Source organism: Vibrio sp. 10N.239.311.G01, from assembly GCF_041465805.1.
GTDB lineage: Bacteria > Pseudomonadota > Gammaproteobacteria > Enterobacterales > Vibrionaceae > Vibrio > Vibrio crassostreae_C.
In genome coordinates, this window is record NZ_JBFSRM010000017.1 from 1 (window position 1) to 57,671 (window position 57,671).

At 44.7% G+C, this 57,671-nt stretch carries 46 protein-coding genes (1 of these 46 running past the window's edge); 32 read left to right on the plus strand and 14 right to left on the minus strand.

All coding sequences use genetic code 11. The features are described from left to right. The first annotated feature begins 1,330 nt into the window (after positions 1-1,330). The 3 genes from AB6D06_RS14325 (at position 1,331) to nspC (ending at position 6,871) form a co-directional block, all read left to right on the plus strand. Entirely contained in the window at positions 1,331-4,270 is a 2,940-nt protein-coding gene (locus tag AB6D06_RS14325; RefSeq protein WP_170791836.1) for a pyridoxal phosphate-dependent class III aminotransferase, read from the plus strand. An 8-nt stretch (positions 4,271-4,278) separates the two neighbouring features. Continuing rightward, on the plus strand, positions 4,279-5,532 hold the full coding sequence (locus AB6D06_RS14330; protein ID WP_017061002.1) for a carboxynorspermidine synthase: 1,254 nt from the start codon (positions 4,279-4,281) through the stop codon (positions 5,530-5,532). A gap of 199 nt (positions 5,533-5,731) precedes the next feature. Further along, positions 5,732-6,871 (plus strand): carboxynorspermidine decarboxylase, encoded by a 1,140-nt coding sequence (gene nspC / locus AB6D06_RS14335; protein WP_102333645.1) that lies wholly within the window; start codon positions 5,732-5,734, stop codon positions 6,869-6,871. Between the two features lie 73 nt (positions 6,872-6,944). Here nspC and AB6D06_RS14340 read toward each other — a convergent pair whose 3' ends face one another. Both AB6D06_RS14340 and AB6D06_RS14345 read right to left on the minus strand, forming a co-directional pair. Continuing rightward, a complete protein-coding gene (locus AB6D06_RS14340) occupies positions 6,945-7,457 on the minus strand; it encodes a glycine cleavage system protein R (RefSeq protein ID WP_017061000.1) in 513 nt (170 codons plus the stop codon). A gap of 267 nt (positions 7,458-7,724) precedes the next feature. Further along, the gene (locus AB6D06_RS14345) at positions 7,725-8,633 is read right to left on the minus strand and encodes a DUF3943 domain-containing protein (RefSeq protein ID WP_017069173.1); all 909 of its coding nucleotides are present in this window, start codon (positions 8,631-8,633) and stop codon (positions 7,725-7,727) included. Between the two features lie 212 nt (positions 8,634-8,845). Between AB6D06_RS14345 and AB6D06_RS14350 the strand changes: the two genes are divergently transcribed. Continuing rightward, positions 8,846-10,084 (plus strand): CinA family nicotinamide mononucleotide deamidase-related protein, encoded by a 1,239-nt coding sequence (locus tag AB6D06_RS14350; protein ID WP_017069172.1) that lies wholly within the window; start codon positions 8,846-8,848, stop codon positions 10,082-10,084. Positions 10,085-10,258: 174 nt separating this feature from the next. On the opposite strand, the gene AB6D06_RS14355 is transcribed toward AB6D06_RS14350, so the two are convergent. From AB6D06_RS14355 to AB6D06_RS14365, 3 genes are read right to left on the minus strand one after another with little or no spacing between them, the layout of a single operon-like run. After that, positions 10,259-11,104, minus strand: a complete 846-nt coding sequence (locus AB6D06_RS14355; RefSeq protein WP_017060997.1) for a DmsC/YnfH family molybdoenzyme membrane anchor subunit — start codon at positions 11,102-11,104, stop codon at positions 10,259-10,261. A 1-nt stretch (position 11,105) separates the two neighbouring features. After that, positions 11,106-11,726, minus strand: coding sequence for a DMSO/selenate family reductase complex B subunit (locus AB6D06_RS14360; RefSeq protein WP_004733360.1), 621 nt, complete (start codon positions 11,724-11,726; stop codon positions 11,106-11,108). Positions 11,727-11,737: 11 nt separating this feature from the next. Further along, positions 11,738-14,176, minus strand: coding sequence for a DmsA/YnfE/YnfF family dimethyl sulfoxide reductase (locus AB6D06_RS14365; protein ID WP_017069171.1), 2,439 nt, complete (start codon positions 14,174-14,176; stop codon positions 11,738-11,740). A 198-nt stretch (positions 14,177-14,374) separates the two neighbouring features. Here AB6D06_RS14365 and AB6D06_RS14370 point away from each other — a divergent pair, with 198 nt between their 5' ends. Beyond that, entirely contained in the window at positions 14,375-14,926 is a 552-nt protein-coding gene (locus tag AB6D06_RS14370; protein ID WP_372110633.1) for a molecular chaperone TorD family protein, read from the plus strand. A gap of 14 nt (positions 14,927-14,940) precedes the next feature. Then, on the plus strand, positions 14,941-15,456 hold the full coding sequence (gene napF / locus AB6D06_RS14375; RefSeq protein WP_065585169.1) for a ferredoxin-type protein NapF: 516 nt from the start codon (positions 14,941-14,943) through the stop codon (positions 15,454-15,456). A gap of 171 nt (positions 15,457-15,627) precedes the next feature. Here napF and yfaE read toward each other — a convergent pair whose 3' ends face one another. From yfaE to ubiG, 4 genes are all read right to left on the minus strand, one after another. Further along, complete coding sequence (gene yfaE / locus AB6D06_RS14380) at positions 15,628-15,906, minus strand: class I ribonucleotide reductase maintenance protein YfaE (protein WP_010438115.1); 279 nt, start codon at positions 15,904-15,906, stop codon at positions 15,628-15,630. After that, positions 15,906-17,039 (minus strand): class Ia ribonucleoside-diphosphate reductase subunit beta, encoded by a 1,134-nt coding sequence (gene nrdB, locus AB6D06_RS14385; RefSeq protein ID WP_017063554.1) that lies wholly within the window; start codon positions 17,037-17,039, stop codon positions 15,906-15,908. Before nrdB ends, yfaE begins: the two co-directional genes overlap by 1 nt. Before the next feature lie 103 nt (positions 17,040-17,142). Then, entirely contained in the window at positions 17,143-19,425 is a 2,283-nt protein-coding gene (nrdA, locus tag AB6D06_RS14390) for a class 1a ribonucleoside-diphosphate reductase subunit alpha (protein WP_372110637.1), read from the minus strand. Between the two features lie 508 nt (positions 19,426-19,933). Further along, complete coding sequence (gene ubiG, locus AB6D06_RS14395) at positions 19,934-20,677, minus strand: bifunctional 2-polyprenyl-6-hydroxyphenol methylase/3-demethylubiquinol 3-O-methyltransferase UbiG (RefSeq protein WP_372110640.1); 744 nt, start codon at positions 20,675-20,677, stop codon at positions 19,934-19,936. A gap of 258 nt (positions 20,678-20,935) precedes the next feature. On the opposite strand from ubiG, the gene gyrA reads away from it, so the two are divergent. Both gyrA and AB6D06_RS14405 read left to right on the plus strand, forming a co-directional pair. Beyond that, positions 20,936-23,578, plus strand: coding sequence for a DNA topoisomerase (ATP-hydrolyzing) subunit A (gene gyrA, locus AB6D06_RS14400; protein WP_017072500.1), 2,643 nt, complete (start codon positions 20,936-20,938; stop codon positions 23,576-23,578). A gap of 169 nt (positions 23,579-23,747) precedes the next feature. Next, positions 23,748-24,377 (plus strand): tetratricopeptide repeat protein, encoded by a 630-nt coding sequence (locus AB6D06_RS14405; protein WP_371721085.1) that lies wholly within the window; start codon positions 23,748-23,750, stop codon positions 24,375-24,377. Positions 24,378-24,416: 39 nt separating this feature from the next. Here the strand turns inward: AB6D06_RS14405 and AB6D06_RS14410 are convergent, their stop codons facing one another. Both AB6D06_RS14410 and nrfA read right to left on the minus strand, forming a co-directional pair. After that, positions 24,417-24,761 (minus strand): rhodanese-like domain-containing protein, encoded by a 345-nt coding sequence (locus AB6D06_RS14410; protein WP_372100992.1) that lies wholly within the window; start codon positions 24,759-24,761, stop codon positions 24,417-24,419. Between the two features lie 126 nt (positions 24,762-24,887). Beyond that, positions 24,888-26,318 carry an ammonia-forming nitrite reductase cytochrome c552 subunit gene (gene nrfA / locus AB6D06_RS14415; RefSeq protein ID WP_017093831.1) on the minus strand — a complete coding sequence of 477 codons (1,431 nt, stop codon included), beginning with the start codon at positions 26,316-26,318 and terminating at the stop codon, positions 24,888-24,890. 481 nt (positions 26,319-26,799) lie between these two features. Here nrfA and nrfB point away from each other — a divergent pair, with 481 nt between their 5' ends. The 15 genes from nrfB (at position 26,800) to AB6D06_RS14490 (ending at position 41,697) form a co-directional block, all read left to right on the plus strand. Further along, positions 26,800-27,384 carry a cytochrome c nitrite reductase pentaheme subunit gene (gene nrfB, locus AB6D06_RS14420; protein WP_372110645.1) on the plus strand — a complete coding sequence of 195 codons (585 nt, stop codon included), beginning with the start codon at positions 26,800-26,802 and terminating at the stop codon, positions 27,382-27,384. A gap of 3 nt (positions 27,385-27,387) precedes the next feature. Then, positions 27,388-28,074: a cytochrome c nitrite reductase Fe-S protein gene (nrfC, locus tag AB6D06_RS14425; protein ID WP_372100994.1), complete on the plus strand. Its 687-nt coding sequence runs from the start codon at positions 27,388-27,390 to the stop codon at positions 28,072-28,074. A gap of 2 nt (positions 28,075-28,076) precedes the next feature. Beyond that, positions 28,077-29,051 carry a cytochrome c nitrite reductase subunit NrfD gene (nrfD, locus tag AB6D06_RS14430; RefSeq protein ID WP_372100995.1) on the plus strand — a complete coding sequence of 325 codons (975 nt, stop codon included), beginning with the start codon at positions 28,077-28,079 and terminating at the stop codon, positions 29,049-29,051. A 185-nt stretch (positions 29,052-29,236) separates the two neighbouring features. Then, a complete protein-coding gene (locus tag AB6D06_RS14435) occupies positions 29,237-31,153 on the plus strand; it encodes a heme lyase CcmF/NrfE family subunit (protein ID WP_372100997.1) in 1,917 nt (638 codons plus the stop codon). Further along, positions 31,134-31,688 (plus strand): DsbE family thiol:disulfide interchange protein, encoded by a 555-nt coding sequence (locus tag AB6D06_RS14440; RefSeq protein WP_004733376.1) that lies wholly within the window; start codon positions 31,134-31,136, stop codon positions 31,686-31,688. The genes AB6D06_RS14435 and AB6D06_RS14440 overlap by 20 nt, the downstream gene beginning before the upstream one ends. Continuing rightward, positions 31,685-32,125 (plus strand): heme lyase NrfEFG subunit NrfF, encoded by a 441-nt coding sequence (gene nrfF, locus AB6D06_RS14445; RefSeq protein ID WP_372110650.1) that lies wholly within the window; start codon positions 31,685-31,687, stop codon positions 32,123-32,125. Before AB6D06_RS14440 ends, nrfF begins: the two co-directional genes overlap by 4 nt. Before the next feature lie 89 nt (positions 32,126-32,214). Beyond that, positions 32,215-32,391, plus strand: a complete 177-nt coding sequence (locus AB6D06_RS14450) for a hypothetical protein (protein WP_017063565.1) — start codon at positions 32,215-32,217, stop codon at positions 32,389-32,391. A 249-nt stretch (positions 32,392-32,640) separates the two neighbouring features. Then, a complete protein-coding gene (ribA, locus tag AB6D06_RS14455) occupies positions 32,641-33,237 on the plus strand; it encodes a GTP cyclohydrolase II (protein ID WP_372073726.1) in 597 nt (198 codons plus the stop codon). A 176-nt stretch (positions 33,238-33,413) separates the two neighbouring features. Then, positions 33,414-34,673, plus strand: coding sequence for an imelysin family protein (locus AB6D06_RS14460; RefSeq protein WP_017063566.1), 1,260 nt, complete (start codon positions 33,414-33,416; stop codon positions 34,671-34,673). Positions 34,674-34,784: 111 nt separating this feature from the next. Further along, positions 34,785-36,173, plus strand: a complete 1,389-nt coding sequence (locus tag AB6D06_RS14465; protein ID WP_102332080.1) for a di-heme oxidoredictase family protein — start codon at positions 34,785-34,787, stop codon at positions 36,171-36,173. 159 nt (positions 36,174-36,332) lie between these two features. Beyond that, positions 36,333-37,394: an imelysin family protein gene (locus AB6D06_RS14470; protein WP_102332081.1), complete on the plus strand. Its 1,062-nt coding sequence runs from the start codon at positions 36,333-36,335 to the stop codon at positions 37,392-37,394. After that, positions 37,384-38,472, plus strand: coding sequence for a DUF1513 domain-containing protein (locus tag AB6D06_RS14475; RefSeq protein WP_372110655.1), 1,089 nt, complete (start codon positions 37,384-37,386; stop codon positions 38,470-38,472). The genes AB6D06_RS14470 and AB6D06_RS14475 overlap by 11 nt, the downstream gene beginning before the upstream one ends. 80 nt (positions 38,473-38,552) lie before the next feature. Next, a complete protein-coding gene (locus AB6D06_RS14480) occupies positions 38,553-40,091 on the plus strand; it encodes a murein L,D-transpeptidase (protein WP_372110658.1) in 1,539 nt (512 codons plus the stop codon). A gap of 198 nt (positions 40,092-40,289) precedes the next feature. Continuing rightward, complete coding sequence (locus tag AB6D06_RS14485; RefSeq protein ID WP_017060953.1) at positions 40,290-40,838, plus strand: YcbK family protein; 549 nt, start codon at positions 40,290-40,292, stop codon at positions 40,836-40,838. 205 nt (positions 40,839-41,043) lie between these two features. Then, positions 41,044-41,697 (plus strand): MBL fold metallo-hydrolase, encoded by a 654-nt coding sequence (locus AB6D06_RS14490; protein WP_017060954.1) that lies wholly within the window; start codon positions 41,044-41,046, stop codon positions 41,695-41,697. Positions 41,698-41,808: 111 nt separating this feature from the next. Here AB6D06_RS14490 and AB6D06_RS14495 read toward each other — a convergent pair whose 3' ends face one another. Next, complete coding sequence (locus AB6D06_RS14495) at positions 41,809-42,609, minus strand: DUF2982 domain-containing protein (RefSeq protein ID WP_372110661.1); 801 nt, start codon at positions 42,607-42,609, stop codon at positions 41,809-41,811. A gap of 220 nt (positions 42,610-42,829) precedes the next feature. On the opposite strand from AB6D06_RS14495, the gene AB6D06_RS14500 reads away from it, so the two are divergent. The 9 genes from AB6D06_RS14500 (at position 42,830) to AB6D06_RS14540 (ending at position 54,795) form a co-directional block, all read left to right on the plus strand. Continuing rightward, positions 42,830-43,222 (plus strand): MarR family transcriptional regulator, encoded by a 393-nt coding sequence (locus tag AB6D06_RS14500; protein WP_372110664.1) that lies wholly within the window; start codon positions 42,830-42,832, stop codon positions 43,220-43,222. A gap of 553 nt (positions 43,223-43,775) precedes the next feature. After that, positions 43,776-44,870, plus strand: coding sequence for a TRAP transporter substrate-binding protein (locus AB6D06_RS14505; RefSeq protein ID WP_017060957.1), 1,095 nt, complete (start codon positions 43,776-43,778; stop codon positions 44,868-44,870). A 197-nt stretch (positions 44,871-45,067) separates the two neighbouring features. Then, positions 45,068-45,613 (plus strand): TRAP transporter small permease subunit, encoded by a 546-nt coding sequence (locus AB6D06_RS14510; protein ID WP_017060958.1) that lies wholly within the window; start codon positions 45,068-45,070, stop codon positions 45,611-45,613. 9 nt (positions 45,614-45,622) lie between these two features. Continuing rightward, on the plus strand, positions 45,623-46,906 hold the full coding sequence (locus AB6D06_RS14515; protein WP_029235146.1) for a TRAP transporter large permease subunit: 1,284 nt from the start codon (positions 45,623-45,625) through the stop codon (positions 46,904-46,906). Positions 46,907-47,010: 104 nt separating this feature from the next. Next, positions 47,011-48,366, plus strand: coding sequence for a cache domain-containing protein (locus AB6D06_RS14520; RefSeq protein ID WP_017063573.1), 1,356 nt, complete (start codon positions 47,011-47,013; stop codon positions 48,364-48,366). Beyond that, on the plus strand, positions 48,359-48,997 hold the full coding sequence (locus tag AB6D06_RS14525; protein ID WP_017060961.1) for a response regulator transcription factor: 639 nt from the start codon (positions 48,359-48,361) through the stop codon (positions 48,995-48,997). Before AB6D06_RS14520 ends, AB6D06_RS14525 begins: the two co-directional genes overlap by 8 nt. A 149-nt stretch (positions 48,998-49,146) precedes the next feature. Next, the gene (locus tag AB6D06_RS14530; protein WP_017066829.1) at positions 49,147-50,745 is read left to right on the plus strand and encodes a BCCT family transporter; all 1,599 of its coding nucleotides are present in this window, start codon (positions 49,147-49,149) and stop codon (positions 50,743-50,745) included. A 271-nt stretch (positions 50,746-51,016) separates the two neighbouring features. After that, complete coding sequence (locus AB6D06_RS14535) at positions 51,017-52,588, plus strand: BCCT family transporter (protein WP_372058015.1); 1,572 nt, start codon at positions 51,017-51,019, stop codon at positions 52,586-52,588. Between the two features lie 323 nt (positions 52,589-52,911). Next, positions 52,912-54,795 carry a methyl-accepting chemotaxis protein gene (locus AB6D06_RS14540; RefSeq protein ID WP_017070254.1) on the plus strand — a complete coding sequence of 628 codons (1,884 nt, stop codon included), beginning with the start codon at positions 52,912-52,914 and terminating at the stop codon, positions 54,793-54,795. Positions 54,796-55,137: 342 nt separating this feature from the next. Here the strand turns inward: AB6D06_RS14540 and cydC are convergent, their stop codons facing one another. Beyond that, positions 55,138-56,859 (minus strand): heme ABC transporter ATP-binding protein/permease CydC, encoded by a 1,722-nt coding sequence (gene cydC / locus AB6D06_RS14545; RefSeq protein WP_102445402.1) that lies wholly within the window; start codon positions 56,857-56,859, stop codon positions 55,138-55,140. After that, positions 56,852-57,671, minus strand: the 3' end of a protein-coding gene (gene cydD, locus AB6D06_RS14550) for a heme ABC transporter permease/ATP-binding protein CydD (RefSeq protein ID WP_372110668.1). Its footprint extends 965 nt past the window's final position; 820 of the gene's 1,785 nt are visible here — the last part of the coding sequence; the start codon falls outside the window, past its right edge; the stop codon is at positions 56,852-56,854. The genes cydC and cydD overlap by 8 nt, the downstream gene beginning before the upstream one ends.

A 57,671-nucleotide genomic window follows, 5' to 3' on the forward strand; every position in this document is an offset into this window, starting at 1 on the left:
GCAACCTTGCCAAGGTTGAGGTCATCGGTTCGAACCCGATGTATCGCTCCAAATTAAGAAGCCCGAACAGAAATGTTCGGGCTTTTTGGTTTCTGACGTTTAGCTTTTACGTTTAAGAACTCTTCTTGTTCGAATCCGCACTCAACATTCATTTCTATCTCTGTTTCAAATTTTGCAATCAAGTTAGTTTTTAAAAGCGAGATTCCCTATGAACTCGTTCCTCGTGCTAGGGAATGACGGAAAGACGGTATGACCTCAAAGTCTCTCTAGTAACGTTTATAAATCCACGTCGTCATCCTCGGGCGTGAGGAACGAGCGAACCGGGGAGCTCTTGCCGTTTGCTGATTAACTTCAGTTTAATCTATTGCATCAGATAGTTTCTGAATAAAACAATACATCGACATGTTGTAAGGGACTCCCAATGAACTCATTCTTCAGGCTAAGGAATGACGGAAAGGCGCCACAGCCTCAAAGCCATCACTAACACCGCCTGTACACCCACGTCGTCATCCTCGGGTGTGAGGAACGAATGAACCGGGGATCTCTTGCCGCTTGCTGATTAACTTCAGTTTAATCTATTGCATCAGATAGTTTCTTGAATAAAGCAATACAATGACATGTTGTAAGGGGTTCTCTATGAATTCATACCTCGCTCTAGGGAGTGACGCCATGACCTAAAAGCTTCTCTAGCAACGTTTATAACCCCACGTCGTCATCCTCGGGTATGAGGAACGAATGAACCGGGGATCTCTTTCCCAAACGATAGTGTGACGATATTTACAGCAATTGCTTAGCCACCGCTGCTATTTATCAAGCTATTACTAAAAACTATTGATCGTTCATTTCACTTTATGTTACTTTCCCGCGCAATCTCGGAATGAAAATGTTCAAGAAGAGCAACGATTGCTTCTGGGGGATACGCGTAGTGACCATTCTTGCTGATTGGGACATTACGTAGGGTAGGTATTGGCTAGTCCTTTAGCTGATAGACGGGATACTTATGGCGCAGTTCGTCATGTTAATGGGAAACCCAACATTGAACACACTAATTACAACATTGCTAATCAGCTCTGCATTTCCAAAGGGACCAGCTCCTCATAGCTGCCCGATCCTGCAAAAATGTCCAATTCTTCAAAACAGTAGCATTACTGAACCTTGAGCTCACGCTAACAATTTATCGCTGTCTTAAGACGGCTTAATTTCGTATTCGTCATTTGACTTATGCGAGCGTACAGCTATATCTCATTTCTAGACAATACGTGTACTTCACTATGAACTCTCTCCAAATTTAACGAGAGTTGGTGGGTAATTGCGTCTGATGGAGGTGAGTATGAACACATTCAAGGGGACTTTTATGACTACCGCCTTTGAAGTCGATATCAATACTATCGCAAATTCATTTTCAACTATGGTTCCTATCTTAGAGGGAACGTACGACCTAACACCTGACGCTATTTTGCTAGAGCAAGAACAGCATGAGTCGGATGTTCGCTCTTACCCAAGACGCCTGCCTATTGCTATTAAACGAGCATGTGGCGCTTTAGTTGAAGATACTCGTGGCCAACTCTTTCTCGATTGCTTAGCCGGTGCAGGTACACTTTCTCTGGGTTACAACCACCCTGAGATTAACCAAGCACTTAAAGACCAACTCGATTCTGGTTTGCCATACCAAACACTTGATATCACGACTCAAGCAAAAGAGACGTTTATCAAACGAGTTAAAGCTTTTCTTCCTCAAGACTTTTCAAATAACTCGGTTCTTCAATTCTGTGGCCCATCTGGCGCTGACGCTGTGGAAGCGGCGATCAAGCTCGCCAAGCAAACCACAGGTCGCAACACCATGTTTGCTTTCCGTGGTGCTTACCATGGTATGACGAACGGCACCATGGGTATGATGGGTAACCTCGGCACTAAAGAGCGTCGTAGCGGCTTGATGTCTGATGTGCACTTCATGCCTTTCCCATACAACCTACGCTGCCCGTTTGGTATTGGTGGTGAAGCGGGTGCTAACGCGAGCATTCGTTACATCGAACGTATGTTGAATGATGACGAGTCTGGCATCATGAAACCGGCGGCGATGATCGTTGAGCCTGTGCAAGGTGAGGGCGGTGTGATTCCTGCTCCAGCATCTTGGTTACAAGGCCTACGTCGCATCTGTGATGAGCACGGCATCCTACTGATTTTTGATGAGATTCAGTGTGGTGTGGGCAAAACTGGCCATCGATTTGCGTTTGAAGAGTCTGGTGTTAATCCAGATATCTTATGTTTATCTAAAGCGATTGGTGGCGGACTGCCTATGTCGCTGCTTGTGTTCGATAAGAGCATTGATACATGGAAAGCGGGTGAGCACACCGGTACATTCCGTGGTAACCAATTAGCAATGGTCTCTGGCGCTAAGGCGTTGGAGATCATCGAACGAGATGGCTTAGTTGAGCACGCGAACATCGCAGGCCAATATTTACGTCACGGGCTTGAGAAGATTCAATCACGCGTTAGCTGTATTGCTGAAGTTCGTGGTAAAGGCCTGATGCTCGGTGCTGAGATCAAACAACCAAATGGTGAGCTTAACAAGTTTGGCGAACCACAATCAGACGGCGAACTAACCCTAGCGATTCAACGAGCAGCGTTAGAGCGTGGCTTGATGGTTGAAAAGGGTGGTCGTGATGGCTCGGTAATTCGTTTCCTTCCGCCAATGATTATCTCTTTTGAGCAGATTGACTTTGCACTCCGCGTAATGGAAGAAGCGATCATCGCAGCTGGTGGTGGCTTACAACAAGACCCAGCTTCAAGCGAACAAGCAAACCAAGAATGGAACAAGCATTTCATCCATACAGGTTTAGGCGGTAGCGACGAATTTGCTAACGTGATGAACCAAACCACTCAAGCGATGAAAGCGGTTTTTGAACAGGTTGAAACCCCTTATTCGGGTTTAGATCCAAAAGTGCTAGAAGCAGCTATCAATGCTGTCGACCTTGATAACAATCAACACGCTTTGGTTGATGTTGTAGATAGTACTGCAGACCTTGTCGCTGCAAACTCCATCTTCGTGCAACACCCAGATTGCATTGCACACCTTCACACTCCTCCTCTTATGGCTTCGGTAGCAGCGGAATCGATTATCGCGGCATTGAATCAATCAATGGATTCATGGGACCAAGCATCGGCTGCGACTTATGTTGAGCAGCGCGTCGTGGATTGGATGTGTGACAAATACCAACTTGGCGCACAAGCTGACGGTGTTTTCACTAGCGGTGGCACGCAAAGTAACCTAATGGGTTTATTGCTTGCGAGAGACTGGGTTGCGGATAAGCACAATGGTCACTCAATCCAAAAGCTTGGCTTACCAGAATACGCGAGCAAGCTGCGTATCTTATGTTCAAAGAAATCTCACTTCACGGTTCAAAAGTCAGCCTCTCTACTAGGGCTAGGCGAAGCGGCAGTGTGCTGTGTTGACACCAATGCAAACGGCACTATCAAGCCTGATTTGTTAGATGCAGAAGTGAAAGCGCTTAAAGCACAAGGGTTGATTCCTTTTGCTGTTGTCGGTACGGCGGGTACAACCGATCACGGTGCTATCGACGACCTTGATGCGATTGCAGACCTCGCAAGCCAACAAGGCCTTTGGTTCCATGTCGACAGTGCTTACGGTGGCGCGCTTATCTTGAGTAGCCACAAGGCTCGCTTACAAGGCATTGAAAAAGCGGACTCTGTGAGTGTCGATTTCCACAAATTGTTCTATCAAACAATCAGCTGCGGCGCGGTATTGTTGAAAGACAAAGCGAACTTTAAGTACCTTCTACATCACGCAGATTACCTAAACCGCGAACACGATGAACTGCCAAATCTAGTCGATAAGTCTATTGCGACCACCAAGCGTTTCGATGCATTGAAAGTCTTCATGACGATGCAAAGCGTTGGACCAAAGCAGTTGGGTGATATGTACGACCATCTTCTTGAGCAAACGCTAGAAGTGGCAGACCTGATTCAAAACCAAGCTGACTTAGAGCTACTCGCAGAGCCGTCACTATCAACAGTGCTGTTCCGATCTAAGCCGTCAGCAAACGGCGAGCTAGATTTAGACAAATTGAATCAAACGCTAAGACTGGAAGCGCTGACTCGTGGTGTTGCAGTACTCGGTGAAACGGTCGTGGATGGTAAGAGTGCGCTTAAATTCACTATCTTGAATCCGTGCCTAAAGACATCAGATTTCAAATCTCTAATTAACAAAATTCAAACTCTAGCCACTGAGCTAGCAGAACAACAAGGGTAATTAATACTATGGCTATTCTACAAATTGGTGCAGGCGGCGTTGGTTGGGTTGTTGCACACAAAGCAGCACAAAATAACGAAGTACTGGGTGATATCACAATCGCTTCTCGCACAATCGCGAAGTGTGAAAAAATCATCGAATCTATCAAGGGCAAAAACAACCTTAAAGATTCAACTAAGAAACTAGAAGCACGTTCAGTAGACGCTGATGATGTTGATGCGCTTGTTGCTTTGATTAAAGAAGTTCAGCCGGATCTAGTGATCAACGCTGGTCCTCCTTGGGTAAACATGGCAATCATGGAAGCATGTTACCAATCTAAAGTTTCTTATTTAGATACATCGGTAGCAGTTGACCTATGTTCTGAAGGCCAACAAGTACCACAAGCTTACGATTGGCAGTGGGGCTACCGTGAGAAGTTCGCTGAAGCAGGCATCACAGGTATTCTTGGTGCTGGTTTCGATCCAGGTGTGGTATCAATCTTTGCTGCATACGCGGTTAAGCACTTGTTCGATGAGATTGACTCAATTGATGTAATGGATGTGAATGCTGGTGACCACGGCAAGAAGTTTGCGACAAACTTTGACCCAGAAACCAACATGCTTGAGATCCAAGGCGATTCTTTCTACTGGGAAAATGAAGAGTGGAAACAAGTACCTTGTCACTCTCGTATGCTTGAGTTTGAATTCCCGAACTGTGGTTCTCACAAAGTTTACTCAATGGCGCACGATGAAGTTCGTTCAATGAAAGAGTTCATCCCAGCTAAGCGTATCGAATTTTGGATGGGCTTTGGTGATGCATACTTGAACTACTTCAACTGCATGCGTGATATCGGTCTTCTTAGCCCAGATCCGCTAACACTGCACGATGGTACTGTGGTTCAGCCTCTGCATGTTCTTAAAGCACTACTACCGGATCCAACATCTCTAGCTCCGGGTTACACTGGTTTAACGTGTATCGGTACTTGGGTTCAAGGTAAGAAAGATGGTAAAGAGCGTAGCGTATTCATCTACAATAACGCAGACCACGAAGTGGCTTACGAAGACGTAGAGCACCAAGCGATCTCTTACACAACTGGTGTTCCAGCGATTACCGCTGCACTTCAGTTCTTCCGTGGCGAATGGGCTGATAAAGGCGTGTTCAACATGGAACAGCTAAATCCAGATCCGTTCCTAGCAACTATGCCGGAAATTGGTCTAGATTGGCATGTTCAAGAGCTTGAAGCAGGCCAAGGTCTTCCAGTGATTCATGAGCTGAAAAAATAAGAACTGATTTCTTGTTTTGATTGCTAATTAAAGGGGACATGGATTGTTCCCTTTTCGATGATGATAGCCTTGAAGCTTTGGTATCATTTATTTTGATTTTGTAACTCACTGCGCTCGGACAGGACAAAATCAAAATAAATCACACCAAAATTGTTAATTTACCTTTCCATCTATAGATGCTGCTTGAGTGTTTACAAAAATGACGTTTAAGAAAGAAGAACTAAAAACCCCATATTTCATGATCAACGAAGACAAGTTGATTGCGAACTTAGAAAAAGCCAAGCAACTGAAAGAGATTTCAGGTGTGAAATTGGTACTTGCGCTTAAGTGCTTCTCGACTTGGGGCGTGTTTGACATCATCAAACCGTACCTAGACGGTACTACTAGTTCTGGCCCTTATGAAGTGAAATTAGGTCACGAAACTTTTGGCGGTGAAACTCATGCTTACAGTGTGGGCTACAGTGAAGATGACGTGAGAGAGGTTGCTGACATCTGCGACAAGATGATCTTCAACTCTCAAAGCCAACTTGCTGCTTACCGTCATATTGTTGAAGGTAAAGCTTCACTGGGTTTACGTTTAAATCCGGGCGTGAGCTACGCAGGGCAAGACTTGGCGAATCCAGCACGTCAATTCTCGCGTTTGGGCGTGCAAGCTGACCACATCAAACCAGAAATTTTCGATGAGATTAATGGTGTGATGTTCCACATGAACTGTGAGAACAAAGACGTCGATGCGTTTATCGGCCTGCTTGATTCAATCTCAGAACAGTTTGGTGAGCACTTAGATAAGTTGGACTGGGTGAGCATGGGCGGAGGTGTGTTCTTCACATGGCCTGGCTATGACATCGAAAAACTCGGTCTTGCGCTGAAAGCCTTCTCTGAAAAGCACGGTGTGCAGATGTATCTTGAGCCGGGTGAAGCGATCATCACTAAAACAACCGACCTAGTTGTGACAGTGGTCGATATTGTTGAGAACGTGAAGAAAACAGCGATTGTGGATTCAGCGACTGAGGCGCACCGCCTTGACACGCTTATCTACAATGAGCCCGCATCAGTATTGGAAGCATCAGAAACAGGCAGCCATGACTACGTGATTGGTTCGTGTTCATGTCTTGCGGGCGATCAGTTCTGCGAAGCGAGCTTTGATGAGCCACTTAAGATTGGTCAAAAGCTGCATCTGTTAGACAGCGCGGGTTACACAATGGTGAAATTGAACTGGTTCAATGGCCTTAAAATGCCTTCAATCTACTGTGAACGTAGCAGTGGTGATGTTCAGAAGCTAAATGAATTCGGCTATGAAGACTTCAAACGCTCATTATCACAATGGTCAGTTAAGTAACTGAATCACAAGTTCAGAGCAATACAAAGAGCAGCTAATGAGCTGCTCTTTTTTGTTCTTTAATTTTGTTTATTTAGCTTTCAATCATCACACGAGTATCTTCACTGAGCGTTTCGAGTTCATTAACTACGTCGTCGATCTGTACTTCGATTGGCAGCTTAACGGCGATTTTTGATGTGAATAGACTTGAGCTAACACCGCCGCCACCAGCGATAAAGACGCGGTGACAATCCATATCGAGAATACTGATTCCTTGTCTATCCAATACATGAGTCACTTCGTTGACGATACCTGCTCGGTCGTTAGAGTCGAGTCTCAAGTGATGGACCGTGTCTTGAACATTGTGTGTATGATCGGAATCGACAAACTGCACGATGAGATCTGGATTGGCGCTGAACGCTTCTTTTACAATCGATTCGTTGATGGCTGGAAGTTGAACCTTTAGTACGCCTGCGACTTGGTCTTCAATAAAGTTCACTTTACTGATGAGCCATTTGCCGTCGTTTTCGTGAGTAACCGCAGCAAGCTGTTTGATTGTTGCTGGTGATGCTTTTCCGATAAAGTTTACGATAAATGTACTGTTCATATCAGCCCCCAAGGTTTCAATTATTCTTTGCTAATTAAATGTTTGATATCACGCGATAAAGTTCTTTAATTTCAGTGTAGAAGGTTACATCGAACAATGTTTGACCTAGGTCAATTTTTGAAACTAAGCTTCGATGCAAAAAAAGAGAATGAAGAGTAGGGCACAAAAAAAGCGGCTAGAGAGCCGCTTTTTAGAAGAGTTGTCACTGTGATTGATGATTCAGCAACTTATACTCAATAACTTATATTGAGTAGCACTAGAGACGAATTAGAACGTTACTTTGAAGTTCATACCAACAAACTGAGAGTCGTATGGTGCGCCAGCATCGTAAGCAAAACGTGCAGCGTCTTGGTTATCCCACCAAGGGTTAGTATTCAGGTTAACTTCTGCATCACCGCCCCATGCGTCACTTACCCAGTAGTGAATGTGTCCAACAGGGTTAAGGAAGAATAGCGACACATCACCCATGGTTTGAGAGCCCATCACTTCGCCACCTGAAGCAATGATATCCTGCTCTGCTTCTAGCATCATTTCACCGACAACCGCACCGAAGAAAGGTGTGATGAAGAGATCTTGCCATGAAGGTACTTCTGCAAACGCTTCTACGCCGTATTCCCAGAAGAACGTCGACATAGTCCAAGAGTATAAGAATGACTCAAACTCGTCGTAACCTGCGTGTCGAGCTGCGGTGTAGTAAACACCACCGAAATATGGGTGCATTACGTAGTTTAGGAAGTGTTCGTCACGGTCCCATGTTGGACCAGCAGAAACGTTATCTTTCCACTTTTTACCTAATGAGCTGATATCACGTTGGTCATCATCCCACTTAGTAATACTTTCAGGGAGCAGAGTCATTAGACCCACTGTCGCGACACTCAAGCCAAGAATGGTGTAGGTTTGACCCATTAGGTAATCCCAATCTTTCTCCTGACTCACCAACATGTGTTTTGGTTGTTGGATTGAGAAGTCGTACTCATCACTCGATTCGCTCAGTGCGTAATTGGTACTAGGCTTGTAGGTGTACAAGTTGTCATTAAAACAGTAATCTTGAGCACATTCATCCGAGTAAGAAAGGTTGATTGGCTGGTCGAAGTCGTATTGGCTTGCAACCGAGTTAACTGACATTAGCATTGAAAATGCGGCAGTAACCTTTGCTAGTAACGGTGATTTGGCCACAAGGGTCTCCATGAGAAAGTTTGGAATTGATCAGGGTCACAATTATCTATTAAATGCCTGATTTAGGGAACTAATAATTTTTATAGCTTTTCCTAAGAAAACCTTAGGTTTAACATTATTAATATTAGTGAAAAGGCGAATTGCTCCAAATTCAACCATAGACCAGTTTGTAAATAATGCAGTGTCTTTTTATGACAACAAGGGATAGAAATATGACGAAAATCGCAATGTTAAGCACAGGTGAAGAAGTTCTTCATGGAGACATTGTAGATACAAACGCAGCTTGGATGTCTGCTGAGTTTTATCAGCATGGTTTTGCGCTTGCTAAGCGCTCAACTGTGGGTGATCAAATGAATGCTCTTGTTGAAGAACTGCTGATGCTGAGCTTTAACTATGATGTGGTTATCGTTAATGGTGGTTTAGGCCCGACAACCGATGATATGAGTGCTGCCGCCGCTGCAGCTGCTTCCGAGCAGAAACTCGTCATGTTCCCTGAATGGCTTGCTCGTATGGAAGAGATGTTCTCTGGACGTGGCATGCCAATGCCAGACAGCAACCTTAAACAAGCTTTGTTACCTGCGAGTTCAGAGATTGTCGATAACCCTGTGGGGACGGCTTGTGGCTTCAAACTGAAAATTAACGATGCGACTTTCTATTTCACGCCGGGTGTACCAAGTGAATTCAAGCGCATGGTGACGTTTGAGATTCTTCCTGACTTGTCGTGTACTTACCCTCAAGTGGTTGCCTCTGAATGCAGTCGACTGTTTACGTTTGGTTTGTCTGAGTCCGGTATCTCTGATGTTTTGGATCAACTAAAGCTGCCAGAAGGTTATGAACTTGGTTATCGCTCTTATCTGCCGTTCATTGAGGTCAAACTGTTTGGTCCTAAGGCAGACTTAGAAACTCGCGTTAAGCTTCTGCAGATGGTTTACAAGCTGCTAGAGAGTAATGTCGTTAGTGTTGATGAGCCGATGATTGACCATATTGGACACATCATGGCGGAAAAAAAGAAGACGTTATCTGTGTCTGAAGTGTCGACCAAAGGTTCACTGTCAGCGTGGCTGCAATTGAATGAGCAGATAGAAGATTGCTTCGGACACTCATGGGTGATGGCTGAGCCAAAAGAGAGCGAACTTGAAAAGAGCGATCCATTAGCCGCGACCTTTGCGCTGGCTGGAGCAACAAGAGATAAGTGCGGAACTGAATTGGCTTTGGTGACTGGTAAGCTGGAAGGCAACACATTCAGCGTTGCATTGTCGACTGAAGCAGGCGAGTGGGGGCAGGTACTTGAGTTTTATCGTCAGTACTCGCGTGAAGACCAACGCAACGTGATTAAGACCGTTGCCGCCGATATGCTGAGAAGGCATTTAGATAACAAACCGATGTTTGGTACTTATTCTTCGGTTAAGCGATTAAAAGACATGTTTATTCCAGCGGCTATCATTAAGTAGCTATGTAAGCTAACGATGTAAGCGAACTCGCTAAGTCTGTATTAAAAACGCTAGAAAAAACGAAATAAAAAGGCCCAACATCTAAATAGGTGTTGGGCCTTTTGTTTATCTAGCCTTCTAGATAACCAAACAAGCAGCGATGTTTACACGCAACTCATGTCTGTAAGAACTCGATTACAAACCGCTTGTCATATGTAGGCTGTAGAACAAACCACGGCCGATTAACTCTGAAGCCAAGAACAATACTAGTGCTAAGCCAAGGTTAACTGGGTTCACTTTTGCTTTGTTCAGCATAGGTAGAATCCAAATCAACAAGCTTGCCATTAGCAGTGCCACTTGAAGAATCACATAGCTACCTAAACCATCGACTAACTCAGACGCTTTTGCCGCTGAAGTTTGGATGTCTCCGATTAGGTTCAGTTTTCCTACTGTCACAAGCAAGCTGATAGCAACAGCGATAACAGCCAACATGGTGATGTTACGGTCAACCGTAAAGCGGCTGTCGTTTGCGAATACAATCACGAACTGAGATAACAGCAAGCCACCCACAACCATCGTCATGATGAAGCTCAGTGGTGTGTAGATGTTGTCCCACGTCGGTACTGTGTTGATCATGTATACGTTGATCATCGCGTACATGAAGATAACACCCAGTACCATCGCGCCAACCATCAGTGCTTTCTGGATAGCAACGCCACCTTTCTTGACTACCGACAGTAACCATTGCAGGCCACCGACAGCGAAGAATGCCGCACCGAAGAACACTTCGTTAGACAACCAAGCCGAACCTAGCTGATTAAAAGCGTTAAACGCGCGCAGTGGAGAGCCAAGGTGCGTTGTCGAGAACATGAAGCCAAGACCCATCAGTACCCATAGGATAAACATTGGAACCTTGTAGCTGTTCAGCTTCTCTTCGTCATGACCAAGTACCAGTGCACGTGCGCCAATCAGTAAGTAACCACCAACCGCAGTTTGCGCCAGCACCGTAAAGAAGATTAAAGACCACTCATGAAAAATCATCTTACACCTCCTTCGGGTTTGCTAGGTGACCGCTGGTATCGCCAGTCGGCTTCGCGTTTTTGTTCAACTTAATCACGATGTTTGGTAGCGTTTCTGTTGAAGATGGCAGTGGAGCCACATCCGCACCAGAGCCGTACTTCTCACGAAGTGTATTGATTTCACCAAACTCCAATGCACGAAGTGGGCAAGACTCAACACAGATAGGCTGTTTGCCTTCAGAAACACGTTGGTAACAACCATCGCATTTCGTCATATGACCTTTCTTAGCATTGTATTGTGGTGCGCCGTAAGGACACGCATTGCTACAGTGCTGACAACCAATACATACGCTCTCATCAACCACAACCAAACCGTCTTCATCACGTTTGTGCATTGCGCCCGAAGGACACACTTTCACACACGCTGGGTTAGTACAGTGGTTACAAGCGATAGATAGGTAGTAAGAAAAGACATCTTTCTGAACCCAGGTATCACCATCTTGAGTGAAGCCACCACCGGCATATTCGTATACGCGACGGTAGTTCGTTTTGATGTCTAGATCGTTATAATCTTTACAAGCAAGCTGACAGGTTTTACAACCCGTGCATTTACTTGAATCAATGTAAAAGCCGTATTGTTTCATTCCAACCTACCTTATGCTTTCTTTAGCGCTTTGATTTGAACTAGGTTTGTATGCTGAGGGTTACCCTTAGCAAGTGGGCTCGGGCGCTGAGTCGTCAGCACGTTGATAGAGCCTGCATGGTCGATCTTCTGACCATCTGGTGCGTACCATGCACCTTCGCCTAGTGCCACAACTCGAGGAAGAATCCTAGGTGTCACTTTCGCTGGAATATGTACTTCGCCACGGTCGTTGAAAATACTCACCATGTCGCCGCTATCAATACCACGTTCTTTTGCATCGATTGGGTTGATCCACAACTCTTGCGGTGCTGCTGCTTTGATTTCTGCAACGTTGCCGTAAGTCGAGTGAGTACGAGCCTTGTAGTGGAAACCGGTTAGCTGAAGTGGGTACTTCTCTGCTAGTGGGTCGTTATGACCTTCGAAAGAGTCCGCGTAAATCGGAAGTGGGTGAATCACTTCGTCTTCTTTCAGCTTCCAAGTCTTCGCGATATCAGCCAGTTGCTCTGAGTAGATCTCGATCTTGCCACTTGGTGTGGTCAGTGGGTTCGCTTCAGGATCTTTACGGAAATCTTCATAAGCGATGTAGTGGTGGTCGTAGCTACGTTTGTAGATACCCAGCTCTTTCATCTCTTCGAAGGTTGGCAGTGTTGGATCGTTCTTACGAGTTTCTGCGTAAAGGTGCTCAATCCATTGCTCTTGAGTACGGCCTTCGGTGAACTCTTTTTCTACGCCCATTCGTTTCGCAAGCTGAGTACACATCTCGTAGATAGATTTTGCTTCAAACTGAGGCTCAATCGCTTTCTGCGCGTAGATGAAGTAAGGCATGTTCGCCGCTTTACCGTCCATACACCAGTCGTCTTGCTCAGACGTTGTTAAGTCTGGCAGGATGATATCGGCGTACTTCGCTGAAGACGTCATATGGTTATCAACCACGACAATCATTTCACACGCACTTTCATCTTGAAGAATCGCGTGAGTCTTGTTGATGTCTGAGTGTTGGTTAATGATGCAGTTACCTGCGTAGTTCCAGATCATCTTGATTGGGTTCTTAAGGCGCTCTGCACCGCGAACACCATCAGTGATGTCGGTCATTTCATGGTGACGGTAAATCGCGTCTGTCCACATGAACATTGAAATAGACGTTTCAACTGGGTTTGGCACAGTAGGGAAGCGCACAAATGGAATGTTGATGTCGCTTTCACGAGCGCCTGTTGAACCGCCTGATACGCCCACAGAACCAGTGAGCAGTGACAGCATCGCGATTGCACGACACGCTAGTTCACCGTTCGCAGTGCGTTGTAAGCCCCAACCTTGGTGAATCGCACATGGTTTCGCTGTGCCCATTTCACGGCCAAGCTTAACGATGGTGTCAACTGGAATCCCCGTGATCTTAGAAGCCCATTCTGGTGTCTTCTCTACGCCATCTTCACCTAAACCTAGGATGTAAGATTTGTAGTCGCTGTTTTTAGGCGCTGATGCAGGAAGGGTCTTCTCATCGTAACCGACACAGTATTTGTCTAGGAACGGTTGGTCGACAAGGTCTTCAGTGATCATCACGTGTGCAAGACCCGCTACCAATGCCGCATCTGTAGAAGGACGAATTGGGATCCATTGATCTTCACGGCCACCGGCAGTATCGGTGTAGCGAGGGTCGATGATGATCGTTCTTGCGTTTGATTTGTTTTTGCTTTCAACGTAGTGGTGGATCTGGCCGCCACCAGACATACGCGTCTCAGCAGGGTTATTACCAAACTGAATATTAAGTTTAGTGTTCTCTAAATCAGAGAAAGAGTTGTTGTTTGCCCAACCGCCGTAGGTGTAGCTCAAGCCTTTCGTGATTTGCGCTGTTGAGTAGTCACCGTAATGGTTTAAGTAACCACCACTTAGGTTCATTAGACGAGCAATCAGCGTTTGAGCTGGTGGCCAAGATTTAGTAACCGTGCCGCCCAGCGTACCTGTACCGTAGTTTAGGTAGATAGTGTCGTTACCGTAGTCTTTGATAAGGCGTTGCATGGTGCCAGCGACTTCATCATAAGCCTCTTCCCAGCTAATACGCTTAAATTTACCTTCACCACGTTTACCCACACGTTTCATTGGGTACTTTAGGCGATCTGGGTTATAAACACGGCGGCGCATCGAGCGACCACGTAGACACGCACGAACTTGGTGATGACCGTATTCGTCAGTGCCTGTGTTGTCTGTTTCTACGTATTTGATTTCACCGTTTTGTACATGCATACGCAGTGGGCAGCGAGAGCCACAGTTTACTGTACATGCACTCCATACGATTTTCTCATCCACATTTTCAGCAACTGCAGCCGCTACTGGTTTGGATTTGAAAGGTAATGCAATACCGCCCGCAAGTGCAGCTGCACTACCTACTGCAGAGGAAGCTTTCATGAAGCCTCTTCGAGTAAGATTCATTACCCCAGATTCTTTCTTATTCGTCATTCTAAGATGCCTTTTACTATTGATAGCTAGCACTTTATAGGTAGTTTGTTCTTTATGTATTTATTTCGAATTATTGATTGATTGGCATCAAATAAGTGTGGAATTTAAAGTTTATGAATTGAATGTATAAAATAGATCAAAGAATGAAATGAGTTAATTAATATAATTATCTTTAAACCTATAACGGTATAAATAATAATGATTATCGATACGCATAAATTGTTGGGTTCGCTATTTTATCAAGCGACAAGTAAAGAACAGTTAATCACCATTGTCGAAGCTTTGGTTGAGAGCGAAGTACTCTCTGAAGAATGCTTGCAGGCATTAAGAAGCGAAGACGAAGATGCGCTCGCAGCAGAGTTCAGCCGCCTGTTTGAAGGCGTTGGAGACATGCCAGCTCCGCCTTGGGGTTCTGTGTACCTAGATAAAGACCGCGTTGTGTTTGGTGCTTCTACGGTTGAGTATCGCCAGTTTTTAGAATTGAATCAGATTGAATTAGACACTGGGTTAAGAGAGCCGGAAGATCAATTTGGTTTAATGTTATTCGCTCATGCGTATTTGTTAGAAAATAATAACATTAATTCAGCTGGTGAATTACTTGAGGGTCACTTATTAACTTGGTCTTCTGTTTATTTAGAAAAACTAAATAAAGCATCAGAGTTATCTTTTTATAAAAAGCTATCGGTTGATGTAATAGATTGGTTTAAGTACTTAATATCTGAATATAATTTAAACGTTGCTACTAAATAGTTATATATCGACTAATGTCTGAACAAATAAATTCAAATAGACGCGGTTTCTTAACTCGACTTTCTAAACCGGTTAAAGCAGCCGCGAATTATGAAGAGATATCACAGCGCTTGCATGCAAGACCGCCAAGAGCGGTCGATGAGGTGCTGTTTGAGCGTCTTTGCGACGGTTGTGGATTGTGTGAACAATCGTGTCCAAATAGCGTTATTGAGATGCTAGAGGGCAGTGCGCTGCTGAATTTGGATTACAACAGTTGTTCTATGTGTAACAAATGCACTGAAGTGTGTCGGACCGGCGCACTTCATCCAACGGCCACGCCTTATATCGACCTCAAGCCGAGCTTTGCGGATAGCTGCAATAATTACATGCAAATGGACTGTTCAGCATGCCAAACGGCGTGTTCAGCTGGTGCAATACACATCGAAGTAGGAGAGTTGCCTACAGTGGACAAAGATAAGTGTAACGGCTGTGGAGAGTGCCGAAGCGCTTGTTATATTGGCTCTGTGACTCTTAACCTGACTCAGCAATAAACGTTTGGCTTTGTATGACACAAGCCAACAGGAAGATTTGGTTGAGTGATAGACGAGTCGGTTTAGATACCTAAAGACATAAATAGAAAAGGGTCCGCATTCCTAAAGGAAGCGGACCCTTTTTGATTCTTATTGACGATATTCGAACAAAGTGACCTAAAGCCAGCTGGCTTATGCGCGTTTTTGCTTGTTTCTATGAATAACGTTACTCAGCGATAGCTCAGTCTTTGCTTTACAGATACAAGGCAATATCTCATTACCTTGCGTGTAAGCCATAGCAAAACCAACGTACTCGACCTCACCAGAATCCAACGTGCAGCGGCAAGCGCCACAGTGACCATCTCGGCAGTTGTATTCTGGCTCTAACCCAGCTTGTTCCATTGTTTCCAACAGAGTGTTTGAAGGGTTAGATTCAATTGAAGTCAGTTTGTTGATTTTGATTGTTGGCATTACAGCTCAAATCCTTCAAAGTCGTCAGCTTTTACTTCGTTGTCGATTTGGCCAACTAGGTAAGAACTGATTTCTGCTTCTTGTGGAGCAACTTGAACGTTATCTGAAGACAACCAAGCGTTGATCCATGGAATTGGGTTCGACGTTGCTGCTGGGTAAGCCGTACCTAGGCCAACAGCCTGCATACGGATGTTGGTAATGTACTCAACGTATTGGCAAAGAATGTCTTTGTTCAGACCAATCATAGAGCCATCTTTGAATAGGTATTCTGCCCACTCTTTCTCTTGCTCAGCCGCTTCTTTGAATAGGTCGAAACACTCTTGCTTACACTCTTCAGCGATCTGCATGAATTCAAAATCATCTTGACCATTGCGTAGCAAGTTGATCATGTGCTGTGTACCAGTAAGGTGAAGGGCTTCATCACGAGCGATTAGCTTGATGATCTTCGCGTTACCTTCCATTAGCTCACGCTCAGCGAATGCAAATGAACATGCGAAACTTACGTAGAAACGAATCGCTTCTAGTGCGTTTACAGACATTAGACATAGGTAAAGTTTCTTCTTCAGGTCGTGAAGTGAAATCTTGACGTCTTCGCCGTTGATGCTGTGGTTGCCTTCACCGTAGCGGTGGTAGTCAGCCGTTAGCTTGATTAGGTCGTCGTAGTAGAAAGCGATGTCTTTAGCACGCTTCAGAATCTCTTCATTTTCAACGATGTCGTCGAATACTACGCCTGGATCATTCACGATGTTACGGATGATGTGCGTGTAAGAACGAGAGTGAATCGTTTCAGAGAAAGACCAAGTTTCAATCCAAGTTTCAACTTCTGGTAGAGATACCAATGGAAGTAGGGCAACGTTAGGGCTGCGGCCTTGGATTGAATCTAGAAGCGTTTGGTACTTCAAGTTAGAGATGAAGATGTGCTTTTCATGCTCAGGAAGCTTGTTGTAGTCGATACGGTCGCTAGACACGTCTACTTCTTCTGGACGCCAGAAGAAAGAAAGCTGCTTCTCGATAAGCTTTTCGAAGATTTCGAATTTTTGTTGGTCGTAACGTGCAACGTTTACCGACTGACCCAAGAACATTGGTTCTTTTAGTTGGTCATTTTTTTGCTGAGAAAAAGTACTGTAAGCCATAAATGCCTCAAATCCTTTAAAGACCCGTAATAAAACGGACCCTGTTAATGCTTTAAACCCAGAGAAGATAACTCTTCTCTGGGGTCTTAATGTTTATTGCGGTTTAGATCTTACAACCGCCGCCTTCACAATCTTCTTCCGGCACTTGAACTGCATCGCCTTGGTCGTCTTTAGCACCATCACGAGTGTTATGGTAGTAAAGCGTCTTAACACCGTACTTGTACGCTGTTAGTAGGTCTTGAAGCAGCTTCTTCATTGGTACTTTACCGCTGTCGTAAACACTTGGATCATAGTTAGTGTTTGCAGAGATAGCTTGGTCAACGAATTTTTGCATGATACCCACTAGGTGTAGGTAACCGTCGTTAGAACCAATGTTCCAAAGTAGCTCGTAGTTCTCTTTAAGATTTAGGAAATCTGGAACCACTTGCTTAAGGATGCCGTCTTTCGATGCTTTCACTGATACGTAACCACGTGGTGGCTCGATACCGTTAGTCGCGTTCGAGATTTGAGACGATGTCTCAGAAGGCATAAGCGCTGTTAGCGTAGAGTTACGCAGACCGTGCTCCATGATCTCTTCACGTAGAGAATCCCAATCGTAGTGCAGTGGCTCTTCACATACTAAGTCGATATCTTTTTTGTAAGTATCGATTGGCAGTAGGCCTTTCGCGTAGTTGGTCTCGTGGAAAGATGGGCAACGGCCTTGCTCTTTCGCTAGTTCAACAGATGCTTTTAGCAAGTGGTATTGAATTGCTTCAAAAGTACGGTGAGTCAGGCCATTCGCGCTGCCATCAGAGTACTTAACACCATTCTTCGCTAGGTAGTATGCGTAGTTGATTACACCTACACCTAAAGTACGACGGTTCATTGTCGACTTGTATGCAGCTGGAAGCGGGTAGTCTTGGTAATCAAGCAGTGCATCTAGAGCACGAACAACCAGCTCAGAAAGCTCTGCTAGGTCGTCCAGTTCATTGATTGCGCCAAGGTTGAATGCTGAAAGCGTACATAGTGCAATTTCGCCTTCGTCATCTTCTACGTTAGAAAGTGGCTTAGTAGGAAGCGCGATTTCTAGACATAGGTTCGATTGACGAACAGGTGCTACTTCAGAATCAAACGGGCTGTGTGTATTACAGTGGTCAACGTTCTGAATGTAGATACGACCAGTAGAAGCACGCTCTTGCATTAGCAGAGAGAAAAGCTCAACGGCTTTAACCGTTTCACGCTTCACTGAAGGATCGTTTTCGTACTTAACGTATAGCTCTTCAAAACGGTCTTGGTTTTCGAAGAACGCATCGTAAAGGCCAGGTACGTCTGAAGGTGAGAACAGGCTGATGTTGCCACCCTGAACTAGGCGAGAGTACATAAGCTTGTTCAGCTGTACGCCGTAATCCATGTGACGAACTCGGTTCTCTTCAACGCCGCGGTTGTTTTTCAGTACTAATAGAGACTGAACTTCACCGTGCCATAGTGGGTAGAATCCCGTTGCTGCACCGCCACGAACACCACCTTGAGAACAACATTTTACTGCTGTTTGGAAGTATTTGTAGAAAGGGATACAGCCTGTGTGGAACGCTTCACCATTACGGATTTCAGAACCAAGCGCACGGATACGACCTGCGTTGATACCAATACCAGCACGTTGAGATACGTAACGAACAATTGAGCTTGCTGTCGCGTTGATTGAATCAAGGCTGTCACCACACTCGATCAGTACACAAGAACTGAATTGACGAGTAGGCGTACGTACACCAGACATGATCGGTGTAGGTAGAGAAATCTTAAACGTAGACGATGCGTCGTAAAAACGTTTGATGTAGTCAAGACGAGTCGATTTCGGGTATTTAGCGAATAGACACGCAGCAACTAAAATGTAAAGGAACTGAGCACTCTCGTAGATTTCTTTCGTTACACGGTTTTGCACGAAGTATTTACCTTCGAGCTGCTTAACCGCTGCGTAAGAGAAGTCTAAGTCACGTTTGTGGTCGATGTACTCGTCAAGCTCTTCGAATTCAGCTTTCGTGTAATCTTCCATAAGGTGGCTATCGTATTTACCCATATCAACCAGTTTTGCAACGTGGTCATACAGTGCAGGCGGCTCGTATTCGCCGTACGCTTTTTTACGTAGGTGGAATACAGACAGACGTGCTGCTAGATATTGGTAATCAGGAGTCTCTTCAGAGATTAAATCCGCTGCTGACTTGATGATAGTTTCATGAATGTCAGTAGTGGTGATGCCATCGTAAAACTGAATGTGAGCTTTCAATTCTACTTGTGATACAGAAACATTGTGCAAGCCTTCAGCTGCCCATGTAATCACGCGATGGATCTTCTCTAGATCGATCGTTTCTTTGCGCCCGTTACGCTTGGTAACAGTAAGTTGTTGGTTCATTCTGCTTAATTTCCCTAACAAAACTGAACAAGGCCGTGTTTTTGTGTATTTCTGTGTAATTTTTGTAAATTACGTTTCGGCTTTGTGATCTTGGTCTACCCATACATTGTAGTTCAAACACAACATATAGGGGTCATTTGTTTGTTGGGTTACAAGATAGTGCTACAACTGATATTTTTCAAGGTAAAGAAATGGGGTTGCTTGTGGATAAGTGGTGGATTGAAAAAAAACTGTAAGTGACCACTAACTGATGAGGTTATATGTGACTTGATTGTATAAAAGTCGGCTTTTAATGATGCTTTATTTTTGCACGCCCATAAAAAAAAATTCCTTGATCTTTGGCCAAAATGGGCGATTGATTTTAGGCGATTAAATTTAAATCGAGGTGGTCAAAATGGAAGCTAGCGCACGAAATTTAGACTGAAAAAAGTCGCAAAGTTATGGTAATTGCAACTCTTTTCATTCGTCTTTTTTACAAAAGGTTTTACGGTAGGGCTACCGATATTTTTTAGCCAAAGTTTTTCGTGTGGACGATGTAGTTTACGTCTACATTTGTGCCTAAACGATAAGTGTCCGTAAGAGGATTGTAGTGCAGCCCTGTAATCCCTAGTTCTTGCAGCGGAGTGTTATCGACCATCTTGATAAGTTCAGCAGGGCGAATGAACTTCTCGTGTTCATGAGTGCCTTCTGGAACGATCCTCAATAGCTTCTCTGCACCAACAATCGCAAACAAGTAAGATTTGAAATTACGGTTTAATGTAGAAAAGAACACGTGGCCGCCCGGTTTCACCAATTTCGAACAGGCAGTGATAACAGATTGTGGGTCAGGAACGTGTTCAAGCATTTCCATGCACGTTACCACATCGTACGTCTGTGGGTTCTGTTCTGCGTGGTCTTCGATAGTGCTCTGGATGTAATCGAGCTTGGTGCCAGTTTCCAATGCGTGAAGACGTGCCACTTCTAGCGGTTCTTTACCCATATCTAGGCCAGTGACTACTGCGCCCTCAACAGCCATGCTTTCAGCCAAAATGCCGCCACCGCAGCCAACATCGAGGACTTTCTTACCAAATAAACCTTCGGTCTTTTCTAGCACGTAATTTAGGCGCAGTGGGTTGATTTGATGTAGTGGCTTAAATTCGCCTTCTAGATCCCACCAGCGTGACGCCATGTCTTCGAATTTCTTGATTTCTGCTGGGTCTACGTTCTGTGATTTAGTCATAATCGGCATTTCCAAGTTAAATAATGCATCCATGAAATTGCAGGCATTATAACTTGCCTTTTCGCGCTGACCAGAAGATCTACAATTTTGCTAGTTTATTGGATGTAAAGTGACCATGTTTCAGCAAGATATGATGCGGAGGTGCAATTTCTCATCAATTGATTGGCTACAAGGGTCACAAGATGGTAAAAGGAGAGGGAAAGTGATGCCTCCGTAGGTAAATTTGTGTTATATTTTTCGGTCTTATACGTATTCAAAAATACGATCTGACTATAGAGGGAAAATGGCTCTATGAGCGATCTAGCGAAAGAGATCACGCCCGTAAATATTGAAGATGAGCTTAGAGGTTCATACCTAGACTACGCGATGTCCGTCATCGTTGGTCGTGCCCTTCCAGATGTGCGTGATGGCCTAAAACCTGTACACCGCCGCGTTTTGTTCGCGATGAATGTACTAGGTAATGATTGGAACAAACCATATAAAAAGTCTGCTCGTGTAGTAGGTGATGTAATCGGTAAATACCACCCACATGGTGATAGTGCTGTATACGATACTATTGTTCGTATGGCGCAACCGTTCTCACTGCGTTACATGCTAGTTGATGGCCAAGGTAACTTTGGTTCTATCGATGGCGACTCCGCGGCTGCAATGCGTTATACCGAAGTTCGTATGGCGAAAATTGCTCACGAGCTCCTGGCTGACCTTGATAAGGAAACTGTGGATTACGTACCGAACTACGATGGTACAGAACAAATTCCAGCAGTACTTCCTACAAAAATTCCTAACCTATTGGTAAACGGTGCTTCTGGTATCGCAGTAGGTATGGCTACCAACATCCCACCACATAACCTTGGTGAAGTTGTTGATGGCTGTTTAGCATTTATCAATAATGAAGATATCACTATTGATGAGCTAATGGACTATATCCCTGGTCCTGACTTCCCAACAGCAGCACTTATCAGTGGTCGTAAAGGCATCGTAGATGCTTACAAGACTGGCCGCGGTAAGGTTTACATGCGTTCAAAAGCGGATATCGAAGTAGAGAAGAATGGTAAAGAAACCATTATCGTTACTGAGATCCCTTACCAAGTAAACAAAGCTCGTTTGATCGAGAAGATTGCTGAACTGGTTAAAGATAAGAAAGTAGAAGGCATCAGTGCACTGCGTGACGAGTCTGATAAAGACGGTATGCGTATTGTTATTGAATGTAAGCGTGATGCAGTAGGCGAAGTGGTTCTTAACAACCTATACGCTCAAACTCAACTGCAAACGACTTTCGGTATCAACATGGTTGCGTTGAATAACGGTCAACCACAGTTGTTCAACATCAAAGACATGCTTAAGTGCTTCGTAGACCACCGTCGCGAAGTTGTGACTCGTCGTACTATCTTCGAATTGAAGAAAGCACGCGACCGTGCACACATCCTTGAAGCATTGTCTCTAGCACTTGCTAACATTGATGAAATCATTGAACTGATCAAGAGCGCGCCAACACCAGCAGAAGCTAAAGTTGGTTTAGTGTCTCGTGGTTGGGATCTTGGTAACGTTGCTTCAATGCTTGAGCGTGCAGGCACTGACGCAGCTCGTCCTGATTGGTTGGAAGACCAATACGGCATCCGCGATGGTCAATACTTCCTAACGGAAACACAAGCACAAGCTATTCTAGAACTTCGTCTTCACCGCCTAACAGGCCTTGAGCACGAGAAGATTCTAGACGAGTACAAAGCCCTTCTAGAAGAAATCGCTGAGCTAATGCACATTCTTGCAAGCACTGAGCGTTTGATGGAAGTTATCCGTGAAGAACTTGAAGCAGTACGTGAAATCTATGGCGACGAGCGTCGTACAGAAATCACAGCGGCAGTTCATGACATCGACATGGAAGAGCTGATTGCTCAAGAAGACGTTGTAGTAACGCTTTCTAACGCAGGTTACGTTAAGTACCAAATCCTAAGCGACTACGAAGCTCAGCGTCGTGGTGGTAAAGGTAAGAGTGCAACTAAGATGAAAGATGAGGATTACATTGAGCGTCTGCTTGTAGCTAATACTCACGATAACATCCTATGTTTCTCTACTCGTGGTAAGACATACCGTCTGAAAGTTTACCAACTGCCATTAGCAAGTCGTACTGCTCGTGGTAAGCCTATCGTTAACATTCTTCCTCTAGAAGAAGGTGAGCGTATCACGGCTATCCTGCCTGTTTCTGAGTTCTCTAACGAGAAATTCATCTTCATGGCAACCGGCGACGGTACTGTTAAGAAGACATCACTGGATCAGTTCGCAAACGTACGTGCTAACGGCCTAATTGCCGTTAACCTACGTGACGATGATTCACTGATTGGCGTTGACATCACTAACGGTGATAGCGACATCATGCTGTTCTCTAAATCGGGCAAAGTTGTTCGCTTTAACGAGGACAAAGTACGTGCAATGGGCCGTACTGCCTCTGGTGTTCGTGGTATGAAGCTTCCAGAAGACGATCAAGTAGTATCGTTGATTGTTCCTTCTAACGAAGGCGATATCCTAACTGTGACTCAAAACGGTTACGGTAAGCGTACTGAACTAGCTGAATACCCAACGAAAGGCCGTGCAACGCAAGGTGTGGTATCTATCAAAGTCTCTGAACGTAATGGCCCAGTTGTTGGCGCTGTTCAAGTTGAAGAAGGCGACGAAATGATGATGATCACCGACGCAGGTACGCTAGTACGTACTCGCGTTGCGGAAGTAAGCCAAGTTGGTCGTAACACTCAAGGTGTAACACTGATTCGTACTTCTGACGACGAGAATGTTGTAGGTCTACAACGTATCGACGAAGTAGAAGAAGCTGAGGTTGTTGAAGGCGAAGCTGAAGTAGCAAACGCTGAAGCAGCAGTCGTTTCTGAATCAAGTGAAGAGCAAGCATCAGACGCTTCTGATAGCGAGCAAGACACTGAGTAATCTTTCACTTCTATAAATAGAAGTTGAGACAAAAAGCCGAGCCATTGTGCTCGGTTTTTTATTACCTAAAATTTGGCTGTGACTTGTGTAAAAGCCAATAGCTAAACCTCGATCAATATTGTTTTAGTGAGAAAAAGGTACAGTAAAGCGTCAATGAAAGGAGAGTGGAATGGATATCTGGTTACTGATTGCTTTGCTGCTAATGAGCCTATTTCTAGTGGCAATCGTGATCGCATCAAACAGAAAGACCAGTCATCTGAAAAGCAACCTCCTTATTTCATGTGTGGCGATATTAGTCAGCATTCTGGTTTGGTCTCAGATGAAACAAGAAGCCCCTCAACTTACTTCAAGTGACGACAGCAGCTATACAACAACAGATTTCCAAAATGAACTTCAGCAGAGCTTGGAGCAAGACCCTAATCAATCAGATCTTTGGTTTAAGCTTGGTGGTGTTTATATGCAGAAAGGGGAGTTTGATGCGGCGTTTACCTGTTACGACTACGCGATTCGCTTAGACCCTCAAGCGCCTTCAGGCTTGTATGCCGCTAAAGCTACCGCACTTTATTATCTCAGTTCACAAGCGATGAGTGATGACGTCAACAAACTGCTAGAGCAATCTATGGATCTTGATCCGAACGATCGAACGGCCTTGATGTTAATCGCGACCGATCACTTCATCAGTATGCGCTATCAACAAGCGATCGATGCTTGGACTCAAATTCTCGACTCTAATCAGAAGGGGATTGATCGTGTTTCTATTATCCACTCGATCAACCAAGCCAAACAGATGATCCGTTAAGCTTGGCCCAATCGCTAGTCGTTAATCGTTAGCCTTTGGCTATTTACTTTCCTGCATTTCAATCAGGCCACCTGCGTTGTGGATTTGAGTAAACCCTTGAGCTTGTAAGAATTGATAGGCTTGTCCTGAGCGATTACCACTGCGGCAATACAACACGATTGGCTGGTCTTTATCTATGTTGGCAAAGTGTGTTGCGACCTCAGACAGTGGGTAGTTAATGGCGTTGTCGAGATGCCCTTGTTTGAACTCCTCAGGTGTTCTGACATCAACTACCAATGCGCCTTTCTCAATCATTTCCCACCCTGTTTCTGCTCGTTCTGAGGCGTGAACGCCTGAACTGAGTAGTGCAATACATAATGCCGAAAGCGAAAGTAAGATTTTCATTGTTTATTCCTTGAATTGGCGAGCGGATCGGGGGGGCGATATTGATGTGTCTTCCCCAAAACCTAAAAAAACCAGCCACACAACAATAGTGTGACTGGTTTTTACGTAATGGTCTAATTGAAGAAACTAGTATTCGTAGTTGGCTTCACGCTTTTCAGCTTGCTCTTCCCATTTAGGAACAACAGTGTCTAAGAAGTGTTGTTTCTCAGCGTTCATCTTATCCATGTCCATTCCAAGCGCTTTTTGAGCTGCTTCTTTTGTCGAGATATCTGGAATCTCGATTGGATCGGTGATGCCTTTCTTCGCCAGTAGACGAACAATCTTAGTTCGAGCATCGGCTGCGCGGTCAACGGCAGTACCTAGCACTTCTAGAGCGATTTCAGGTGCATGCATATGAATGCCGTGAGATGCAATAGCGTAGTCCCAACGCCATTGAGCGTGACGGATATCCAGTAGGATAGGCTCCATCTCTTGCTCTGTCGCACCCGCTTCCCATGCCGCGCCTGCTTCAAAGTGAGCAGCTACGATTTGTTTCTCAGCAGTCAGCTTCATGTTCAGAACTTGCGCTTTGCGGCTTGAAACGATGTTACGCATGGTTTCTTTCGATTGAGTGTGACAGTTTGCACACGTATCTTCGAAGCGGTCGAATGGGTTACCCACTTTATGGTCGGTATAAACAGTGCCATCTTCTTTGGTAACTTTCGGCATATGACAGTCAGCACAAACGACTTTGTTCTTACCATGGATGCCTTCGCGCCATGTTTCAAAACCTGGGTGCTGTGCTTTCAGCATTGGTGCTTTCGATACTTTATGCGTCCAATCTTTAAAGTTGATTGCATCATAGTAGCGTTCCATGTCGCCAACGGTTGTACCTTGGTCCCAAGGGAATTTCACACCTTTGGTTGGCCCTGTGAAGTAGTATTCCACGTGGCACTGAGCACAAACAGATGCTTGTTGGTCTAAGCGGCTTTGTTCATCAAACTTTTTACCAATCGTTTCAAATGCACGTTCAACGTAAGGACGAGTCACCTTAAGAGCTGGTTCACCATTTTTAAAGCCTTCGCTTTTGGTATCGTGACAGTCTGAACAGCCAATAGGGTTAATGATCTCGTTGCCAAGACGCGCCCACTTACCTTCGAAGTAACCATCTTCGCCACGTTCTTCAATAACACGTGCTACGTCTGGGCTCTTACAGCTCCAACATGCCATTGGCATTGGGCCTGAGCTTTCGTCTGTTGGGCCGCCAGTACGAAGCGTTTGTCGTACATCGTCAATCGCATAAAAGTGACCACGTGCCTTGTTGTAATCTTTTGCGAAGCCGTAGCCAGCCCACATGATAACCATGTTGGGATCTTCTTTTAGTGCATCTTCTATGGTTTCGCTTTCTGAAGTCTGTCTCCATGAATGATATTGATCTGGGTGGTTTTGCTCGAACTGGTCGTTACGAGGATCGCCAATTTCTTTTTGTTCAGACGCAGCAAAACTGGTCGCGCTTGCTAGTGATGCGCTAACCATTAATAGTGCTGTGACCGAATTACGTATCCAATGCTTTTTCACAGTGATATCTCCAATATACTGATTCTTATACCAAGCGTTGTGAGTTTGCTATTCAAATTAAGAACTGGAGAATTCCTGTTTATATTAATTCATAAACAAACACATTTTGTTACGTGTTGGATATAGCTTGTCTTAGATCAATTAATGGTAGTGACTTCAATCACGTTGAAGTTTATACACCCCTAAAGGGGTATTGGCGGGCAGTATTATTAAAATTTAATTGAGAATTATTATCATATATAACAATCAATTACTTAAATTGACCATGATATAAATAGGGTGATTGCGTTCACAGATTAACCCATCCAAATTTCGTATTACCCAATTAGAGGTATATTCTAACTATAGAAAGCGTTGTGGCTTATCCAAAATAAGAATTGATATCATTTAAGCGGTAATAATATCGTTTAAGGGTACTTTTGTTTAACCGGAATATTATTTAGTTGAGAGTTAAATAATGCCGGTATAAGGAAAGGATAAAATGGGCAATATTAAATTGGCCATAGTCATAATGCTTAAATCCCTTCTAGCATTCTGCCTCTATGGTTATCCCATTCATGCTGTTGCTGAGCCTGCTGTTACGCCAGTAGGAGAATCAACAAGACATGAAGTCGAATTAATCCGCGACAAAGACTACAAGTGTGTTCAATGCCATAAAGATTCAAAAGAAACGGTATTGGGTTCACATGGTGAAAGTGCACACGCTTTGCTTGGCCGCGAAGTAAATTGCACCGACTGTCATAGTTCTATTAGCCCCGATCACCGTGAAGGTGCGCCTGAAGTGGTGAAGTATCGCGAGGCTCAATCACAACCGGGAACTGAAAAGGTTTTCCTAGACCCTAGCTTAATTTTAGATGCCAATAGTCAATGTATCGATTGTCACAAGCCTGATGATCTGCGTGAAGCGAGTTGGACTCACGATGTTCACGCGCAAAACTTAACGTGTTCAAACTGCCATGATGTTCATGCGACTGAAGCAAAGGTGTTGGGCTTAGATAAGAAGCAAACCATCAAGCTGTGTGTGGATTGCCATTCAGACTTCAACCAGAAGAAAGAAGAGGAGTAATCTATGAGCTGCTCAAGAAGAAACTTTTTAGCAGGCGCTGGTGCCGTTATTTTTACCACAGGTGTAGCGGGAACTGCGGCAGTAACAAGTCGCAAGACGCTAGCCAATGTTCAAGAAGATGGCACTAAACGTTATGGAATGATTCATGACGAAACCGCTTGTATTGGTTGTACCGCCTGTACCGAAGCATGTCGTGAAGTAAACAAAGTACCTGAAGGTGTATCGCGCTTAGAAATTATTAAGAGTGAGCCCCAAGGCGAATATCCCAATGTTGATTACCGTTTTACTCGTAACTCTTGCCAGCATTGTGATAACGCACCTTGTGTGATGGTTTGCCCAACAGGCGCGGCCTACAAAGATGAAAAAACCGGCATTGTCGACGTTCATCAAGAGAAGTGTGTCGGTTGTGGTTATTGTCTATTGGCTTGCCCATATCAAGTGCGCTTTTTCCATCCTGAGAACAAGTCCGCAGATAAATGTAACTTCTGTCGTGATACCAATCTTGCACAAGGGAAGTTGCCTGCTTGTGTTGAATCTTGCCCTACCAATGCGCTGATATTTGGCGACTTAAATGACCCTAAGAGCGAGATAAACCAGGTACTTAAATCTGAAGTGGTTTACAGAGATAAGGCTTATCTAGGTACTCAGCCAAAACTCTATAAAGTGCCACACCAAAAAGGGGAGATTTGATTATGAGTGCATGGGATACAGCGTTTCAATCAGGTACCGTGGTTTGGGACTGGATCATTGCTATCTATCTGTTTTTGGCGGGTATGTCAGCGGGGGCAGTGATGATCTCGATTTACCTTAAGAGAAAGGTGATTGAGGACGATCCAGCGAATAATGGTGTATTAAAGGCAACGGCTTTTCTAGCACCATTCGGGATCATCTCAGGTTTATTGATCTTGGTTTTCCACCTGACGAAACCACTATCATTTTGGAAGATCATGATCTTTTATAATCCGACGTCAGTGATGTCGATGGGTGTGATCTTATTCCAAGTGTATATGGTGATCCTATTTGTTTGGATCGGCATTATATTCCGAAATCAGATTGCCGTATTCTTGAGTGATCAAGCATGGTTAAAAGGGCGATTCGATTTTGTCAGTAACTGGATTGGCAAATTAGAATCTTTTGAGAATGTTTTTGAAATATTCTTAGCTGTGCTTGCGCTATTACTTGCGGCTTACACTGGCTTCTTACTCTCTGCGCTAAATACCTTCCCAATGCTGAATAACCCAGTGTTGCCGATATTGTTCTTATTCTCGAGTTTATCCTCGGGAGCGGCGGCATGTATTTTATTTGGTGTGTTGGTCTTTAAGGAGTCTCCGCATAGTGCGAGTATTTCTTGGATCCACGGCTTCGAACGTCCTGTTGTTATGTTTGAACTGTTTGTCCTTGTTACTTTCTTCACTGGGTTGATATTTGCTGGTGGTCAAAGTGAGCAGGCAGTATGGAACGCGATTGGCGGTGGTTTCTGGGCAAGTTGGTTCTGGTATGGCGTAATTGGTGTGGGTATGGTTTTACCCTTGTTGCTTAACGCCGTGACACCAGCATCGGTTCGCCATAGTACTGTGTATATTTTCTCTGTTACTTCATTGAGTCTGATGGGCGTATTAATGCTAAGAACGTTTGTCCTTTATGCAGGACAATTAACGTTAGCTTAATTTCGCTCAAGGTTATAAGTGAGTGGATGTTGGATACTAAACATCTGCTCACTAAATTTCTTTTCGCTGAGTAACAGTAGCTAGTTGAGTAATAATAGCTAGTTGAGTTACATCAGCTAGTTGAGCAATCAATGCCAATAATGGTTTAACTTGGTTCTGCTTAGGTAGAGCCTGATTGAGGTGATATGGTCGGTTCTTTGGGGCTGTTTAGTTTAATTTTGGTCGCTGTTCTCAGCAGCATTATCGCTGTGTATTCGATGTATCAAATGCTAACTAAACAAGCACAAAATGTGGCTTTAATTCGCAGTTTCTCCCTCTCTAGCGCTTTGTTTTCCATTGGCGCTATCGTTTTACTTGGCTATGCCTTTGTAGGTGACGACTTTTCCATCCTCTATGTTGCAGAACACTCCAATACTCAATTACCCACCTTCTTCAAAATGGCCGCTGTGTGGGCTGGACATGAAGGCTCATTGCTATTTTGGGTCTTAACCATTAGCTGTTGGTCGGGTGTGATTGCCCTACAAAAGCAATATTCTTCTGAGTATCAGAGCTGCGTATTGTGGGTGATGAATGTGTTACTCGCGATATTTGCTTGGTTCACGTTATTCGCATCAAATCCATTTGAAATGAACTCGATCTTGCCGCTAGAAGGGCGTGACCTTAACCCTATGTTGCAAGATGTTGGTTTGATTTTTCACCCGCCACTACTTTACCTTGGCTATGTCGGCTTTTCTGTGGTTCTGGCATTTGCAGTTGCCGCTTTGCTGGTTGATCCAATTGAATTTGATTGGGTTGCGCATTGTCGCAGTTGGTGTCTAGTCGCTTGGACCTTTTTAACTGCAGGGATCATTCTTGGCTCTTGGTGGGCGTATTACGAATTAGGCTGGGGCGGCTGGTGGTTCTGGGATCCTGTTGAAAATGCCAGCTTGTTGCCGTGGCTTACTTCAACAGCTTTACTGCACAGCTTAGGCGTTGCTAAGGGCAAACAACAGCTCTTGAAATGGTCTCTCAGCCTTGCTTTCATTACGTTTTGTTTGAGTATCTTAGGCACCTTTATTGTTCGTTCTGGCGTATTAACGTCGGTGCATGCTTTTGCTGTTGACCCAACCAAAGGTATCGCACTGCTACTTATATTAGTGTTGGTACTGGTGAGCTCATTTTCTCTGCTTATCATCAGAGGAGAGTCTTTTGAATCTAACCCGATTACTAGCTTCGCGAGTAAGAGCTTTTTAAGCCTAGTTGCGGTGCTCATTTTTGTCCTGGCGACCGCTGTTGTGGTGTTTGGTACGTTTTATCCAATGGTCTTTGAACTGCTTGGGTTGGGGAACATATCGGTAGGTGCGCCTTACTTTAATTTGTTGATTGCTCCTTTGGCTTTGCTTGCGTTAGCCGTCGTCGGCTTAGCCCCTTTGCTGAGTATTAAACCTCAAGCGACTAAAGGTGTTATTACGCTGATCGCTCTAGTATCTATTGGTCTAGGGTTCGCCTGTTACGCTTTGCAAGTCGAGCAGACCCAAATGATGGCACTGCTGACTTGGGGCCTCGCATTCTGGGTTTTACTCACTCATGTTTACGGCTTAGTGGTTACCCGAAGTTCTAAGTTCCAACGCAAAGTCTGGGTGATGACCTTTGCTCATGTCGGGGTTGCAGTACTCGCTGTAGGTGCTGCAATGAATAGCTATCACTCATTTGAGCGCAGCTATAAACTAAGCCCAGGCGCACAAGTAGAGTTCATGGATTGGACGCTTTCTCATCGTGATACCGAGCTTTATGTCGCCTCAAATTTTACCGCAGAGAAGGCGATACTAAACTTAGATGCCGGCGATAAAAGCTTTACCATAGCGCCAGAAAGAAGACACTACCAAGTTCGAGTCATGAACATGAGTGAGCCTGCAATGAAGTGGTTCTGGCATGGCGATGTTTATATCACCATGGGCGAGAAAGTCGATTCCACCGCTTATGCATTTCGAGTGCAATACAAGGCGTATGCACGCTGGATCTGGTTTGGTGGGTTGTTCTCCATTCTTGGCGCTTTACTCTCATTGACTCATCGTAAAAAGAAAACCGTTAAGGCGTCACAGTATGCATACCAGCGTTCGTAACAAGCTCATCACGTTAATTATCTTGGCATTAATGGTGGTGTTGGGTTTTGCCTTTGCGCTCAATAATAAGCAGCAATCGACGATTGTGTCGGAGCAAAAAAGGGCATTCCCAGAATTCATATCTACTGCGTTAGCGAATAGTGAAGGCATCAGTAGTAAACAGGAAATTACGTTGGCTGATGTCACTCAGCATCCTTATCAACTGGTTAATGTATGGGCTTCGTGGTGCGGTATATGTAAAACTGAGCACGCTTTTTTGCTCAAACTTCATGATAAAGGTATTCCAATTGTTGGGCTCAATTATCGAGATAACTCCGGGGCAGCGATCAATGTGTTATCGAGCGATGGCAATCCGTACTCAACGGTGATCAGTGATCCTCAAGGTAAGCTAGCGTTAGAACTCGGCGTAATCGGTACTCCTGAAACGTATCTGGTCGACGCTGACGGCCAAATCATTAAGAAGTTACTGGGCGTGATCAACGAATCAGTGTGGCAAGAAGAACTTGCGATGTATTTTGATGGTGCGAATGGATGATGAAGCCTTTAATACAAGCACTCGTTGTGCTGTCTACGCTTATGGTTATTAGTTTTCCGATTTTGGCAGAAGATCTGTTTACAGCCAGTAATAAGGACACGAGTATTCAAGTTGAACTGTTTGAGTTTGAAAACCCAGAACAACAGCAGCGCGCTATTACATTGGCAAAAACCCTACGTTGCCCGCAATGCCAGAATCAAAACTTGATTGAGTCGAACTCTCCAATTGCAAAAGAATTACGCCTCGTTGTATTCAATATGGTGAAAGCAGGGAAGAGTAATAATGAGATTACTCGATATATGACGAAAAGATTTGGTGAATTTGTACTTTATAAGCCGGCGATGAAGGTTTCAAATCTATTACTTTGGTTGCTACCGAGCCTATTATTTCTCTTATTTATATATTTATCAGTAAAAAGTGTTAGGAAGAGCTCATAAAAATTGTGTATTACTGTTTACCAATTGACCTGTATTTTGTAACATTGACCGATTATAAAGGCTAAGCACTGCTATATAAGGATGTATCTGTGGATAACGTAATCTCAAATTTAAAGAAAGAGTTCCATACTCATGTCCGATCTGATAAATGGGCAGAAAAATACAGTGCAAAGTCGAGCATTTCTACGCTTACTCAAGAAGAGTTAACCGAATTAGAGAACGCTTGGGTTCAGCTTGTCATCTGGAAGCAAACTCAAGTAAGTTGATCGTTCTGTAAAAAATCGTAGTCTTAGCCGCAACTGATTAATTTATAACCCCATGTTGGTCATCCCAATGTGGGGTTTTTTCTTATGTGAAAAATAATTGTTATATTATAACAATTTGTACGAGGTCGACCTTGAAAAAAATTGTTAACAGCCTCATAGTGTCTATCATTAGATAGTTAGCTACAAAATATTGCCTAGACATATAATGTAGTGTTGTTAAATACATCGAATTTTCAAGTGAGTATAGCTATGGCGGAAGTGCGTGCCAGAATAGATTTCAAAGTAGGGGTAACAAGCAATATAGATGCTGAACTTCTGTCTTTTCATGGATTGAAAACAGATAAAGAGCATGTTGCTGTGATATTTAAATCAGCAGACAAGACACAAGACATACCTCTTGTTCGTATGCACTCTGAGTGCCTGACTGGTGATGTTTTCCATTCTTCTCGCTGTGACTGTGGCGAGCAGTTAGACGAAACCATTAGAATTATGGGTGAGACGGGTGGGGTGATCCTTTATCTTCGCCAAGAAGGTCGTGGTATTGGCTTGTACAACAAAATCGATGCGTACCGTCTGCAAAGCGAAGGCATGAACACCTATGAAGCCAACAACCACCTAGGTTTTGGCGATGATCTACGCGATTTTACTGAAGCTGCTGAAATGCTACGCGCCTTAGGTACTACAAAAATCCGCTTAGTCACCAACAACCCTAAGAAGATCAATGAGCTAAAATCTTTTGGTATTGAGATTGAAGAAGTGGTGAATACCTCTGCTCATATCAAATCGGGTAATGAAAGCTACCTGAAGGCAAAAGTCTCACACGGTAAGCATAATCTGGATATCTGATTAGCCTCTTTGTTACGCTTAACATAAAAATGTTTAAAGACCTCACATATGTGAGGTTTTTTTGTATTTATCTTGCAATAAAATTGTAAGTTTGTATTATTTCAATCCGTGGTGCAAATGATAATGGTTTGCACTATTACTACGAATAATAATTTAAAGCTCAACAAGGATGCTTCATGACCATTAAATCTTTAGTGACAAAAGCCGTAACTTCGTCACTCATTTTTGCCTCTGCTTCTTCTTTCGCAGCAGTAACTCAAGATCAAGTTGTAGAACATTACGCAGATATTGCGCATGCAGTGTTTGCAGATTCAGTAATTACAGCAAAAGCGTTGAACTCTTCTATTGATACCTTCTTAGCTTCTCCTTCTGCTGGCAACTTCGAACAAGTAAAACAAGCTTGGCTTGAGTCTCGCGTACCATACCAACAGTCAGAAGTTTTCCGCTTCGGCAACGCTGTTGTTGATGATTGGGAAGGCCAACTGAACGCATGGCCACTAGATGAAGGCCTGATTGATTATGTTTCGACTGATTACCAATATGAACTTGGTAACGAAGGCGCTAGCGCAAACATCGTGGCTAACAAGACTTTCCAAATTGGTCAGACTACCGTTGATGCAACCAACATCACCCCTGAGCTAATCGCAGACTTGAACGAGATCGGTGGTTCTGAAGCGAACGTAGCGTCTGGCTACCACGCAATTGAATTCCTACTTTGGGGCCAAGATTTAAACGGTACAAACAGCGGTGCAGGTGAGCGTGCTTACACTGATTTCGTTGTTGGCGCTGAGTGTACTAACGGCAACTGTGACCGTCGTGGCGCATACCTAAAAGCATCTGCTGAGCTACTTATCCAAGACCTAGAATGGATGGAAAAGCAGTGGGCTGAAGGCGAGAAAGGCAACTACCGTCAAGAGCTTCTTTCAGAATCTAGCGAGAATGGTCTTCGTAAAATGCTGTTTGGCATGGGTTCACTGTCTCTAGGTGAGCTAGCGGGTGAGCGTATGAAGGTTGCACTAGAAGCAAACTCTACTGAAGACGAGCACGATTGTTTCTCTGATAACACGCACAACTCTCACTACTACAACGAGCAAGGCATCTACAACGTTTACACGGGTCTATACAAGCGTGAAGACGGTACTCTGCTTTCCGGCCCAAGCCTGTTCGACCTAGTAGAGCAAAAAGATGAGCAAGCTGCGAAAGAGATTCAAAAGCAGTTTGACCTAGCACGTGCACAAGTAGGCGAATTAGTAACGTCTGCAGAGAAAAACAACCAGCACTTCGATCAGCTAATCGCTGCTGACAACGCTGCGGGTAATGCACTAGTAAACAAAACAATTGTTGCGCTAGTGTCTCAAACAGCGGCTATTGAGCGTGCTGCGGGTGTGATTGGCATTGATAGCCTAAACCCAGACACAGCGGATCACGAGTTCTAAGAACCCGAGCCGACACAAATGTAAGGGCTCTGATTGAGCCCTTAATTGTTTGATCCTCAAGAAAGCCACACCCACATAAAAACTAAAATCAAAAACACAGCAAGGCAATGTATGAAGTCGTATCTCTCAGCCTCACTATTAACCGCACTGTTTTTAGTATCTCCATTACACGCTCATGAAACCTACTCTGGCGGCAAAACGACCGTGAAGAAAGAAGGAGCGAACGCTTTTTCCCTTCCCGCAGCCAATCTACCAATGAGTAAGCGCTTGGATTTCAGCGTAGGTAATAGCTTCTTTAGAAACCCTTGGGTTCCTGCACCGTCATCAACCGATGCTCGTGATGGGTTAGGACCACTATTTAATACTAACGGCTGTCAAAACTGCCACATCAAAGATGGTCGTGGTCACGCGCCAGAAGAAGGAGATGAGAACGCAGTATCCATGTTGGTTCGTTTAAGCATTCCGGCTGAAACGCCTGAGCAGCGACAAGCCTTCATTCGAGATGGTGGAATTCCAGAGCCGACGTACGGCGGTCAGCTACAAGATTTTGCGCTTCAAGGTGTAAAACCAGAGGGCAAAGTGAACATTAGCTACACGGATGTTCCTGTTGAATTCAAAGACGGCACCGTCGTTACTCTGCGTAAACCCACTTTAAATATTACTGAACTTGCTTTCGGCGAGATGCATCCTAAGACCGAGTTTTCAGCTCGAGTGGCGCCGCCAATGATTGGTCTTGGTCTGCTTGAAAGTATCCCACAAGAAACGATTCTAGGATTTGCAGAGCAGCAATTTGCTGACAAGCAAGGTGTGTCGGGTAAAGCTAACTATGTTCTTGATGTTCAAACCAATGAAATGGCGCTAGGTCGTTTTGGTTGGAAAGCCGGGCAGCCAAACTTAATGCAGCAAAACGCGGCGGCATTTAACGGTGACTTAGGCCTGACAAGCCGCTTATTTCCGAATGAAAACTGCACATCAGCGCAATCAACCTGTGATGATTTTCCAAATGGTGGCGAGCCAGAAGTCAGTGACAATATCTTAGATTTTGTTGAGTTCTATTCGCAGCATCTCGCAGTACCTATTCGTCGTAATGTCGATAGCCCAGCTGTCGTACAAGGTAAAAAACTGTTCAAAGACGTTGGTTGTCAAAGCTGTCACCAGGCCGAATTCCGCACGGCAGAGCGAGAAGGTCTGTCTGCATTATCTAATCAGTTAATTAGCCCATATACCGACATGTTGCTACACGACATGGGTGAAGGCTTAGCGGACAATCGCCCTGAGTATCTTGCCAATGGTCAAGAGTGGCGTACCACACCACTTTGGGGATTAGGTTATACCAAAGAAGTGAACGGTCACACCTTCTTACTTCATGACGGTCGCGCAAGAAACGTTATGGAAGCGGTACTTTGGCATGGTGGTGAAGCAGAAATGGCAAAACAAAAAGTATTAGCTTTGAGTAGCAGTGAACGCGAAGCACTACTAGCGTTTTTGGACTCATTATAGGCTGTCTTGAATTCAGTTAAGCCAACGGCTTAGTTACTTAAGAAAACCGCTAACAAAAGACTGACTACCGCTGAACTTGTAGGAATACGAGGCCAGCGGTCGTTTCATATTTATTGAACTCATATAATTAAAAGAAAAACTAGGAAGTAAGGTAACAGCATGGCACATAAATTTTTGTTAATGCCCTTGTCGGTATTAATCATGGCAGGCTGCCAGTCATCGGGTGAGCAAACGGCTTCATCTGAGGTTAACGGTGTCTCTTATCAAGCAGACACGACTGCTCATATCAGCCGTAGCGTGTATCAACAAGAGTTTGATTCAGCCGTGCTATTCGCTAAGCAAGCCGGTGAGCTGGAAGTCTTGATGCAGGGTTACTGTGAAACCAACAATATTGAGCTGGATGCGTTGGAAAATCAGTGGCAGCTCACCATGAACAGCTGGATGGCACTGCAAGGACAAGAAAGAGGCCCAACAGCGGCATTGGAACAGAGCTGGAATGTTCAGTTTTGGCCAGACAAAAAGAACACCACAGGTCTAAAAATGCGTCAACTGACTCAGCAAGATAAAGCTTGGTCACAAGATGAAATCGCACAGCAGAGTGTGACTGTTCAAGGGCTTGGCGCCTTGGAGTGGTCTCTGTACGACGAGCAATCTCCATTGCTTCAAGACAAAGCTTCAGGTTGTCTATCTTCACAAGCTATCGCACAAAACCTGGCGATGAAATCGGCCTCTATTGCTGAAGCTTGGCAGGTTAACCCGTGGTTAGCACTGGACGAGATGCGTTGGGAATCGGAGTACATCGCTTTGTTGACCAATCAACTTGATTACAGCATGAAAAAACTGAGTCGTCCGATGGCTAAAATTGGTCATCCACGCCCTTACTTCTCGGAATCATGGCGCGCTCAAACCTCAATGACTCAGCTGAAATCGAACGTAGCGGCGCTAGAGAAATTGTACTTAGCAGATGGTAATGGTCTTGATGGTTTATTGAGAGAAAAGGGCTTAAATGACCTTGCCGATCGTGTAGCTGCCCAGTTCACGCTAACCTTAGATACTTGGCCTACAGACTCTAGCTTGTTTACTCTATTACAGAGCAAAGAGGGCTACCGAGAGGTGCTGACTCAATACAACAAACTAGAACGTTTGAAGTACCTGATTCATGAAGAAGTAGCGATAGAGCTTGGCGTGGTAATAGGATTTAATGCTACCGATGGTGACTGATAATACGCGAAGATCGTTACTCAAGGCTGCACTGGGTTGTGCAGCTGTTCCATTGCTTCCGTTTGGGTGTGCGACTCGAAAGGATGGGGTGAGTGCGTCGAACGATCCCCAACTGATTGGCTGTGCGCTTAATGGTCGTGGTCAATATTCTGCAGTTGTGGCTGACGAATTTGGCATGCCACTGAGCCAACTTCCCATCCCCAATCGTGGCCATGGCGTCGCGATTTGCCCAACCTCATCGCATGCGGTGGTTTTTGCTCGTCGTCCTGGTGACTATTTTATGGTGTTTGACTATAAAAACGGTCAGCAGATCAAAATGGTCGTCAAAGGTAACAACCGCCACTTCTATGGTCATGGGGTTTACTCATTAGATGGCAAGTTACTGTATGCCACCGAAGGGAAAACGGACACCAGCCAAGGCGTGATTGGCGTTTACGATGTCGCGCAAGGCTATCGTAAGGTCGAAGAGTTCACTGGTTTCGGTATCGGCCCACATGAAGTGATCATCATGCCGGATGGTAATCTCGCGATCGGCGTTGGTGGCGTTCATACTGATGGTAGAACACCGAAAAACCTCGATTCGATGCTGCCGAGCTTGAGTTATGTTTCTCCTGAAGGTCTGTTACTTGATCAGGTTGAATTGTTGGATAAGAAGCTGAGCATTCGACATTTAGCCCATGATGGTGCTGAAACGGTACTTTGTGGCCAGCAATATCGTGGTGAACCAGATGAGTATCCTTCGCTATTGGCGATGCATACTAAAGGCGGCCAGTTTGAATCACTGAACGCAGAGCCTGAGCAATGGGCAAGGTTCAATCACTATATCGCCAGTATTGCGGCGTCAGACGATTGGATTATTGCGACTTCGCCAAGAGGCAATTGCTACGGTATTTGGTCGAAAGAGACCAAAGAATTAGTAGAACTGTCTGCATTATCTGACGCTTCTGGTGCTGTGCTGTTTGATGGTGAGTTTCGATTAAGCTCTGGGGCGGGCAGTGTGGTTAGCCAGCGCAAGCCTTATGAGAAATCAACTCAGCAATCATCGGTCCAGTGGGATAATCACTGGAGTGCAATTTGATTCATAAATCCCTTAAAAAATAACATGCTTACTCCCGTTTCTTTGCCATACTTATGGAATTGCTGGTGACGGAGTTAAGCATGTTAGCAAAATACTTCTGTGGATTATTGGTGTTAGTTTCCGTGCATGCATGGAGCTATGCGAGTTCTGACGAGAGCCGTTTCATTCTGGCGGAATCAGAACTCTCTTTCATGCTTATATATCCAGAGCTCACACAGAGTATCTATCAAGACACTTCTCTGCCTATCCTTTGGGATTCTCCTGAGCTGGTTAAAGCGTTTGAGTTCCAATTGTCGCTTCTTGAACAAGCGCAAATGGCACCACTCTTCGAGCGACAACTCAAGCAAATCCGTCACTATCAATCCCATGCTCAATGGCAAGAGTTGGACATATTACTTACCGATACTTTTATCTACTACCTGAGCTACGTTGAAAATGCGCCGCTTGCCGGTAAAGATTGGTACTTCTCGGGCAAGTTGCATTCCAAATTACCTGCGCCTTCTCCGCATATTCTGATGAGCTTAAAAAGCAGCGTTGCCAATGATTACTTATTGGAGATGGTGTTGTCTTACGCGCCGCCTGTTGGGGATTTTGACCAATTCAAAGCAACCTATTCGGTGTTAGAAACCGCCTCTGAACTCAATATTGAACGATATAGACAGAAAGGTTTGAAGCGCTTGGGTGACGAGCTTTCAGACAAGACGGTTCTTGTTGAGCGCATTGCTTTGGTTGGTGTTGATACCTCGATGAGCGCGGTCGATTTTCCCAAGTTCGATCGAGATCTGCAAAAGGCGATTAAATCTTTCCAACGCATGCACGGTCTTACGGATGATGGGATCATCGGGCCAGACACGATCAAATGGATCAATATGGGCTTTGATGATCGACTTACTTCCCTAGCATTGAACGCCGAGCGTGCCCGCTTATGGCCAAGAAATAGAGACTCACTGATTGTGGTGAATGTACCTAGTTTTGATATGAAGTATTGGGAAGATGGGGAAGAGGTTTTTGAATCTAAAGTTGTCGTGGGCAGAAAATCGAGAAAAACACCACTCTTAGAGATAAAGCTTGATTCGGTTATCTTAAATCCGACTTGGAACGTGCCATGGAAAATCATGGTTAAAGATATCTTGCCTAAAGTAAAAGCCGACGAGAGTTATCTTGAAACACACAATTTTCAAGTGATCGATGGTTGGCGTTCGATGGAAACTGTCGATACTACCGAGATAGATTGGCAAACGATTAACTTTAACTCTTTTCCTTATCGAATGCGCCAGCAAGCAGGCTCTAGTAACGCATTGGGTTTGTATAAGTTCAATACGCCCAACAAGCGAGCCATCTATCTCCATGACACCCCAAGTAAAAGCTTGTTTAACGATGACTTCCGCGCCTATAGCTCTGGTTGTATTCGTGTTGAGCATGCCGAGGAACTCGCGGAGTTGTTATTTGCGACTAAGGTAAAGAAAGTGCCGAATCAGGATGATGAACTTGCGCCCAATACTAAGGTTCGTCTCAAGAAGCGAATTCCAGTGCATATCATTTATCAAACCGTGTTGTTTGAAGAAGGAGGCATACAATACCGCGGTGATATCTACCAATATGATAAAGAGGGCGGTTGATTGAAATATGGTCAAGAAAGGTGATCTTGACTGAAAAATGACAACCAAGCTTCTATTGATAAAATTATAATGAGTATCAATAACTAACCGTGCAAAGGTTACAAATACTAACGTTTTGCACGGTTTTTGTACGTTGACGCAGCAAACTCCATTATGTATCGTGCATTTTTCGTTCGATCTAATTGGTTTTTTTGCTGTATGTCTCAAAGTTTATTTTCACGCCGTCAGTTTCTGACTTACGCTGGTGGTACTGCTGTAGTCGCCTCTCTTACTCCTTCTATCGCTTTCGCTTCATACCCGGATCAACCAAGAACGATTAGCATGAACAATCTTCACACTGGTGAACGATTAGAGACTTGTTATTTCGATGGCACTAACTATGTTGGTGACGAGATGGCACGCCTTAGCAAACTGTGCCGTGACTTCCGCCGCAATGAGATTCATCCAATGGATAAGAACCTGTTTGATCAGATCACTCAGATTCAAAATGTACTGGGTATTCAAAAAGAAGTTCAAATCATCTCTGGCTACCGCTCTCCAGCAACCAACGAAGCGTTGCGCTCTAAGTCGAGTGGTGTCGCTAAAAAGAGCTATCACATGCTTGGTAAAGCGATCGATTTTCGTATCGATGGTGTTGATTTAAAGGAACTGAGAGACGTAGCTAAAAGTCTGCAAGCAGGTGGTGTTGGTTATTACGCTCGTAGTAACTTCATCCACATTGATACTGGTCCAGTTCGCAGCTGGTAGAACTAAGCTGAGTTATTGAGTGATACGGTAGGCACTTGTCAAAGTAGACATCCAATGTCATAGTTTGCCCAAATTTCAGTTTGTTCTAATAATTCGGTTTATTGCTGCTCAGTTTGTTGCTGTTTAGTTTGTTATTGTTGGGTTTGTTGCCAATAACATAGCGATATTCGAGTTGTTCACCAGATTCGCTCTTTAAGGTTTGTATATGTCTCTTAAGTATCAAGTTGTACCTGTTACCTCTTTTTCTCAGAACTGCTCGATTGTGTGGTGTGATGAAACCATGGAAGGCATCGTTGTCGATCCGGGCGGTGATGTTCAACAACTCGCGGCTATCATTGAAGAACTCGGTGTTAAGGTTGTGAACTTGGTACTGACGCACGGTCACTTAGATCATGTTGGCGGTACGGTACCACTTGCTGAGATCTTGAAGGTTGAAATTGTGGGCCCGCATAAGGCAGACAACTTCTGGCTACAAGGTCTAGAGAATCAAAGTCAGATGTTTGGTTTCCCACTGTGTAAAGCTTTTGAACCAAACACTTGGTTAGAAGAGGGCGACAAAGTCACTTTTGGTAATCAAGTGATTGATGTGATTCACACGCCGGGCCACACGCCAGGTCACGTTGTACTGTTCAGTGAGCAAGCTCGTTTAGCGTTTGTGGGTGATGTGTTGTTTAACGGCGCAATTGGCCGTACTGACTTCCCACAAGGTGACTTCAATACGCTTATCGCTTCAATCAAGACTAAGCTTTGGCCACTAGGCAGTGACGTAACATTCGTTCCGGGCCATGGTCCTGAATCGACATTCGGTCGCGAGCGTGCATCAAACCCGTTCGTCGCAGATGAAATGCCTCTGTACTAATTAAATCTTTGATTTTCCAACCGATTATTTGTGTCGATTGATTGAAAATGAAGCTTAGCTTTTGTCCTGAAAGCTAAGCTTTTTTATTGTGTGTGAACTTACTGGTAAACCTTAATCAGAAAGACGTTCAGCGGCAGCCAAGTAGCGTCGAGCCAGCCCCACAAACTCTTCTCCACTCATATTCAAATCATGGGTTGATATGAAAATGTCATAACCGTGGAAGCCCCTTTGATATTTCATTCTGTTGGCAAGCATCGCCTGCAATCCAGAATAGTTTTTAATCACCGCGTTTGGACTGTTTGTCTCATTCGGTGAATCAAGGTTGTCCTGTGATTGGTTATCGTTGAAATTTACGTTGTCGGTATTCTGCGACTCTTTGTATTGGCTTAGTTCGACACAGCCACTTTCAGTACAAAGCGCATGGTAATGCGATGAGTCGAGAACCATATCCTCAAAGTTGGACTCTTTGCCTGCTTGTTTGGCTCCTAAGTACAAAAGTGCTCGTTGGCTGAGCAATAATTCACAAGTTATTTTAGGGCAAATCGAATCGAGGTAGGGCGAGTAATCTTTTACTTTAATTCCGACCCAGGGCAGAGGTTGATGCCAACCATCTTGTTCATAAGTGCAAAGACCAATTTTTTGGATGTTACTCCATTTTAAAACCCAACCCCCTTTGTAAAAGTGCTGCTGAAAATGAGTCGGGGTAAGTGTGAACATCACTCGGCTGCGCAGCATCAAATAGTAGCCAGTTCCCAGAAGCGCAATACTGCAAAAAGCACCCACGATCAGTAACTTTGGATTGTCACTGTAGAGCGAAACGATCAAGCAAATGAAGCCTAAAATAATGGCGAGGATACGGTACGAGCGAGTGAATGAAGGCAAAGAGAAATTACTAAGGTGACGAGTGTCCATAGGTAACACCAAGTTTTCATATTTTTGTCTGGATGGATAACCAGTGTATATGACCCTGAATTGATAAGTCGATGTTTAAATAATAGACGCTAGTAGACAATATCGGTATTTTTCGTCGACTTTCGACGCTTCACTCTACAAATAGCTCCTGTTTTTTGGTATAAATCGCGCTTCAAATTTTCACCACTGCGAAAAGAGCAGTGAACTGGAGAAATATTCAATGAGACTTGCTCATAAGCGTAAGGTGCAGGCTAAACTGCAGAAACGCACTAAAGCGGCTGTAGTTAAAGCAGTGGCAGCGCCGAAAAAAGCGAAGCCTGTCGCAGAGAAAGTTGTAGCAGAAAAAACTGTAGCAGCAAAACCAGCGGTAGAGAAAGCAGTAGCAGCAACTAAAGAAGTTGCAGTAGCACTGACTCCTAAGCAACAACAAGTTCTAGACATCGTTGTTAGCAATGCTGAAGGCATTAACCCTAAAGGTATCGGCCTAGAAGCTGGTCAAGAAGACGCGAAAGCAGCTTCATGGGCAACAGGCGCATTGAAAAAACTTCTTGAAGAAAACCTAGTAGCGAAAGAGCAGCTAGCAGGTAACAAGGTTATCTACAAAGCTATCTAATCCTGTGGGATTACATTCGCTTCGTTAAGTTTTTAAGCCTCGATTTTCGAGGCTTTTTTGTATCTGGCACATTATGCCAAGTCCGAGCCCAAATCCAAGCCTAAACCTAGGCTCTATAATCTCAATTCCAATTCGATATACGGCTTAACTGATTAGTGTTGTCTCGTGTCAGAGCTTCGAATCAGCAAGCACTAAATTAGGGCGTTAGCTAGGTAGATCAAGAGAGCAAAGCCTTGATTTTTTTCCCTAAAATACAGCAATGAATAGAGCTTCATCACGAAATGGCAATCAATTGTTAAGAGTATTTAATTATTAATACTTAGGTATTTATCAATACGCATTGCCTTGGTGAATATCCAAACTCCTTTGAAATCGACACTATTCAATCATCTCCTACGTAGTTCTACTTAATCCTTTGGTCTAATACGTAACTTTGTTAACGCCATGCGTGCGTGCTCTCCCTGATATCTTGTTGCCTCATCACGGTGCACTCTTATGTTGAATCATAAAAAATGCTCATAGAAAGAGTGTTAACCCAACAAAGGACGTGAACATGAGTCTCATTTCTAACTCCCTCACACGAGTTTTTAAAAACGTTGCAGTAACTGCTGCGGCTTGTTTAGCTTTGGTCGCTACTGGTGCTACAGCCGCTGATAAGGTTTACCGTTTAAAACTTGCGGAAACTTGGGGACCAAACTTCCCAGTTTTCGGTGATGCAACCAAAAACATGGCGGCGATGGCTGAGAAGATGTCGAATGGTCGACTGCAAATCAGAATCGATTCAGCAAACAAACATAAAGCACCTCTTGGCGTTTTTGACATGGTTAAGTCTGGTCAATACGACATGGGTCACTCAGGCTCTTACTACTGGAAAGGTAAAGTTCCAAACACTCTTTACTTCACTTCTATGCCTTTCGGTATGACGCCAGCAGAACAATACGCGTGGTTCTATCACGGTGGTGGTATGGAGTTAATGGAGCAGGTTTACTCTCCACATAACTTGATGTCTTTCCCTGGTGGTAACACGGATATCCAGATGGGGGGTTGGTTTCAAAAAGAGATCAACAGCGTTGAAGATCTACAAGGTCTGAAAATGCGAATCCCGGGCTTTGCAGGCGAGATTCTTGCTGAGCTAGGTGCTAAACCGACGAACATTGCCCCAGGTGAACTTTACACGTCTCTAGAGCGTCGCACGATTGATGCACTAGAGTGGGTAGGTCCATCGCTGGATTTACGAATGGGCTTCCACAAAATCGCGCCTTACTACTACACAGGTTGGCACGAGCCGGGTTCAGAGCTTCAATTCCTAGTGAACAAGCGTACATGGAACAAGCTGCCTGAAGACCTACAAGAAATCTTACGTGTTGCAATGCGTACTGCGGCTTACGACATGTACACACAAGCAACGCACGAAAGTGGTAAGAACTGGGTTTCAATGAAGACAGAATACCCAGATGTACAAGTGAAAGATTTCCCACCAGAGGTTATGTCTGCTCTGAAAGAAGCGAACGATCGCCTACTGGCTGCACATGCTGAGAAAGATGAGCTAGCAAAAGAGATTCAAGCTTCACAAGCAAGCTACCTAGAGCAAGTACGTTCATGGACGGATATTTCACATAGAGCTTATCTAAATAGCCAAGCGAAATAATCGACAGTTGTTGAACTGAATCTAAATGAACCCGAAGCTTTTCTTATTGAGTATTTAAGAGTGAATAAGCCGAGGGTTCATTTAAAACATAATAACTAAGCAGGATAAATCCTGTATTACGCTCAAGAACCTTTTCTACGTCCTACAGCTCGTTACCTCAGCTGCGCGATGTCTTTTCAAATTCCATGGAGTCGGGAATGCGAAGTCTAATTTATATTGAACGCCTGTTTAATCGTATCGGTGACGCACTGGGATGGCTTTCCAGTATGTTGTTTATTTTACTTATCGCCAACGTCGTGTATGACGTTGTCATGAGATATGCCTTCAACGATGTCTCTATCGCCTTCCAAGAGATGGAATGGCACCTTTTCTCCGCCGTTTTCCTACTCGGTGTTCCTTATGCCATCAAGGCTGGTGGCCATGTTCGAGTTGACGTGTTCTATGAGCAACTGAGCTTTAAAGCACAAGCGATTATTGACCTGCTTGGTACGCTTATCTTTCTACTTCCGTTTTGCCTGCTGGTGGCTTGGTTTGGTATCGATGTTGCCAAAGAGAGTTATGAACTGGGTGAAACCTCAGGCGATCCCGGTGGCCTGCCGTATCGCTGGATCATCAAAGCTATGATCCCGCTGTCATTCTTTTTGATGGCACTCAGTGGCGTAGGTTTGATCCTGCATTCACTGAATAAGATTTTTAATCCGCATCTTATCCATGCAAACAATATTCATACAAAAAACAAGTAGAGGCTGAACATGATTGGAATAGTAATGTTTTTCGTAGCCTTGTTTGCGCTTTTACTTGGCTTCCCAGTGGCGTTTACCTTTGGTGGTATCGCGTTAATCTTTGGTGTTTGGGCTGAGGGCATTGAAATGTTTGCCTTCATGCCATATCGAATTCAATCCATTATGGAAAACACGGTTCTGATGGCCGTTCCATTGTTTGTTTTTATGGGGCTCGTTCTACAAAAGACCAAGCTTGCTGAGCAGTTGCTTGAGTCTATGGGGCGACTGTTTGGCGGCGTTCGTGGTGGTATCGCGATTTCAACCGTATTAGTAGGTTCACTACTTGCGGCTTCTACTGGCGTGGTTGGTGCTTCTGTTGTTGCTATGGGACTTATCTCCCTACCTGTAATGCTCAAGTACAATTACGACAAAGGCTTAGCCTGCGGCACTATTTGTGCGTCTGGTACGCTAGGGCAGATCATTCCACCCTCCATCGTATTGATTCTATTGGGTGATGTTCTAGGTGTTCCTGTAGGCGACTTGTTCCAAGCGGCGATTTGGCCGGGCGTGATGCTGGTCGGCGCGTACATCGTTTATATCTTGATATACGCAAAGCTACACCCTGAAGCGGCTCAACCTATTGAACGTGATGACTCCATCAGCCGTAAGCAGGAAGTGTTTAATGCACTGAAAGCGATTCTTCCGCCTCTAGCGTTAATCATTGTTGTACTGGGCTCTATCTTCGCAGGTGTTGCTACGCCAACAGAGTCAGCCGCATTAGGTGGCGCGGGTGCGATGATACTTGCACTGCTTTACGGTCAATTTAGTTGGTCGATGGTGTACGAGGCGTCGAAAGAGACGGTGAAAGTAACGGCGATGGTATTTGCTATCTTGTTGGGTGCAACGGCATTCTCAATGGCGTTTACCTACACTGGTGGCGACTATCTGGTTGAAGAGTGGATGCTACAACTGCCAGGTGAAAAATGGGGCTTCCTGATCATTACCATGCTGGTGATTCTGATTCTGGGTTTCTTCATCGACTTCGTAGAGATCTGTTTCATCATCGTGCCGATCATTGCGCCAGTTGCTGAACTGATGGGCATCAACATGACATGGTTCGCTATCCTTATTGCGATGAACCTACAAACTTCCTTCTTAACGCCGCCATTTGGTTTTAGTTTGTTCTATTTAAAAGGCGTAGCACCGAAAGGCGTGACGACTAAGGACATCTACCGAGGTGTGATGCCGTTCATTCTGATTCAAATCCTCGTACTTGGATCACTTCTCGCTTTCCCATCTTTCTATGGAATGTGAGTGAAGCCAAGAATGTGAATGATATGTTTCGACGGCTATCTATAAATTGCTAAAGTAAAACGGCTTATTGATGTTCAGTAAGCCGTTTTTTGTGAGGGAAAGGAATGCCTCTAAAAGCCAAGCTGATTTTGCTGACGTTGCTCCCGTTGCTGCTGGTAACGGCGAGTATTAGTTGGATCTCGCTGCACCAGACTAAGACGTTAGGCGCTAAAGAAGTCGAGATCTTTAGAGACAGCCTAATCAAGTCGCGTGAAAACGCCCTCAAAGACACGGTTGATCTCGCGTTCGACGCCATAGAACACGTCTATAACGATCCAAATATCCAAGAAGCCCAAGCCAAAAAAAAAGTTCGAACCATATTGTCTAAACTTAGATATGGCTCTGATGGGTACTTCTTCGCATACGATCGCCTCGGGACCAACTTGGTTCATCCAATTCAGCCAGAATTGATAGGCCAAAACCTACTCCAACTGCAAGATGAAGATGGCGATTTTCTGATAGAGGCTCTGTTAAGAGAAGCGCAAACCGGAGGCGGGTTTCACCAGTATTTGTGGCAAAAACCGTCGACGGGTGAGGTGGTGTCTAAGCTGAGCTACGCCGCTTGGTTAGAGCGTTGGGACTGGATGATTGGCACCGGCTTGTATATTGAAGACGTACACCAAGAAGTGGCTTCGATGCAGGCTGCGATAAATAAGAATATTGAAACCACGTTCTTTTCGATTGTGGTGATTTTGAGCGTAACGGTCGCGGTCATCATCGTGCTGACCTTGGCTATTAACATGCATGAACATCGGATTGCTGATAACAACTTAAAGGAGCTGGCGCATAAGACGGTGATGTTCCAAGAAGACGAGAAGAAGCATCTAGCGCGTGAGTTGCATGATGGTATTAACCAATTATTAGTGTCGAGTCGTTGCCATTTGGAACTGCTCGGTAATAAGCTACAAAATGAAGACCTTAAAGCACATTTGAATAAGTCGCAGCATTCACTGATGCGAGCGATCGAAGAAGTGAGGCACATCTCGCATCAACTTCGTCCAAGTTCATTGGATGACATAGGCTTAGAAGCGGCATTGTCTTCATTACTGTTAGATTTTCAGGCGCACTCGGGCATAGAAGTCGAGACCATGTTTGCTACTCAACCTGGTAAGTTAAAATCAGAGGCGGCGACGACCCTATATCGAGTCGTGCAAGAGTCGCTGAATAATATAGAAAAACATGCACAAGCGACCAAAGTAACGGTTATCGCTCAGCAAATTGGTAATGTGTTGCAACTACTGATTCAAGATAACGGTGTCGGTTTCAACACCTATAAAGCGATGGAAAAACGAGGGATCGGGCTGCGTAACATGAGAGAGCGAGTGGAGTTCATCGGTGGTGACTTTGAATTGATGAGTGAGATTGGCCTCGGAACGGAAATTACAGTGTTACTGACACTAGAGGGATTAATGAATGAGTGAAGTTATTCGAGTTGTGATTGCTGATGATCACCAAGTGGTACTGGATGGCTTTATGGCGAGATTGGAACTCGAGCCAGATATTAGCGTGATAGGTACGGCCAGCAATGGACTAGAAGCGGTAGAGGTCGTTAAGTCTCTGCGCCCTGATGTGGTGTTGATGGATATCAGCATGCCTATCATGAATGGCATTGATGCCACCCATCTGATTAAAGAAGAAGACCCAGAAGCCAAGGTACTGATGCTGACCATGCATAACAACCGTGAATACATCATGAAGGTGATGCAGTCGGGTGCTGTCGGTTACATGTTGAAAGAGATTTCGGCTGAAAAAATGGTACAGGCAATCAAAACGGTCAATCAAGGATCGACCTATTTCTGTGAAAAAGTCACGCAGAATTTGTTTACTCAGCCGATTACTCCCACGCCATCTGTCAAGAATCCATTGAGCAGACGTGAAGAGGCTGTGCTGAAATTAGTCGCAAAAGGGGAGAGCAGTAAAGAGGTCGCAAAGGCGCTGAATATCAGCTATCGAACGGTAGAAACCCATAGGCAAAATATTAAGCATAAGCTCGATATTCACTCTACGGCAGAGCTTGCTAAATATGCGGTCAGCTCCGGGCTTGTGGACTGATCTTACGCTAAATAACGTTAAATGTGTAATTTACGCCTCCTTTATGGAGGTTTTTTTAGTATTTTTGCGACAGGTTGATATTCTTCTTTTCGAAATTTAAGCGCCGAATGCAATGTTGCAAACTGTGCGCTGCAAATTAGAGAGGAAGCATGGAGCCTGTAAAAGATAGGTATAGTATTGAAAATACCGATTATACAGTAGGACAAGATAACGTTCAGAAATGGGGTTTTGATGTTCATAACCCAGTATTTGGAATCAGTGCAGGGGCGATCATTATCTTCCTGTTGGCACTTCTAGTCGCAGACCCTGAAACCGCAAAAGCGGCGCTTGATGGAATCAAATGGAAAGTCATTGGTAACTTCGATGGTTTCTTCATGTGGGCAGCAAACATCTTCGTAATTTTCTGTTTTGCCCTCATTGTCTCCCCGTATGGCAAGATACGTATTGGTGGCAATGATGCCAAAGCAGAGCACTCAAACCTATCTTGGATGTCGATGTTATTCGCCGCAGGAATGGGTATTGGCTTAATGTTCTGGGGTGTTGCTGAGCCAGTAGCTTACTTCACTGGCTGGTATGAAACACCACTAGGTGTTGAAGCTTACTCTCCTGAAGCGGCGAAGTTGGCTCTTGGTGCAACCATCTACAACTGGGGTCTGCACGGTTGGGCGATTTACGCGGTTGTTGCTCTAGCGCTTGCCTTCTTCACCTTCAATAAAGGTTTACCTCTATCAATCCGCTCTATTTTCTACCCTATCTTGGGTGATAGAACTTGGGGTTGGTTTGGTCATATTGTTGATATCGTCGCTGTGCTTGCAACGCTATTTGGCCTTGCAACTTCATTGGGCTTAGGTGCTCAACAAGCAACAAGTGGTATTAACCATGTATTTGGTACCGATGGCGGTATTGGCATGCAGCTGATTGTTATCGCTGTGGTTACTTTCTTAGCGACAATGTCCGTGGTTCGTGGCATCAACGGTGGTGTAAAGCTTCTGAGTAATGTGAACATGCTGGTTGCTTTGGGCTTACTTATCTTCGTTACCATCGCTGGTGGCATGGCGGGTATTAAAGCAATCCCAACCGCGCTAATGGGCTACATTGAAAACTTCATTCCCTTAAGCAATCCTCACGGTCGTGATGACGAAACGTGGATGCAAGGTTGGACGGTATTCTACTGGGCATGGTGGATGTCTTGGTCACCATTCGTAGGCATGTTCATCGCTCGTATCTCTAAAGGTCGAACGATTCGTGAATTCATCGTTGCTGTATTGTTCATCCCAACGACAGTAATCATCATCTGGATGGCTATTTTCGGTGGCATCGCGATTGATCAAGTGGCGAACAAGGTGGGCGAGATTGGTGTGAATGGTCTGCAAGATATTACACTTTCTCTTTTCCATACTTACGATGCTCTGCCAATGAGCTCTGTGCTTTCAGTGGTATCGATTGGTTTGATTATGGTGTTCTTTATCACCTCTTCTGATTCAGGCTCATTGGTTATCGATAGCATTACCTCTGGCGGTAAAGTGGATGCACCGGTTCCACAACGTGTATTTTGGGCGTTGATGGGCGGCGCGATTGCAGCGGTTCTACTATGGGTTGGTGGTACGGAATCTATTCAAGCACTGCAAGCTGGAACGGTATCGATGGCGCTACCATTTGCCTTCATATTATTGCTTATGTGCCTAAGCTTATTGCTAGGTTTACGAACTGAAAATCAATTGGTTAAGCACCAAAATGCTTTGAGTTAAAAGTATTTTTGATAAAAAGGTCGACAGGGTCGACCTTTTTTTCGTCATAAACTTGAGTAATTACGTGAATATTGTTTGAAATTCCATCGAACCGATTCTAGTTTACTGAAAACAACAAGTTAACCTGCTAAACTTCAGACATCCAAGTATTTGAATAATTGTGATAACAACTTGTACTGCTTGGATCGTTCGTTCGAGTTTTGACTAGGTCACAGGTAAATAAGGGATATTGAGGTTAATAGACCCTATTAATATTCCGTAGAGAGGGATAATGACTAAAGGTATAGATAAATACAGTATCGACAGTACGGATTACACTGTCGGTCAAGATAATGTCCAAAAATGGGGTTTTGATGTTCATAACCCAGTATTTGGTATCAGTGCGGGACTTATTGCTTTGTTCCTCATCGGTGTTCTGATTACAGATACCGCTTCAGCAAAGGCTGCACTAGATGGCGTTAAAGGCCAGATTATCAATTCGTTTGATTGGCTCTTCATCTGGTCGGGTAATATTTTCGTAATTTTCTGCTTAGGCTTGATTGTTTCTCCGTATGGTAAAATTCGCCTTGGTGGTGTTGATGCGACGGCAGATTACTCCTTTATGTCTTGGCTATCGATGCTGTTTGCCGCAGGTATGGGTATCGGCTTGATGTTCTGGAGTGTGGCTGAGCCTGCTGCTTATTATACAGGCTGGTACGAAACTCCGCTTAATGTTGCAGCGAATACACCAGAAGCGGCTAAGTTGGCGCTAGGTGCAACCATGTATCACTGGGGTCTGCATCCTTGGGCGATTTATGGCGTAGTAGCATTGTCACTTGCTTTCTTCTCTTACAACAAGGGGTTGCCTCTTTCTATCCGTTCTATCTTTTACCCAATTTTAGGTGATAGAGCTTGGGGTTGGGCGGGTCACATTGTTGATATTCTTGCTGTACTTGCAACGCTATTTGGTCTGGCGACATCGTTAGGTCTTGGTGCACAACAAGCGGCAAGTGGTATTCAGCATGTATTCGGCATTGAAGCGGGCCTAGGTCTGCAAGTTATTGTGATTACAGCGGTGACTTTATTGGCGGTAGTATCAGTACTTCGTGGTATTGATGGTGGCGTTAAAGTTATCAGTAACATCAACATGTTGGTGGCTTTCCTACTGCTTATCTTAGTGGCTCTAATCGGCTACGCGGTGACTTTAGGTTCTATCCCAACGACATTGATGGCATACATTGAAAACATCATTCCGTTGAGTAACCCTCACGGTCGTGAAGATGAAACGTGGATGCACGGTTGGACTGTATTCTACTGGGCTTGGTGGATCTCATGGTCTCCATTCGTAGGTATGTTTATCGCACGTGTTTCTAAAGGTCGTACCGTTCGTGAGTTCATCACAGCAGTACTGATTGTACCGACTACAGTGACTATCATTTGGATGTCAGTATTCGGTGGCATGGCGATTGACCAAATCGTGAATAACGTTGGTATTCTTGGTCAAGACGGCCTAACAGATGTATCACTAGCAATGTTCCAAATGTTTGATGCACTGCCGTTCGGGACTCTGCTTTCAATCATTGCGGTTGTATTGGTTCTAGTATTCTTCATTACATCGTCTGACTCAGGCTCTCTAGTAATCGACAGCATCACCGCGGGTGGTAAAGTTGATACGCCTGTGCCTCAACGTGTGTTCTGGGCGTTCCTTGAAGGTGCGATTGCTGTGGCTCTATTGTGGGTTGGTGGTACTGAAGCAGTACAAGCTCTACAAGCGGGTGCAATCTCGACGGCATTACCATTTACCATCATTCTATTACTGATGTGTGTGAGCTTGCTAATGGGTATGCGTACAGAAAAACGCTAGGCTTTTTAAGCTGAAATCTACTGCAATTTATACGCAGTAGAACGGTAAACAATATGAAGGCAGAAGAGGAAACTCTTCTGCCTTTTTTGTTTCCTCTTTACCGTGTTTTCTTGTCTCTTTTAAGCATGTGAAGTGCGATAAAAATGTTAATAACCGTAGAGACAACACCGCCTTAAATTTGGCGATAAGCCAAGGATTTGACATTACTTAAGCTTATGGTTTGCTTAAAATTATATTCCAATATTAAATTGTGAAATCGCTCGAATTTAATACTAATATTGGGTAGTATGCGCGAGATTTCCCACCACTCGTGAAACTTTGACATGAAACTAACACTAAAGCAGAAGTTGATAGGCGCTAGCCTATCTGCTGTTGTCGTTATGGCTACAGCGTTGACTTGGTTGTCAGCAAACCAATTATTTGAACAGACTCGTAATGGCGTATACCTACGAGCTGAAAGCGTATCTGAAGCAGCATCTGAAGGTATTAAAAACTGGATTGATATCCGTACTGATATCGCATCAGCATTTAATGACTTTTCACGAGAGGATGATGTTGTTCCTTTCCTTAGACAAGCTCGTGTAGCGGGTGGCTTTGACGATATCTTTTTAGGTACTCCAGAAGGTGGAATGTACCGTTCACATCCTGAACGTAATCGTGCAGATTACGATCCTCGTCAACGTCCTTGGTACCAAGAAGCAAACGCTGCAGGTAAGCAAATCATTACTACGGCTTACCAAGATGCAATCACCAAAGCACTTCTAGTAACGATCGCAGAACCTGTTCGCCACAATGGCCAACTTGTTGGTGTTGTTGGTGCAGACGTACTGATCGACCAGTTGGTTAACGATGTAATCAGCCTTGATGTTGGTGACAACGCTTACGCAATGCTAATTGATGCCTCTGACGGCACATTCCTAGCACACCCAGATTCAGCACTAAGCTTGAAGCCGGTAAGCCAGCTTTCAAACGATATCTCTATGCCTATCATCGAAAACGCAGTGCGTACGGGTAGCATCGAGATCATCAAAGAGCGCGGCGCAGACAAGCTGCTTTACTTCACGAAGGTGCCTAACACTAACTGGATCTTCGCGGTTCAGATGGACAAAGCAACAGAAGAAGCGAACCACTCAACGCTACTTACTCAGCTGATCATCACTGCTGTCGTTATTACGCTCATCGTAATCGTACTCGTGTCTTGGTTAGTAAGCTTCCTATTCCGCGACCTAAACCGCGTTTCAGCAGCACTTGAAGAAATTGCTTCAGGTGAGGGCGATCTTACTCAACGCCTTGAGCCTAAGAGCGACGACGAAATTGGTCAGCTTGCAGCAAACTTCAACCGCTTTGTGGGTAACATGCACACCATGGTGATCAAGCTAAGCGAAGTATCTGCTGCGCTAGGCAACCAAGCACGTCAAACGGCTTCTCAAGCTGAAGAACGTAGTGCTCGTATCCAAATGCAACAAGACGAGATCAACATGGTAGCAACAGCCGTTAACGAAATGGCTGCAGCAACACAAGAGATCGCAGGTAACGCAGACCACACTGCACAGAACTCATCTGAAGCGGTTGGCGCGTGTGAGCACGGTACTGGTCAAGTGACACAGACTCAAAGCTCTATCCAAAACCTTGCTCAAGAAGTTCAAATCGCAACTAACGTGATTCTCGAGCTTGAAGAGCACGGCAACAGCATCAACGCTATCTTGTCTAACATTCAAGGTATTGCAGAACAAACGAACCTACTTGCACTTAACGCCGCTATTGAAGCAGCACGTGCCGGTGAGCAAGGTCGTGGTTTCGCAGTAGTAGCGGATGAAGTTCGAGTTCTGAGCCAACGTACACACGGTTCAACGCAAGAAATTCAACAAACGATTGAGTTGCTGCAAGGTACAACAGGCAAAGCGGTTAACATCATGAACGATAGCCGTACTCTTGCTGAAACCAGTGTTGATGACGCGAACTCAGCGGCTGCAAGCCTAACGCAAATCCATGCTGCTGTTGAACGCATCAGTGACATGGCAACACAGATTGCTTCTGCTGCAGAAGAGCAAGCGTCAGTAACGTCTGAGATTACTCGTAACACTGAAGGAATCCGTGACGTATCTAACGAGCTAGCAGACGAAGCACACCAAGCTGCAGAGCAAGCCGCTCAACTTTCTGAGCTGTCTCACGAGCTAGAAAGCGAAATCAGCCGCTTCAAGCTTTAAGCACTAACTCGTAATTTAAAAGCCGAATGTGATTATCACATTCGGCTTTTTTGTGCGTGCTAGTTAGAGTTATGAATCCCTAACTAGTTATTCGGATAGCCAGGGAATTTCGCTTTAAGGTTGGCACGAGTAGGGAAGTACTGCTCCATAAATTTAACCATCGCAGGGTCGTTCGCTTGTCGTTTTTAAGCTGTTTGGGTATTGGCATCAAGGTCAGTACTTATTGTAAGTGACTGGCCAAGTTTGATTGGAGAAGGGTGTAGTTCAGGAGAATCACAGACACAAAAAAGCCCGAGCATAAACTCGGGCCTTGAATAGTTTTCTTTATAGCTTAAGGGGAAGCTAGATTGCCTGACGAAGTTGGAAATAACGTCCTGCTTCGTTTAACAGTTTCTCATGAGAGCCGTTTTCAACAATCTCGCCTTGTTCAATCAGAACGATCGAATCCATCGACTCTAGACCAATCAAACGGTGCGTAATGAAGATAACCGTCTTGCCTTCAAAGTGCTTCTCGAACAGCGTCATGATGCTGTGTTCTGTTTGCTTATCTAAGCCTTCTGTTGGCTCATCTAGAAGCAGGATAGGGGCATCATGAAGAATCGCGCGTGCGATACCAATACGGCGCTTCTCACCCCCAGACAGTTGACGACCACCGTCACCTAACCAGCTATCAAGTGCATTATTCTCAAGCAGCTTTTCTAGGCCAACATCTCTTAGGATATTCGCTAAGTGATCATCGGTCGCTTCTGGTCTTGCAATCAACAAGTTGTCACGCAAAGTACCATTTAGAATGTCGACACGTTGGCTTACCACACTGATTGATTCACGAAGCTGTGATTCGTTCCACTGAGTCAGTTCAATGCCCGCGATTGAGATGTAACCCTTTTTAGGATCCCAGTAGCGAGTCAGAAGCTGAATCAGTGTCGATTTACCAGAACCCGTTTGACCAACAATCGCAACCTTGTGCGTGGCAGGGATCGTTAGGTCAACAGCGTTCAGAACACTGCGCTCAGAGTCAGGGTAGTTGAACGTCACGTTTGAGAACGTAATATCAAGCGGCTTGTTGATGTCGAGTTTCTCTTCAGCAAACTGAACTTCAGGCTCTGACAGAATAACTTCATTCAAGCGACGAGCAGAAGACAGAGTTTGACCTAAATGCTGGAACGCGCCTGCGATAGGCATCAGCAGTTCAAAACTTGCCATGGTTGCGAATGCCATTAGCGCGATGAACGGGTCTGGTGCATTACCACCCACACCGTCAGCCGCAAGCCAAAGCATAAGAACCAACGTTAAACCGTTGAACAGCATTAGCGCAGCTGAAGCCATACCGGTTAGGTTAGCATTCACAAACTGATTCGCCATCAGCTTGCGTTGCGTTTCTAGAATCGCATTACGGTAACGCTCCTCAGCACCGAACAGAGTTAGCTCGCTGTAGCCTTCAATCCAATCAAGCGTCGTTACACGAAGATCCGCTTTGTTCTGTGTTAGCTCACCACCATTACGTTTACCAAGCTTGTAGAACAAGATTGGCCAAACCAACAGCATGATAAGAAGGATAGAACCTAGGATTAAACCTAGTGAGCTATCAAACCACATCAAGAACAGAGTCAGGAAGAAGATCCCAAATACACCCACCGTCACTGGGCTTACTAAGCGCAAGTAAACGTGGTCCATGGCATCGACATCAGCAACCAAACGGTTCAGTAGGTCAGCATCACGAAGGTTTGAAATACGACCTGGGATCAGCGGAGCCAGCTTCTTAAAGAAGAAGATACGCAGATCAGTCAGTAGTTTGAATGTCGCATTGTGGCTCACAACACGCTCACCCCAACGACCCGCTGTTCGGCTCATTGCTAAACCACGTACACCACCACCTGGTAGCATGTAGTTGAAGGTTTCACGTGCAATCGTAAGGCCAGCAACCGCAGAAGCTGAAATAAACCAGCCTGATAGCGTTAACAAGCCGATAGAAGCCGATAGAGTAGCAAAAGCCAATAGCATGCCTAGCGATAGGCCAAACCAATGCTTTTTATAGAGTTTCAGGTAAGGCAGTAAATCACGCATCTAAATTACCCTTATTATCTTGTTGAGCTAAGTTCGCGTTAAGCATCTCTTCGAATAAACCACCCGCAGTCGAAAGCTGAGAGTAATGACCTTGTTCAACAAGACCACCATCGCGCATAACCAGAATGTTATCGACCGATTGAAGCGGGGCAAGTTGGTGCGTCACAAGTAAGGCAGTGCGGCTTTCGATGTTGCTATTGATGCCTTTCATTACCAACTGTTCGCTACGAGTATCTAGGCTGGCAGTGGGTTCATCGAGCAACCAGAACTGACCGTCTTGAATCATTGCGCGAGCTAGAGCCAAACGCTGAGATTGACCCACAGACAGACCGCCAGAGCGATCAGAAATCATGTAATCCAAGCCGTGCTCATTTACGAATTCGTTAGCAAAAGACTGCTCAAGTGCATTCTCGACAACTTGGTCAGTGATATCGTGCTTACCTAGAGTAACGTTGTCACGAATTGTGCCGTGCAGTAGCAACGGGTTTTGACCAACCCAACTAATCGTTTTACGCCAAGAGGCTAAGTCTAGGTCACGCAGTTCAATGCCATTGATTTTCAAGCTTCCTTCATAAGGCATGAAACCAAGAATGGCGTTGATCAAACTTGTTTTACCCGCACCACTTGGACCAACTAACGCAGTCGATTGGCGAGTATTCAGTGCAAACGAGATAGGGCCAACCAGTTGAACACCTTCAGGGCTTAACACTTTGAGATCTTGAGCTTCAATATTGATGCCTTGAGCCGGATCAAGCTGAGTGTCGCCTGATTTAACCTTAGTGATGTCGGTTTCTAGGAACTCGACAATACTT

What these genes read in the sequence shown, in the direction of transcription:
- AB6D06_RS14370 (WP_372110633.1), top strand. Translation starts at nt 14,375, where the DNA reads ATGATTATCGATACGCATAAATTGTTGGGTTCGCTATTTTATCAAGCG.
- nrfC (WP_372100994.1), top strand. Translation starts at nt 27,388, where the DNA reads ATGAGCTGCTCAAGAAGAAACTTTTTAGCAGGCGCTGGTGCCGTTATT.
- AB6D06_RS14515 (WP_029235146.1), top strand. Translation starts at nt 45,623, where the DNA reads ATGATTGGAATAGTAATGTTTTTCGTAGCCTTGTTTGCGCTTTTACTT.
- AB6D06_RS14435 (WP_372100997.1), top strand. Translation starts at nt 29,237, where the DNA reads ATGGTCGGTTCTTTGGGGCTGTTTAGTTTAATTTTGGTCGCTGTTCTC.
- yfaE (WP_010438115.1), bottom strand. Translation starts at nt 15,906, where the DNA reads ATGCCAACAATCAAAATCAACAAACTGACTTCAATTGAATCTAACCCT.
- AB6D06_RS14500 (WP_372110664.1), top strand. Translation starts at nt 42,830, where the DNA reads ATGAGACTTGCTCATAAGCGTAAGGTGCAGGCTAAACTGCAGAAACGC.
- AB6D06_RS14350 (WP_017069172.1), top strand. Translation starts at nt 8,846, where the DNA reads ATGACGAAAATCGCAATGTTAAGCACAGGTGAAGAAGTTCTTCATGGA.
- AB6D06_RS14365 (WP_017069171.1), bottom strand. Translation starts at nt 14,176, where the DNA reads ATGACGAATAAGAAAGAATCTGGGGTAATGAATCTTACTCGAAGAGGC.
- ubiG (WP_372110640.1), bottom strand. Translation starts at nt 20,677, where the DNA reads ATGGATGCATTATTTAACTTGGAAATGCCGATTATGACTAAATCACAG.
- AB6D06_RS14535 (WP_372058015.1), top strand. Translation starts at nt 51,017, where the DNA reads ATGACTAAAGGTATAGATAAATACAGTATCGACAGTACGGATTACACT.
- AB6D06_RS14480 (WP_372110658.1), top strand. Translation starts at nt 38,553, where the DNA reads ATGTTAGCAAAATACTTCTGTGGATTATTGGTGTTAGTTTCCGTGCAT.
- AB6D06_RS14520 (WP_017063573.1), top strand. Translation starts at nt 47,011, where the DNA reads ATGCCTCTAAAAGCCAAGCTGATTTTGCTGACGTTGCTCCCGTTGCTG.
- AB6D06_RS14360 (WP_004733360.1), bottom strand. Translation starts at nt 11,726, where the DNA reads ATGAAACAATACGGCTTTTACATTGATTCAAGTAAATGCACGGGTTGT.
- nrfB (WP_372110645.1), top strand. Translation starts at nt 26,800, where the DNA reads ATGGGCAATATTAAATTGGCCATAGTCATAATGCTTAAATCCCTTCTA.
- nrfF (WP_372110650.1), top strand. Translation starts at nt 31,685, where the DNA reads ATGATGAAGCCTTTAATACAAGCACTCGTTGTGCTGTCTACGCTTATG.
- gyrA (WP_017072500.1), top strand. Translation starts at nt 20,936, where the DNA reads ATGAGCGATCTAGCGAAAGAGATCACGCCCGTAAATATTGAAGATGAG.
- AB6D06_RS14525 (WP_017060961.1), top strand. Translation starts at nt 48,359, where the DNA reads ATGAGTGAAGTTATTCGAGTTGTGATTGCTGATGATCACCAAGTGGTA.
- napF (WP_065585169.1), top strand. Translation starts at nt 14,941, where the DNA reads ATGTCTGAACAAATAAATTCAAATAGACGCGGTTTCTTAACTCGACTT.
- AB6D06_RS14340 (WP_017061000.1), bottom strand. Translation starts at nt 7,457, where the DNA reads ATGAACAGTACATTTATCGTAAACTTTATCGGAAAAGCATCACCAGCA.
- nrdB (WP_017063554.1), bottom strand. Translation starts at nt 17,039, where the DNA reads ATGGCTTACAGTACTTTTTCTCAGCAAAAAAATGACCAACTAAAAGAA.
- AB6D06_RS14530 (WP_017066829.1), top strand. Translation starts at nt 49,147, where the DNA reads ATGGAGCCTGTAAAAGATAGGTATAGTATTGAAAATACCGATTATACA.
- cydC (WP_102445402.1), bottom strand. Translation starts at nt 56,859, where the DNA reads ATGCGTGATTTACTGCCTTACCTGAAACTCTATAAAAAGCATTGGTTT.
- AB6D06_RS14485 (WP_017060953.1), top strand. Translation starts at nt 40,290, where the DNA reads ATGTCTCAAAGTTTATTTTCACGCCGTCAGTTTCTGACTTACGCTGGT.
- AB6D06_RS14325 (WP_170791836.1), top strand. Translation starts at nt 1,331, where the DNA reads ATGAACACATTCAAGGGGACTTTTATGACTACCGCCTTTGAAGTCGAT.
- nrfD (WP_372100995.1), top strand. Translation starts at nt 28,077, where the DNA reads ATGAGTGCATGGGATACAGCGTTTCAATCAGGTACCGTGGTTTGGGAC.
- AB6D06_RS14470 (WP_102332081.1), top strand. Translation starts at nt 36,333, where the DNA reads ATGGCACATAAATTTTTGTTAATGCCCTTGTCGGTATTAATCATGGCA.
- AB6D06_RS14505 (WP_017060957.1), top strand. Translation starts at nt 43,776, where the DNA reads ATGAGTCTCATTTCTAACTCCCTCACACGAGTTTTTAAAAACGTTGCA.
- AB6D06_RS14495 (WP_372110661.1), bottom strand. Translation starts at nt 42,609, where the DNA reads ATGGACACTCGTCACCTTAGTAATTTCTCTTTGCCTTCATTCACTCGC.
- AB6D06_RS14465 (WP_102332080.1), top strand. Translation starts at nt 34,785, where the DNA reads ATGAAGTCGTATCTCTCAGCCTCACTATTAACCGCACTGTTTTTAGTA.
- AB6D06_RS14410 (WP_372100992.1), bottom strand. Translation starts at nt 24,761, where the DNA reads ATGAAAATCTTACTTTCGCTTTCGGCATTATGTATTGCACTACTCAGT.
- AB6D06_RS14510 (WP_017060958.1), top strand. Translation starts at nt 45,068, where the DNA reads ATGCGAAGTCTAATTTATATTGAACGCCTGTTTAATCGTATCGGTGAC.
- AB6D06_RS14475 (WP_372110655.1), top strand. Translation starts at nt 37,384, where the DNA reads ATGGTGACTGATAATACGCGAAGATCGTTACTCAAGGCTGCACTGGGT.
- ribA (WP_372073726.1), top strand. Translation starts at nt 32,641, where the DNA reads ATGGCGGAAGTGCGTGCCAGAATAGATTTCAAAGTAGGGGTAACAAGC.
- nspC (WP_102333645.1), top strand. Translation starts at nt 5,732, where the DNA reads ATGACGTTTAAGAAAGAAGAACTAAAAACCCCATATTTCATGATCAAC.
- AB6D06_RS14440 (WP_004733376.1), top strand. Translation starts at nt 31,134, where the DNA reads ATGCATACCAGCGTTCGTAACAAGCTCATCACGTTAATTATCTTGGCA.
- AB6D06_RS14405 (WP_371721085.1), top strand. Translation starts at nt 23,748, where the DNA reads ATGGATATCTGGTTACTGATTGCTTTGCTGCTAATGAGCCTATTTCTA.
- AB6D06_RS14540 (WP_017070254.1), top strand. Translation starts at nt 52,912, where the DNA reads ATGAAACTAACACTAAAGCAGAAGTTGATAGGCGCTAGCCTATCTGCT.
- AB6D06_RS14355 (WP_017060997.1), bottom strand. Translation starts at nt 11,104, where the DNA reads ATGATTTTTCATGAGTGGTCTTTAATCTTCTTTACGGTGCTGGCGCAA.
- AB6D06_RS14330 (WP_017061002.1), top strand. Translation starts at nt 4,279, where the DNA reads ATGGCTATTCTACAAATTGGTGCAGGCGGCGTTGGTTGGGTTGTTGCA.
- AB6D06_RS14490 (WP_017060954.1), top strand. Translation starts at nt 41,044, where the DNA reads ATGTCTCTTAAGTATCAAGTTGTACCTGTTACCTCTTTTTCTCAGAAC.
- AB6D06_RS14460 (WP_017063566.1), top strand. Translation starts at nt 33,414, where the DNA reads ATGACCATTAAATCTTTAGTGACAAAAGCCGTAACTTCGTCACTCATT.
- nrdA (WP_372110637.1), bottom strand. Translation starts at nt 19,425, where the DNA reads ATGAACCAACAACTTACTGTTACCAAGCGTAACGGGCGCAAAGAAACG.